We start from the raw sequence: 55,665 nt of genomic DNA on the forward strand, positions 1-55,665 counted from the left end.
AGGTGTGGCAGATCCAGATCAGCACCGAGATCGGCACGAACACCAGCGAGCGGAACATCAGCTTGCCGAGGCGGGCCAGCCGCAGCCACCAGCCAAAGGCGAGCAGCGCGAACGCCATCGACAGCGCGAAATTGACGAAGCCGAAATGGAAGGGGAAGGCATAGGCGAGCGGCAGGGCGATCAGCGCAGTCGCCGGAATCCTGCCGTGCACCTCGCGCGCGATCCACAGCATGCCCGCCACGGTCATCGCCGGGATCGAGATCACCACCAGCTTCACCGCCAGTTCGAGCCCGAAGATATAGTGGAGCGGGATCACCAGCAGATCGACGCCGAGATTGCCCATCAGGGACCAGCGGAAATCATACCATTCCCGGAGGAAGGGATATTGGTCGTAGGTGAACTGGACGCGGTAGCGCCCCATGTGCCCCGGCAGGTCGACCAGCGGCGGGATCGTCGGCCACAGCAGCGGAACGATTGCGATGAACGTGCAGAGCAGCACGAACCATCGTGTCTGCCACCAATGAAGCTCCGGATTCCCCTGCATCCGACCGCTATTACCGTCGGCCTGCACTCCCAGACAAGCCGGCAATATGATCAACGCGATATAACGAGGACATGCCGTTGCTCCAGACGAGCTTCACGTCGCGTGCGAGCGCCGGCTGCGGGCGGAATCCGATCACCCAGACATGGGTGAAGGTGCCACGATCGAAGTCGCGGATCGCAGTCGCCGGATCGGTCGGGCGATAGGCGCAGCCGACCGGATAGACGAGCTGCGAGGGATCGGAAGCATAGGGCTCGGCGCGTTCGTGCCGGTGCAGCAGCAGCTGCTGGCCGGGCAGCATCCATTGCCCGCTCTCGAACACGTCGCGCCGGGCGACGGCGATGCCGGAGATGTGGCCAAGGCGGCGGCTGACCCAGTCGGTCGCGCAATTCTCCTGCGCCAATACCAGCACCGCGGCGCCGCGCGGGATGTGCGCCACCGCTTCCAGCGCCTGCTGCTGGGGCTGGGCGGCGAGCAACATGCTGATCGTGCCCGCCGCAGTGCGCACCACGAAGAACAGCGTGGCACCGATCGCCACCGCGCGTTCCCATTGCGGCGGCGGGCGGACCGCGACGAGGGCGATCGCGGCAGCCGGGCCGAGCAGGCGCATATCGGCATAGGCACCCGCGGCGACGGTGAAGGGGAAGACCAGGAACACCAGCAGGCCGGTCAGCGCGGCGGCGCCCGCCGTCGGGTCGAAGCGCCAGCCGGGGCGGCGCAGCGCCGTGTAGAGCAGCACCGCGATCGCCAGCACGCTGGCGACGTCGAACCATTTCCAGCGGTCGCGCAGCAGCGAGGCGATCCAGCCGGGCTTGGCGCGCCACTGATAATAGACGACCGAGCTGTACTGGGTGTGCAGCGTCAGCAGCGCCGGGCCGCCGAGCGGAATGCAGGCAAGCACTGCGCCGAGAATCGCCGCGCGCCACGTTTTGCCTGCCACCCGCAGCCGCGCCAGTTCGGCAGCGAAGGCGAACAGCCCGAACATGCCCCAGCCGAAGCTGTGGACCACCCAGAGCAGGAACGAGATCGGCACGAACAGCGCGGCACGCAGGGCGAGCCTGTGCTGGCGGCCAAGGCGAATCCACAGCGCCAGCGCGGCGATCGCCAGCCCGCTCGCCAGCGCGAAGTTCACGAAGCCGAAGAGGAAGGCATAGCTATAGGCGAGCGGAAAGGCCGCGAGCATCGCCGGCGACCGCCGCCCGCCGCTTTCGCGCGACAGCCAGGCCAGCGCGGCAGTAGTGAGCAGCGGAATCGTGACGACAGTCCATTTCGCCGCCGCCTCGACGCCCATCAGCGGGGTGAGCGCATAGACGATGCCGTCGACACCCAGATTGCCGATCAGCGCCCATTGATAGCTGTAGTGCCGCTGGAGATCGGCCGAGTCTCCGATCGCCGCGGCGATATGATAGCGCCCGATATGCGCCGGCAGGTCGACCAGGGGCGGCAGCGCCGGCCAGAGCAGGGGCACGCACGAGGCCAGGATCGCGACCAGCGCGAACCAGCGCGTCTCCCACCAGCGAGGCACCATCTGCGCCATCAGTGACGCGATGCCAGACGATAGATGCGCGGCGCTGCGCTATCCGGATTCACCGGCACCAGCCAGTCGGGCACCGCGCCGGCGCGCAGCTGCTCGGCCAGGCCGTGCGGCGCCACCCTGGCGAAGCGATCAAGGTCGCCGTCGCAAAAGGCGACATAGTCGATCCCCCATGCCCTTGCGATCGCTTCCGATTGCGTTGGCTGTCCCAGGAAGAAGTCAGTCATGGCACGATTCCCCCGATTGTTGCGGTGATAGGGCGCCGCCAGCACGTGGTGCGGCGTGGCGGCAAGCGCATAGGCGCCGATGTCGAGCGGCGCGAGGAGATGCCCGGGCGGCAGCGCAGCGAGATTGGCCAGACTCTCGGGCGCGGTGCAATTCGCGCCCGGCTCGGGCTTCGGCGGGAACAGCGCGGTGCCGGCGATCGGGTAGAGAATGCCGGTCGAGACGATCCAGGCAGCGGCGAGCACCAGGGTGCCGCGGGCACGCGCAGTCGCGATCGTCACTGTCAGCGCGGGCGCCACGAGCAAGGCGGCGGCATAGGCCCCACGCAGCTGGAAGCAGGTGATCGCCAGCGCCGCCAGGATCAGCGCCGCGACGACCCACCAGCCCGTCTCCCGCCGCTTCAAGGCGATGACGAGCGTTGCGGCGAAGCCGATCATCGCCAGCCCGGCATAGGCGACGGCATTGGCGGGGGTGGTGCCGAACAGGGGTTGCGCCTCGCCAACCCCGGCGAGCCAGAGCCGGGCGAGCAGCGGATCGACCGCACCATAGGGGTGCAGACATTGCGGTGCGAGCAGCAGGACGGCGGCGAGCGCCGCGGCGCCGACAAGCACGGTTGCGAGAAGGCGCGCGCGCGGGCTCCGCGGCGCGGAAAGGTCGAACAGGGCCAATGCCGGCAGTATGAGCGATGCGGCCTGTGCCGCGCGCCAGAACAGGCCGGTGAACCCGTCGCAGGCGGACACGGGCCAGCCGCTGGTCCGCAGCAATACGCTCGCCCCGGCCAGCGCCAGCGGCAGCGCGATACCGAAGCCGAGCAGGCGGACGCGACTGCCAGGCGCGTCCGCGACCCAGAGCAGCACCAGCGCCGCGCCGCCGACGGCGAGCAGCGGAAGCGTCTCCAGCCCAATCGAGAGCGACGCAGTGATTGCCAGCGCCGCGACGATCCCGGCGCCGAGCGTCCCGGTGCCGAGCAGCGCCCGCACCAGCAGCAGGAGCAGCACCATCTGCAATGCGTGGTGATCGATGCGGCCGGGCAGGAACAGGCTGGTCGCCGGATAGGCGAGCGCGGCGACCAGCGTGGCGGTGATCACCGGCGCGCCCAGGCGCCGGGCGATCGAACCGATGAGCAGCAACACAGCGAGGAACAGCAAAGCCGGCGAGACGATCACCGCGACCAGCTCCGCGCCATGACTGCCGAGCAGCGGCGTCAGCAGCAGGATCAGCGCCGCCGGCACCAGATCGGGCAAGCGCGACCAGTGCATCTCCAGCCCCGGTGGCGGGCCAAGGCGATGCTGGGCAAGGTCGGCAAAGCCCTGCCCGCCCAGCCAGTCGCGGGCCTGCTGGAGCCGCACCATGTCGTCGGTATCGGGCAAGCGCAGCGCGGCGAGGTCGTGCCAGCCGCGCAGCATCCAGACCGCGCTCAGCCCCACGGCAAGCAGCAGCGCGACCAGAGGCGCGCGCCATGCTTCCCGGGGCAGGCTCATTTCCATCGCCCCGAGCTAGGGCATCTTGGTTAATCCGGCGTTAGACGCGGCTAGCGCGAAACCACCCAGCGGCCATCGCGGAAGCGATAGACATTGGGCGAGATGCAGCGCGGCTGGCTTGCGCAATCGTCGCGCACCGTCTGCTTGAAATACTCAAGTTTCGGCCCGTCAGGCATGCGGGCGACAAAAACAGCGTGGTCGGCAACCACCGTGACGAGCAGTTCGGGCCCCGCTGCATCGGCAATGGCGCGCCACGCCGGCACGTCGGCGAGCACGCTCGCGAGATAGTCCTGGTCGGCGAAGAAAAATGCATGCTTCGCGAGCGCGGTGCCCTTGGGTAGCACAGGGAGAAGGGCACGGGTCTGCTGCCACGCGCGCGCCCAGGCCTGATCCCGCGTCAGGCCGAGTTCCGGAAGCCTGTCGCCCGGGACGGTGGTCACGCTGTCAGGTGCGTCGGAAACGAGCACGGCGAACAGATCCTCGCCTATCGGCTGGGAAACGATCTTGCCCGCATACCGAACATATTCGGCATCGCGCACGGCGATCCGCAGGGACGCCGCAGTCGGCACCGGCACTGCCCGCAGCACCGTATCGAGAAATTCGCTGCGCATCGTCCGACACGCCTTTGCCGGAACCTGGCCGCAGAAACGATAGACGCTGCCGAAGTTGATCGAGCGGTTCAGTTGTCCCTTGCCCTTCAGCGACACCGAAAGCGGATCTTCCCCGGGTGCCACCTCGACACCGGGCAGGCGCTGCCTGATCTTCGCGGTCATCTCTGCGACGAAGCGCTGCTCGTCGCTGGTCTGGGCGCTGCACCCGGTTGCAGCGAGCAACGCGCCGCACGCCGAGAAAACTGCCGCTCGCTGCCTGATCCCCATCGCGCTTCCCCTCGAATCACCGAGAACAAAGCGATAACAGAGTGAAGCCGAAACGGACGGCGACTATATCCGAACTGGACATAGTTCCGGCGAGCGCACGCGCCCGCCGGAGACGATGGATCAGCCGTCGCGGCGGCCGAGCAGGCGCAGGCGGAGCGCGTTGAGCTTGATGAAGCCCGCCGCGTCGCGCTGGTCATAGGCGCCCTGATCGTCCTCGAAGGTCACGACCTTCTCGCTGTACAGCGAATAGGGCGACTTGCGACCAGTGACGATCACGCTGCCCTTGTAGAGCTTGAGGCGGACGGTGCCCGTCACCTTCTCCTGCGAATAGTCGATCGCGGCCTGGAGCATCTCGCGCTCGGGCGCGAACCAGAAGCCGTTGTAGATCAGCTCGGCATAGCGCGGCGCCAGCTCGTCCTTGAGGTGCGCGGCGCCGCGATCCAGCGTGATCTGCTCGATGCCGCGGTGCGCAAGGTGATAGATGGTGCCGCCCGGCGTCTCGTACATGCCGCGCGACTTCATGCCGACGAAGCGGTTCTCGACCAGGTCGAGGCGGCCGATGCCGTGCTTGCGGCCCAGCTCGTTGAGCGCCGTCAGCAGCGACGCCGGCGACATCGCCACGCCGTTCAGCGCGACGCCGTCGCCGCGCTCGAAGTCGATGGTGATGACCTCGGGCGTGTCGGGGGCATCCTCCGGGTTCACCGTGCGCGAATAGACGTAATCGGGCACTTCCTCCCACGGATCTTCGAGCACCTTGCCCTCGGACGAGGTGTGGAGAAGGTTCGCGTCGGTCGAGAAGGGCGATTCGCCGCGCTTGTCCTTGCTCACCGGGATCTGGTGCTGCTCGGCGAACTCGATCAGCCTGGTGCGGCTGGTCAGGTCCCACTCACGCCACGGCGCGATCACCTTGATGTCCGGGTTCAACGCATAATAGCCGAGCTCGAAGCGGACCTGATCGTTGCCCTTGCCGGTGGCGCCGTGGCTGACGGCGTCGGCGTTCACGAGCTTGGCGATCTCGATCTGGCGCTTGGCGATCAGCGGGCGCGCGATCGAGGTGCCGAGCAGGTACAGGCCCTCGTAGAGCGCGTTGGCGCGCATCATCGGGAAGACGAAGTCCTTGACGAACTCCTCGCGCAGATCGTCGATGAAGATATGCTCGGGCTTCACGCCGGCCATCTCGGCCTTCTTGCGCGCAGGCTCGAGCTCCTCGCCCTGGCCGAGATCGGCGGTGAAGGTCACCACCTCGCACTGATATTCCTGCTGGAGCCATTTCAGGATCACGCTGGTGTCCAGACCGCCCGAATAGGCGAGGACGACACGGTTGATCTTGTCAGACATGGGCGACTCCGGGAGATTCTGGAAAAACCGGGGCGCTCTAGGGTTCATGCGCGGCTTCCGCAACCTTTGCCCTTGAGGCATGCTGTTATGCACAGACTCGCGAGGGACGGATGGCCGAGCTGAAGACCAAGGCGACCGACATGAAGGTAGCGGATTTTATCGCCGCGGTGCCCGATCCGGTGCGCCGCGCCGATGCCGAAACCGTCTGCGCGATGATGGCGCGACTGACCGGGGAGGCACCGAAGATGTGGGGCGCCACGATCATCGGCTTCGGCAGCTATCGCTACACCTATGACAGCGGCCATTCGGGCGAGATGTGCCGGATCGGCTTCTCGCCGCGCAAGGCCGAGCTTGTGCTGTACGTGCTGAGCGGAAAGCCCGAGCAGGCCGACCTGCTCTCCCGGCTCGGCAAGCATCGCACCGGCAAGAGCTGCCTCTACATCAAGAAGCTCGCCGACGTGGACCTGGGCGTGGTCGAGGAAATCATCCGCACCGCCAAGGCCCATATGGATGAAACCTATCCCGCCTTGCCTGCCTGACGCAGCGTGACCTTGTGCGGCTCGCGGAGCGCGCGCTCCTCCTCGAACATGTAATCGCGGGTCAGCGGCAGCGCCTCGCGCGAGCGCGAGAATTGCAGCTGGTAGTTGACCAGCCCGCCATAGCGGAAGCTCACCACGCAGCCGGCGAGGTAGAAGCACCACATCCGGTAGAAGCGCTCGTCGTACAGGCCGACGATCGCGTCGCGCGCCGCCAGCGTGCGCTCGTACCAATGCTGCAGCGTCTCGGCATAATGAAGGCGCAGCACCTCCACATCGGTCATGAAATAGCGCAGCCCCTCATAGCCCTTGGCGATCTCCGAGAGCGCCGGGATATAGCCGCCGGGGAAGATGTACTTGAGCGTGAACGCGTCGGTGACGCCCGGCGCCCCTGCCCTGCCGATCGTGTGGAGCAGCATCACGCCCTGCGGCGTCAGCAGCTCGCGGACCTTGCGGAAAAAGGCGCGGTAATGCGGCGTGCCGACATGCTCGAACATGCCGACCGAGACGATCCGGTCGAACTGGCCAGTGACGTTGCGATAGTCGATCAGCTCGAACTTCACCTTGTCCGCCACGCCGGCATCGATCGCGCGCTGGCGGGCGACCTTGAGCTGCTCCTCGGACAGGGTGACGCCAAGCACCTCGGCGCCGGTCTTCTCGTGGATGTAGAGCGCCATGCCGCCCCAGCCGCAGCCGATGTCGAGCACCTTCATGCCGGGCTCGATCGCCAGCTTGGCGACGATATGCGCCTTCTTGTCGAGCTGCGCCTGCTCGAGGCTGATGCCCGCCTCGCTGAAATAGGCGCAGCTATATTGGCGATCGGTGTCGAGGAAGAGGTCGTAGAGCTTGCCCGACAGGTCATAGTGATGCGCGACGTTCCGCTTCGAGCGCCGCTGCATGTTGATCCGGCCGAGGCGGAAGGCAAGCTTGTCGAGCAGCTTCTTGAAGGCGCCGGGGAAGAGCACCGAGTCATTGTCTTCCCAGCGGTTGTTCGCGGCGAACAGGGTGAGCATGTCGAGGATGTCGCCTTCGACGATCTCGACATTGCCGTCCATGAACGCCTCGGCGGCGCCGAGCGAGGGATCGCGCAGGATGCGGCGGGTCGCACCCGATCCGAAACGGATCGTTACCGGCTTGAGCGCCGGGTCCGCTTCGCCGAAAATACGACTGGAGCCATCCTCGTGGATGACGGTAAGTTGTCCGCGCTTCACTGCGCGTGCGAAAAAACGATCAATCAACGCCATTAAGCCGTCACCACCCGATGCCAGCCCCCCGTGCAGACACCTTAGGGCCGCCCGGCTTTTCCGCAATATTTCCGCACGTGCGAAATATATGATCAGATGCCGGCATACCATTCATAGCCGGCGATATCTTCCCAGAAGCCGCCCTTGCCGCGGCCGATCCCGTCCAGGCTGGCGACCGCCTCGATCCGCATGACATATTTGGCCTGCTTGTAGCCGAGCTGGCGCTCGACACGCAGGCGCACCGGCGCGCCGTGGCCGATGTCCAGCGGCCGATCGTTCATCGCCCAGGCCAGGATCGTCTGGGGGTGGAGGGCGTCGATCAGGTCGATGGATTCGTAATAGGGGATGCGGCGCTGGCCAAACACGTCTGCGCAGTGGAAAACGATGTAGCGCGCGCCGTCGCGCAGCCCGGCGAGCTGGAGCAGCGTCTCCAGCCGCGGCCCCTGCCATTTGCCGATAGCGCTCCACCCCTCGACGCAGTCGTGCCGGGTGATCTGCGCGCGCTGCGGCAGCGATTGCAGCTGGGCGAGGCCGAGCGACAGCGGCCGCCGCACCAGCCCGCCGACCTGGAGCCGCCAGTCGGCAAAGCGATTGGCAGCGAGCGCATTATATTCGGGCGTGCCCGGATTGTTGGTGCCGTTGGTGCGGAAGCGCGGGCTGCGCTGCTCGGGGCGGAACTCGTGCGCCAGCGCCGCCCGGCCGTTGACCGAACGCTGGAGATAGCGATGCGCCTCCTCCGCGCTGGTCAGGATCGGGCTGCCCGTCCAGGCATCGCAGCCCGCGAGCAGCGTCGCGCCGCCGGTGACGATCAGGCCGCGCCGAGTGATCATGCCGCATCCTCCGGCACCTTCCACCAGCCGGTGATCATCGAGCGCACCTCGCCGACCGGCCCGGCGAGGATCACCAGCGTCAGATGCACGACGAAGAACAGGGTGAGCAGCGCCATCGCGATGAAATGGAGCGAACGCGCCGATTGCCGCCCGCCGAAGATATCGACCAGCCAGGGCCACATGCCCGGCGACAAGGCGAGGCCGGTGAAGATCAGCAGCGGCAGCAGCACGAACAGCACCCCGGCATAGCTCGCCTTCTGGAAGATGTTGTAGGCGCGCGGATCGGCAGGATCATGGAAGCGCATGTTCCAATGCGCCTTGAGATCGGCGGCAAGATGCGCAGGCGCCAGCTCGCCGCGGCGGATGCGCAGGTCGCGCTGGATGTGCCGGTTGACGAGGCTCCACAGCAGATAGACCAGCAGCGCAAAGGCCAGCACCAGCGCGAAGGCCAGGTGCCAGCGCCGCGCGCCCGCCAGGTCATAGGTCGAGGGCAGGGTCAGCCAGCCGGGCCAGCGCGGCAGCTCGAGCCAGGCATGGTCGAAATTGGCGCCGTACTGCCCCCAATAGAGCCGGGGATGCGCGTTGAAGATCATCAGCCCGCTGGGGATCATCACGATCACCGCGAGCGCGTTGATCCAGTGCCAGATGCGCGTGATCAGCCGGTGGCGATAGACCTGCATGGCGCCATCCTAGCCGATCATCCGTAGGCGCGCACGAAGAAGACGAGTGTCGTCGCCGCCGTGACCAGCAGGGTCCAGATCCGCACCAGCCGGTGCGACAGCGTCTTGCCGATCCGCGCACCCAGCCAGCCGCCCAGGATGCCGCCGAGCAGCATCGGCAGACAGGCACTCCAGCGCACCATGCCGATCGCGATGAAGACGAACGCCGCAGCGAAGTTCGCCACCGCCAGCATCAGCGTGCGGATCGAGAAGAGCGAGCGCGGATCGGCGGCGGCGAGCAGGCCATAGACTGCGGTGGTGATCAGCCCCACCCCGCCGCCGAAATAGCCGCCATAGATGCCGAGCAGGCCCTGCGCGGTGATCAGCGTGCGCGGACCGATCGTCACCCGTGCATGCAGCCAGTCCGACGCGCGCTTGCCGAACGCCATCACCACCAGCGCGAAGAGCAGCAGCCAGGGAATGATCAGGTCGAAGGCGCGGCTGGGGGTGAGCACCAGCAACGTGCTGCCCACCAGCCCGCCGGCAAAGGTGATGCCGGCAAGCAGGCGCACCGGCATGCCGCCGACCGGCGCCAGCTCGTCGCGATAGCCCCAGGCGCTCGCCCCTGCCCCCGGCAGCAACGCGACGTTCGAGGTGGCGTTGGCGATGTTCGAGGGCAAACCGAGCGCGATCAGCGCGGGCAAGGTCGCGAAGGTGCCGCCCCCGGCGAGCGCGTTCATCACCCCGCCGAGCATGCCCGCAGCGGCGGGAAGAAGCAAAGCGTAGAAGCCGGCCACGCCGATCCCTTCCCGTCTCTGCCTCCGCTTGTCGAGCGGTTTCTAGCGACAGGGTGAGAAGCGCCGGCGCGGCGCGCTGTGCGCGTGGATCACTGCGCAGGGCGGGCCGGAACGGCGACGGTGAAGGGCGTGCCGGGCGCGTAGAGATAGTCCCAATAGAGAGGATCGCCCTTTTCCGTGCTTCTCCAGACCGACCTCGGCCAGGACCGGAGCCCCTCGCCGAGCGATTGCCGGCCGCAATTTGCCTGCCTACCGCACATCCAGGCGGCACCGCCAACCTCCGCATTCCCGAGCGTCGCTGTGCGCTTGCGCGGAAGGAAGCTTGCCGCCGGCAGGAAATCAAATCCCTGGCCGAGTTGCACCTTCCCCGGCACCGCATGTGCATTGCCGACAAGTGCCAGTACCCGGGCGCCCGGATGCCCGGCCATCGCGCCCATCCACTCGGCCGCCATGGCGCGGTTATACGACGTCTCGTCGCCTTGGGCCGATCCCGTCCGGGGTTGCGTCGCCGCAACGCCAAGGATCTGGCGCCCCCGAGACATGCTGCGCAACCGCTCGATCAGCGCGAGCATCGCCGTGCTCGACCGGCCATCCCGGCTCGCCCAGAAATTCGCCTTGAGAAGCGCCTCGCGCGCAGCCGCGTCGCCATTCGAGGCGAGATAGGCATCGACCGCCCCCTGATCCTCGACCGGGATCTCAAGCGCGACCATGACCGGACCGCGCGCGGCGGCAAGGCAGACCATATCACCGAAAAAGCCGGGAGCCTCATTGGTACCATGGAACTCGCCGACGACGATATAGTCGATCGTGCGGTCATTGAGGATGGCTGCACTGCCCGGGATCGGGGCGCAATCGGCGACGCCCGCCAGCATGGAGCCATGCCGAGACTGTAATCAAGCCAAGCATCGTCAGCCCTCCCATGCCCGGGAAAGGCTGTCGCAAGCCGCGTTCGTGGACAAGCAAAAGCTTGTCCGGACAGGGATCAGCCCAGCGCCGCCATCTTCTCTTCCGCCTCGCGGTCCATCTGGGCGCGGCTCTTCTTCTCCGCCGCGGTCTTGAGCTGGCCGCAGGCAGCATCGATGTCGCGGCCACGCGGCGTGCGCACCGGGGCGGAGATGCCGGCCTCGAAGATGATGTTCGAGAAGGAACGGACACGCTCGGGCGTCGACGTGTCGTACGGCGCGCCGGGCCAGGGGTTGAACGGGATCAGGTTCACCTTGGCGGGCAGCTTGTACTTCTTGAGCAGGCGGACCAGCTCGCGCGCCTCTTCGTCGCTGTCGTTCTTGTCCTTGAGCATCACATATTCGAAGGTGATGCGGCGGGCATTGTTGGCGCCGGGATAATCGGCACAGGCCTGGAGCAGCTCCTCGATCCCGTACTTCTTGTTCAGCGGCACGATCTCGTCGCGGACCTCCTTGGTGACCGCGTGGAGCGACACCGCCAGGTTGACGCCGATCTCCTCGCCGGCGCGCGCCATCATCGGCACCACGCCCGAGGTCGACAGGGTGATGCGGCGCTTCGACAGCGCCAGGCCGTCGCCGTCCATGACGATCGACAGGCCGTCGCGGACATTGTCGAAATTGTAGAGCGGCTCGCCCATGCCCATCATCACGATGTTGGTGAGCATGCGGCCCTCGGGCTGGCTCGGCCATTCGCCGAGCGCATCGCGCGCGAGCATCACCTGGCTGACGATCTCGCCGGCGGTGAGGTTGCGCACCAGCCGCATCGTACCGGTGTGGCAGAAGCGGCAATTGAGCGTGCAGCCGACCTGCGAGGACACGCACAGCGTGCCGCGGTCCGCATCGGGGATGAAGACCATCTCGTAATCCTGGCCGTCCGCCGAGCGGAGCAGCCATTTGCGCGTGCCGTCGGTCGACACCTGCGCCTCGACCACTTCGGGGCGGCCGATCACGAAGCGCTGCTCGAGCCAGGGGTGCTGCGCCTTGGCGATATCGGTCATCGCCGAGAATTCGGTGGCGCCGCGATTGTAGATCCAGTGCCAGATCTGCTTGGCACGCAGCTTGGCCTGCTTGGGCTCCATGCCGGCATCGGCGAGCACCGCGCGCATCTGATCGCGGGTGAGGCCGATCAGGTCGGTACGGCCGTCCTCACGCACCACCACGGAGCGGGGCACGGGCACGGGGTCGATGTGCCCGGGAATGGGCATAGGGGCGGCCGAAGCTGTCTGCATGGCCGCGCACATAGTCGATCTCGCGCGATTATTCCAGTGACCGCAGCGCCTTGCGCGCGGCGTACGGCGTTTCAGCCAAGCGTCGATCCATCGGTGGCGGCGCTCCGCGCCCATCTCGGTTAACCCCACCCAGGCCACGGTGCATCGTAACTTCCTTGTCATGTTGCATCCGGGACACGCAGCCTGGCGTTTCCGGGGGGAAGAATTTCGTGTGTGTTTGGAGTGCTGTAATGAAGCTTATTGCTACCCTCGCCGCGGGCGCCACGCTGGCGATCGCCCCTGCCGCCCTGGCGCAGACCGCGCCGCAGACGGCCCCGGCAACGCCGCCTGCCCCGGCGGCACCGGCAGCCCAGGCGGCCCCCGTCACCTCCGCGACCGTTACCGATGCCGAGCTGACCCAGTTCGTGACTGTCGCGCTGGAGATCGAGAAGATCCGCAAGGACCCGGCGGTTCCGGAAGCCGACAAGAGCGCCAAGATGGCGACCGCGGCGCAGAGCTCGGGCATCGACCCGGTGCGCTTCAACGCAATCGGCCAGGCGATGTCGACCGACACTGCGCTGAACGCGCGCGTGCAGGCAATGGCGACCAAGCTCGCCTCGGCCGACACGCCGGCGGCCAAGCAGCCGTAAATTCGGCCTGCCGATCGAATCAGGAGGAGGCCGGGCCGAGCGCCCGGCCTTTTTCATTTTTGGGCGTGCTGCCCTATCCCGATCATCCGCCCGCGCATCCCAGCGCGGCCGCGTCGATCGCGGTCGCCGCGCCCTTGAGCGCATAGCTGTCGGCAAAGGGCGCGCCGGCTGCGCTCATCGTCTCCACGCTCATGCTGCGCCCCGAGCGCATCGCCGCGACGATCGCGGCATCGGTGCGCGCATCGGGGGCCCAGGCATCGCTGTCGCCGGCCTGCAGCTCGAAGCGGCGCTCGCCGATCGACAGCGTGACCTGGGCATTGGCGGCGCGGACGCGGCTGAGCCGGATGTGGAGCTGGTTGCGCACGCCGTCACGCGGCCAGGTGGCGATGCTGGCGAAGGGCCGTGCCTCGCGATATTTCTCGACCGGCTGGGCAATGGCGAAGCAGCGCCGCGGCGAAGGATCGCGGAACGCCCCCCAGCTGGCATAGACGCCCAGCGCCTCGCGCGCCTGAAGCATCGGCGAGAGCAGCAGCAGGGCCGCCAGCGCGCTCATGCCGGCGCCGCGCCGCGCCCGGTGCCGAGATGCGCCACCGTCTCGACGCCCTGCTCGATCAGCACCACCGAGCCCTGCGGCAGATCGGGCGCCACCGGCGCGCCGAATTGCGGCAGCACCGGCAGCCCGGTCATCACCCCGCGCAGGATCCGGCTCGACATCCCGTGCATGATCACCAGCCGGTCGCCGGCATCGTCATCGGTGTCGGCGAGCCAGGACGAGACGCGCGCGGCGATCCCATCATACCATTCGCCGCCCGGCGGCGGGCGCGTGTAGAGCCCGTGTTCGAGGTCGAGGAAGCCCGGCGCCTCGTCCATCAGATCGGCATAATAGCGGCCGCTCCATTCGCCCATGCCGATCTCGACCAGGCGATCGTCGCGCCGGGCCTGATGCCAGTCGAGTTCGAGATGCTCGCAGATGATCGCCAGCGTCTGCAGCGCGCGGCCGGCGCTCGACGACCACAGGGTGAGCTTCGGCTTCGGCCCGAGGATCGCGCGCAGCGCAGCGCCCATCTGGTCCGCCTGGGCGAAGCCAGCGCGGGTGAGCGGCGTGTGCGGATGATCGCCCTGCATGCGCCGGGCGATGTTGAACACGGTCTCGCCGTGGCGGGCGATGAAATCGCGGCCTTTGCGTTGGTTTGTCACGGGGGTGTTGAAGCCTGCGGGCGGGGGGAAGGCAATGGCGAAAATGGGAGCGCCGATTCTACATTCCTCTCCCGGAGGGAGAGGGGGACCGCCGCCGAAGGCGGTGGTGGAGAGGGAGCGCCGCAGGCGATCTCGCTCGCGGCAGGCCCCCTCCACCAGCTTCGCTGGTCCCCCTCCCCCTCCGGGGGAGGATTTGAAGAGCCCGACAGGCCGTGCCCACCACGCGACGAGCGCCCGTTCCGTAGCGTTACCTGTTGCCAAAAGGCAACGGAATCAGCCGTTTATCTGAGGTTCATGAAACTTCGCGCGGCCGCCCCCGGTTATCTCGTCCGCCCGCTCCCAAGGCGGACCAGTACCCAAGGAGTTGTTATGCGTAAGCTTGTTTTCCTCGCCCTCGCCGCCTCTTCGGCGTTCGCGGCCCCCGCCTTCGCCCAGGACAACAGCGCCGGCGGCGCCCATGTCGGCGTGGTCGGCGGTCTCGATATCCTCCGTCCCGGCAGCACCGAGGATTCGGACCTGAGCGGCGACGACCAGAGCACCGAAGGCTTCCTGTACGGCGTCGAGGCCGGCTACGACATTCCGATCGGCAGCCGCGCCTTTGTCGGCATCGAAGGCGAAGCCACCCTGGGGACCGGCAAGGTCCGCTACGACACCCCCGATCCCAACGACTTCGGCTATGGCCAGGTGAAGACCGGCCGCGACCTGTACATCGGCGGCCGCGTGGGCTTCATGGCGAGCCCGAGCACCAAGATCTACGCCAAGGCCGGCTATACCAATGCCCAGCTGAAGCTGCTCGCTTCGGACGGCACCACCGAGCTCGAGGATCGCTACAATCTCGACGGCTGGCGCGTCGGCGCCGGCGTGGAGAAGGCGATCGGCAGCAGCACCTACGCCAAGCTGGAATATCGCTATTCCAACTATACCGACGCGAATCTGCAATATGCGAACGGCGCGACGACGAACCAGTTCAACGTCGATACCGATCGCCACCAGATCGTCGCGGGCGTCGGCTTCCGCTTCTGATCGAGCCGCACTGCATCATTTAGGTGTGCATGAAGAGGGTCGGGGCGCTTGCTCCGGCCCTTTTTGCCGTTAAGGGTATTGGTCGGATTAGTCCCGGTACCGGGTTGGATTCGGGCGATTAGCCCCGGGGGTTCTTGATGAAGGCGACGATCGAACGCGCAACTCTTTTGAGGGGCCTCAGCCACGTCCAGTCCGTGGTCGAGCGGCGCAACACGATCCCCATTCTCTCCAACGTGCTGATCGAGGCGCAGCCCGGCGGCGCGCTGCGGCTGATGGCGACCGATCTCGACCTGCAGATCGACGAGACGATTGCCGCCTCGGTCGACCAGCCGGGCGCGATCACCGTGCCGGCGCACACGCTGTTCGACATCGTCCGCAAGCTGCCCGAGGGCGCGCAGGTGGAGCTGACCGCGGCGGAAGGCCGCATCACCGTCAATGCCGGCCGCGCGCGCTTCACGCTGGCGACGCTGCCGCGCGACGACTTCCCGATGATCGCCGAGGGCGAGCTGCCGACGACGTTCGAGCTGCCGGCCGAGACGCTCAAGCAGATCATCGACAAGACCCGCTTCGCGATCTCGACCGAAGAGACGCGCTATTATCTCAACGGCATCTATCTGCATGTGACCGAGGAAACCGCCCCGGTGCTGCGCGCCGCCGCGACCGACGGCCACCGGCTCGCCCGCGTGACGGTTGCCCGTCCGGACGGCGCCGATTCGATGCCGGGCGTGATCATCCCGCGCAAGTGCGTGGGCGAGCTGCGCAAGCTGCTCGACGAGGTCGACGGCTCGATCGGCGTGTCGCTCAGCAATTCGAAGATCCGCTTCGACCTGGGCCAGGCGATCCTGACCTCGAAGCTGATCGACGGCACCTTCCCCGACTATACCCGCGTGATCCCGACCGCGAACGACAAGCTGCTCAAGCTCGATCCCAAGAGCTTCATGGAAGGCGTCGACCGCGTCTCGACCATCGCCACCGAGAAGACCCGCGCGGTGAAGATGGCGCTCGAGCGCGACAAGATCGTGCTTTCGGTGACCAGCCCGGAGAACGGCGCGGCGGCCGAGGAAGTGCCCGGCGACTACGCCGCGCTGCCGTTCGAGATCGGCTTCAACAGCCGCTATCTGATGGACATCCTCAACCAGATCGAAGGCGATTCGGTGGAAGTCCATCTGGCGGACGCCGCGGCGCCGACGCTGATCCGCGAGAACGACAAGTCGCCGGCGCTGTACGTGCTGATGCCGATGCGGGTGTAAGCCCCACTTATCAAGCTCTTACATCATCCCGGCGAAAGCCGGGATCTCATGCGGCTCCTGTTCCGCACCCTTGCCCGAGATCCCGGCTTTCGCCGGGATGACGGCTATGGGCCGGGACGACGGCTGCGCGCGCCGAGCTTCCGCTACGGCAGCATTGATTTCTTAACCCGGCTTCTATATTGACATCATTGTCAGTAAGGGACTCGACCATATGGCCACGCAACCCGCGCCGCAGACCTTCAACCCCGGCATCCCGATGAAGCGGGAATGGGGCACCGCGTTCCGCGCGCTCGGGCGGCTGCTCGCCAATGGCGACGATACCGAGCAGGTCTTCCGGATCATGCGCGCGCTGAACGGCGACGCGACGCAGAAGAGCTATCGCAAGCTGCTGACCATGCCGGGCGGCGGGCGGCTCGCCTATGAGCATGTCGAGCTCGCCGAGCGGCTGACCGACCGCGCCTGGATTGACGGCTTTGCCGAAGGCACGGTGGGCGCGGCCTATCGCCATTTCCTCGATTCGACCGGCTATTCGGCCGACGGGCTGGTCGCGGTGAGCATGGCCGAGGGTGCGTTCCAGAATGTCGACATCCAGCATCCCTATGCCTGGATGGGCCGGCGCGAGCGCGACATCCACGACCTGTGGCACGTGATCACCGGCTACAAGGCCGACGAGCATCTGGGCGAGGCCTGCCTGGTCGCCTTCTCCTATGCACAGACCGGCGGGCTGGGCTGGGGGTTCATCGGGCTGGGCGCGGCGCTGAAGAGCATCCGCATCACCCGCAAGCTCGATTTCTTCAAGGCAGTGATCGAAGGCTATCGCCACGGCAAGGCGGCACAGTGGCTGCATGCCGAGGATTACGAGACGTTGCTCGCCGAGCCGCTCGACACGGTGCGCAGGCGGCTGAACATCGGCGACCCGGCCAAGTACCGCAAGGCGCAGGCCAGCCTGGAAGCGGCCGGGCTCAAGGGAATCTGAGCCGGGCCCGCGCGATCAGGGCAGGTTCTTGATCGCGCTGCCCTCACCGCCCTCGCCGCCCGGATTCATCAGTGCGCCCATCGCGCCAAAGATCTCGTCCGCCGAGGTGACCGGTGCGGGCAGCTCGAAATGCTTGGCGTCGATCTCGGCAGTGTCGAACGACTTGAACTCGATCAGCGCCGGCTCGGGCTTTTCCGCACCCTGATCGACCGGGCGGACGCGGAGCAGCGCGCCCTTGTCGAACAGCTCGGTGAGGCGCGCGGTGAAGCCGCTCTTCTCGGGGAACATCGCACCGGCCAGGCCGATCAGCGAGGCGACCGAGCGGCGGAACACGGTGCCGACCGGCTCAAGCGCGGGATCGGCGCTCATCACCATCTCGATATGCTTCTTCTTCGATTCGTCGTCGCCCTTCACCATCACCAGATTCCAGGCATTGCCCTGCTGGCCGGCGATGGCGACCGCGGCACCGGGGGCGAGCGCGAACTCGAAGGCGTCGGCTTCTTCCTCCTTGGACTTGGGGAGGATGCCCTTGAACAGATCGATCATCGCCTGGAGCTCGAAGACCTTGGGGCCTTCCTTGTCGCTGATGGCGATATAGTCGGTGCCGTCGCGGCGGATGATCGCGAACTTGCCGTCGACGCCGATGCGCGAATTGCCGCCGTCGTCGACCTCAACGACCAGTTCCTTGCCGCCGACCGCATAGCGCGCAGTGACGTCGGCCAGCGCCGGCAGCGGCGCGAGCAGCAGGATCGTGGCCAGGAACAGCTTGGTACGCATCGCGAAATCCCCCCTTGTCGATGCGCGGCATCATCCGCGATGTCGCGCGCGGCTTCAATAGCGGCTATCGGCAGGCAATGGCCGTGTCCCGCCTCGTGCTCACCGACTTCCGCAATCACGAAGACGCCGTGCTTTCGCCCGGCGCCGGCTTCGTCGTGCTGAGCGGCGAGAACGGCGCGGGGAAGACCAATGTGCTCGAAGCGCTGTCGCTGCTTGCGCCGGGCCGGGGCCTGCGCCGCGCACCGCTTGCCGAAATGGCGCGACAAGGCGGCAGCGGCGGATTCGGGGTGGCCGCACGGCTGGGCGAGACCGAGCTGGGCACCGGCACCCAGAGCGACGCGCCCGAACGACGGCTGGTGCGGATCAACGGCGCTACCGCTGCCGCCACCAGCCTCGCCGAATGGGTGAGCGTGCTGTGGCTGACCCCGGCGATGGACCGACTGTTCACAGAAGCGGCGGGCGAGCGGCGGCGCTTCCTCGACCGGCTGACCCTGGCACTGGCGCCCGGGCACGCGCATCATTCGACGCGCTACGAAGCGGCGATGCGCGAGCGCAACCGGCTGCTCGCCGAGGACGGCGCACCCGACCCCGACTGGCTGACCGCGCTCGAGGCGCGGATGGCCGAGCATGGCGCGGCGATCGACGCCGCCCGGCGCGACATGGTCGCGGCGCTCGCAGCGCGGCTGGAGGCGCAGCCGGAGGGCCCCTTCGCCCGCGCCGGGCTGGCGCTGGAGGGGTGGCAGGGCGATGCCGGGACACTCGTCCGCGAGCTGGCGGCCGGGCGGCGGCGCGACGCTGCAGCGGGGCGGACACTAGCCGGGCCGCACCGCGCCGACCTGCTCGTCACGCACCTGGGCAAAGGGCAGCCCGCGCATCTTTGCTCGACCGGCGAGCAGAAGGCGCTGCTGCTCGGCCTCGTCCTCGCCCATGCCGAGCTGGTCGCCGAGCGCGCCGGGCGCGCGCCGATCCTGCTGCTCGATGAAGTCGCCGCGCATCTCGACCCGGGCCGGCGCGCCGCGCTGTTCGAGCGGCTGGAAGGGCGCGGCCAGGTGTGGATGACGGGTACCGAGCCGGCACTGTTCGAAGCAGTTCCTGGGGGCGCGACGCGGTATCGGGTCAGCGACGGGGTGGTTTCGGTAGAGTAGCTGAACAGCCCTAATCTGCTCCCCGGCGAAAGCCGGGGCCCAGGGTAACAAAGCGATGCCCTCTGAAACCCTGGGCCCCGGCTTTCGCCGGGGAGCAGCATAGCCTCAGAAGCAGCTGTGCCTGGATAGCTATTCCTGGTTGCCCAGAACCGTCACCAGCTCGAACAGGAAGGCGCGGCCCGAATAGAGCGCGCCGACCGCCAGCCGCCTGCTAGCGGCGCGGCGGCCTTGGCCCGCGCGCCCGCACCGATGGCGATCCCCCAGCGTTGCCGGCTTGCCCCGTGTGCGGGGCGCCATGGAGATCAACCTCCCGCAGCCGATAGGCGCCGTGGAAGCAGCTCAAGCTGGCCTCCACGGGGCCGGGCAGAGCCAGCTGAAATTGCCGCAGATCGTTCGCCACGGCGACGACACCCTTGCCCGAAGCATCGATCGAGACATCGAATGGAATGGAGTCCGCAACCGGCAGCTCGCCGAACCGGATCTGCTGCTCCTTCCCGCGGTCGAGGAGGCGGGCGAAGACATAATAGCGACCTTCCTTCCGCCCGACGACGCGAAAGGTGAGCTGAACGTCCGACCAGGCCGTGGTCGACTTGAGGCGGACGAAGAGATCCGAACCATCGAGCGGGCCCCTAAGGCGATTAGGCTGGACCGCGACAAGCGTTCCGGAGATGCGATACGGAGCACCCGACTGATCCGCTGTACGTGATTGCGACAGGCCCGAACCGTCACAGGTCCATTCCACCTGCGCAGCAGCGGACGGGGCAGCCACAACCGCGAACGCCAAACCGGCGCTTGCCAAGATTCCCCGCATCGCAATCCCTTCCGACAGGATCGCGATCTAGCGCCGGGGTTTCCCATGCGGACGCCACTTTGCGACGAAGCCGCACCGGGTATCTGCAGGACCCGCTCCCGAGGCGCCACTACTCCTGGTTGGCGAGGACCGTCACCAGCTCGAACAGGAAGGCGCGGCCCGAATAGAGGGCGTCGACTGCCAGCCGCTCGTTGAGGCCATGGGTGCCGTTGCCGTCGGGATCGGACCAGGTGCCGGGCGGACCATAGGTGGGGATGCCGATCGCCTGGAGGAACACGCCGTCGGTGGCGCCGGTCGACATCATCGGCACCAGCGGCACACCGGGGCGATGCTTGGCGAGCAGCTTCTCGATCGGCTTGACGATCTTCGGATCGAGCGGCACCGGCCGGGCGAGCGGCCCGCGCATCTCGGGCAGGGTGACCGTCATCCGGGGATCGGCGATCACCTTGACCAGCTCGTCGCGCACCGCTTCGGCCGAGACGCCGGGAAAGATGCGGCAGTTGATATTCGCGCCGGCACGCTGGGGCAGCGCGTTGTTGGCATGGCCGCCATCGACCAGGGTCGCCACGCAGGTGGTGCGCAGCATCGAGTGGAAGCTCTTGTCGGTGTTGACGATCGCCTCTGCCGCCTTGTCCTCCGGATTGGCGGCGAGCGCCATCATCGCCTTGCCCATCTCGTCGCCGCGCGCGGCACCGGCGCGGGCGAAATAGGCCTTGGTCGTCTCGGTCATCATCAGCGGGAATTCGAAGGCGCGGATCTTCCCCAGCGCATCGGACAGCTCGTAGATCGCATTGTCCTTCACCGGTGCCGAGCTGTGCCCGCCGGGATTGGTCGCCTCGATCCGATAGTTGACCGCGGTCTTCTCGCCGACATGGAGATTGGCGGTGACCACGCGCCCCTTGCCGTCGGTACGGCCGCCGCCGCCTTCGTTGAGCGCGAATTCGGCGGCGATCAGATCGGGCTTGTTCTCGGACAGCCACTTGGCGCCGTTGAACGCCCAGCTGGTCTCCTCGCCGCACGTCAAAGCGAGCTTGAGCGTGCGCTTGAGTTTCGCCTTGCCGGCCTTGAGGCGGAGCATGGTGTCGATCCAGATCGCGTCCATCGCCTTCATGTCGGCGGTGCCACGGCCCCAGAAATAGCCATTCTCTTCGACCAGCCTGTAGGGATCGCGCGTCCAGTCCTCGCGCTTGGCGGCGACGACGTCGATATGGCCGAGCAGCAGGATCGGCTTGAGCGTCTTCGAAGTGCCGGGCAGGACCACGACCAGCCCGCCTTCCTTGGGATGATCGGGCACGGCGAAGCGCGTGATGTCGGCATCGCCATAGCCGCCCGCGCGCAGCCGCGCCTCGACCTTGTCGGCAAGCAGCGTGCAGCTACCGGTGGTGATGCTCGTGTCGGTCTCGACCAGTTCCTGGTACAGGCCGCGCAGCGCCGCGTCCTCCTGCGCCTGGGCCGCGAAAGGCACCAGAAGCGCCGCAAGTCCAACCGCCAACCGCTTCATCCGCAACCCCCTTTTCGCCCCGAAACCTCATCCACAATTCATCATGATTCCCTGCGCGGGCAAAGCGCCATTTTGCTTCCGTTTCGCGCCGCCAATACCTATATGCTGGGCATGGCAACCGACGACACCACTCCCGAAAATACCCCGAACCAGAACAGCTACGGCGCAGAGTCGATCAAGGTCCTCAAGGGCCTGGACGCGGTGCGCAAGCGTCCCGGCATGTATATCGGCGACACCGACGACGGCTCGGGCCTGCACCACATGGTGTTCGAGGTCTCGGACAACGCGATCGACGAGGCGCTGGCCGGCCACTGCGACAAGATCATCATCCAGCTGAATGCCGACGGTTCGGTCTCGGTCGAGGACAATGGCCGCGGCATCCCGACCGGCATCCACCCCGAGGAAGGCGTGTCGGCAGCCGAGGTCATCATGACCCAGCTCCACGCCGGCGGTAAGTTCGAGAACACCAGCGACGACAATGCCTACAAGGTGTCGGGCGGCCTGCACGGCGTGGGCGTCTCGGTGGTGAACGCGCTTTCCGAATGGCTCGACCTCAACATCTGGCGCGACGGCGAGGAGCATTGGATGCGCTTCGCCTATGGCGATGCAGTTGCGCCCCTGAAGGTGATCGGCAAGGCGCCCGAGGGCAAGAAGGGCACGCGCGTGACCTTCCTCGCCTCGACCGAGAAGGTCCCCGGCGACGGCGGCACCTTCAAGAACCAGATCGAGTACGACTTCGACAAGCTCGAGCATCGCTATCGCGAGCTGGCGTTCCTCAATTCGGGCGTGCGCCTGTTCCTGCGCGACGCGCGGCACGAGGAAGTGAAGGAAGTCGAACTCTATTACGAGGGCGGCATCGCCGCGTTCGTGAAGTGGCTCGACCGCAACAAGCAGCCGCTGATGCCCGATCCGGTGGCGATCGCAGGCACGCGCGACGACGTGACCATCGACGTGGCGCTGGAGTGGAACGACTCGTACTACGAGAACGTCCTGTGCTTCACCAACAACATCCCGCAGCGCGATGGCGGCACGCACCTGGCCGCATTCCGCGCCGCGCTGACCCGCACCATCAACAGCTATGCCGACAAGAGCGGCATGCTGAAGAAGGAGAAGGTGAGCCTTACCGGCGACGACATGCGCGAGGGCCTGACCGCGATCGTCTCGGTCAAGCTGCCCGATCCCAAGTTCAGCTCGCAGACCAAGGACAAGCTGGTCTCGTCCGAAGTGCGCCAGCCGCTCGAGAGCCTGATGGCCGACAAGCTGGCGGAATGGCTGGAAGAGAATCCGGCGAACGCGAAGATGATCATCCAGAAGGTGATCGACGCCGCCGCCGCGCGCGAAGCTGCCAAGAAGGCGCGCGAGCTGACCCGGCGCAAGGGCGTGATGGACATTGCCAGCCTGCCCGGCAAGCTGGCGGACTGCCAGGAGCGCGATCCGGCCAAGTCCGAGCTGTTCTTCGTCGAGGGTGACTCGGCAGGCGGTTCGGCCAAGCAGGGCCGCGATCGCCAGTTCCAGGCGATCCTGCCGCTGCGCGGCAAGATTCTGAACGTCGAGCGCGCACGCTTCGACCGGATGCTCGCCAGCCGCGAGATCGGCACGATCATCACGGCGCTCGGCACCGGCATCCGCGACGATTTCAACATCGAGAAGCTGCGCTACCACAAGATCGTCATCATGACCGACGCAGACGTGGACGGCGCGCATATCCGCACGCTGCTGCTCACCTTCTTCTATCGCCAGATGCCCGAGATCATCGCAGCCGGGCACCTCTACATCGCGCAGCCGCCGCTCTACAAGGCGAGCAAGGGCCGCAGCGAAGTGTATCTGAAGGACGATGCGGCGCTCGACCAGTATCTGGTCGATGCCGGCGTGGGCGGCACGGTGCTGGATACCCAGGGCACCCAGCGCGGCGGCGAGGAACTGCGCGAGCTGGTCGAGCATGCGCGGCGCATGCGCACCCTGATGCGGTATGTGCCGCGCCGCTATTCGGCCGACATCATCGAAGTGCTGGCGCTGGGTGGCGGGCTCGACCCCGTCGCGACGCTCGAGCAGCGCGCGGCCAGCCTGGCCTCCACGGTCGCCCGGCTCGATGCCGCCGACACCGATGCGCGCTGGTCGGCGCGGATCACCGAGGACGGCGGCTATCATTTCGAGCGGCTGTGGCGCGGCGTGACCGATCACCACATCGTCGAGGCGGCGTTCCTCGTCTCCGCCGAGGCGCGCAAGCTCCACGGCCTCGCCGCCGAGCAGGCGCCGAGCTATCTCGTGCCCTCCAAGCTGGTCTCGTCCAAGGCGAGCGCCGCGGCAGAGGCGGAAGCGCCGGCGCCGGCCGAAGTCGACGAGAATGACGTGCCGGTGGCCGTCGGCAAGGGCGAGGCGCTGGTGTCGCGCCCGAGCCAGCTGCTCGATGCGATCCTGGCGTTCGGCCGCAAGGGCCTGGCCATCCAGCGCTACAAGGGCCTTGGCGAGATGAATGCCGAGCAGCTGTGGGAGACGACGCTCGATCCGGCCAATCGCTCGATGCTGGTGGTGCAGATCGATCAGGCCGACGTCGCCGACGAGATCTTCACCCAGCTGATGGGCGACGTGGTCGAGCCGCGCCGCGACTTCATCCAGGAGAATGCGCTCAGCGTCGCCAATCTCGACGTCTGAGGAAAAGCGAGGCGGCCTCCCCTGCGGGATGGCCGCCTCTTTTTCGCTTCTTACTTGCGATTGATAGTGAATCGCAATAATTCGCCTCTCAACATCCTTGAGGGGCTTCGTCATGCGATTTCCGAAACTGATCCTGCTGGGCGCGCTCGGCGCGCTGGCGCTGGGCGGCGTTGCCCGGGCGCACATGCCCTATCTGCTCCCCACGCTGTTCGACGTGGGCAAGGGCGATCACGTGACCGTCACGTCCTCGTTCGGCGAAGACCCGTTCGTGCCCGAGATCGGCATGAAGGACGCGCCCTTCCACTTCATCCGGCCCGACGGCACGCGCGGCGAAGTCGGCACGCCGACCTATCTGCGCGACCTGACCATCTTCGAAGCGGACCTGAAGGCCGAGGGCACCTATCGCCTGACCACCGGCCAGCGACTGGGACGGATGGGCAAGATGTACCAGGCGGACGGCAAGTGGATCATCGCCGGCGAGGACGGGGCGCCGCCGGCGGGCGCGCGCGAAGTGGCGGTGCAGAGCACGACGCTGGCCGAGGCCTATGTGACCCGCGGTGCCGCCAGCGCCGGTGCGCTCAAGCCGATCGGCACCGCGCTGGAAGTGCAGCCGGTCACCCATCCCAGCGAGATCACCGCGGGCGGCGACGCGAAGTTCCGGCTGCTGTTCGACGGCAAGCCGCTGGCGAACACCGACGTCACGCTGTTCCGCGCGGCGGGCAATTATGACGGCAAGAAGATCGTCGCCACGGTGAAGTCCGACGCGCAGGGCAATTTCAGCCTGCGCCCGAGCGATGCCGGCATCTATCTGATGCTGGTACGCCACCGCACCGAAGCGCCGGCCGGATCGGCGACGCCCTATCGCAGCTATACCTATACCCTGGCCTTCGACGCGGCCTGAGCGGAGCGACACGCATGCGCATTCCCCTGATCCTCGCCGCAGCGGCGGCCGGCCTCGCAGCCCTGCCCGCCCAGGCCCAGCATGCCGGCGGCGCCTTCCTCGCCGCCTATGACACCAATCATGACGGCAAGCTGCCGCGCGCCGAATATGATGCTGCCCGCGCCGAACGCTTCGCGGCGACCGATGCGGACAAGGACGGCAGCATCTCCGAGGCCGAATATGTCGGCGAATATTCGGCGCGGCTCGACAGGCAGCTCGCAGCTTCGGGCGACAGCGCAGAGAAGCAGGCGGAGGAGCGCACCCGCCAGATCCGCCAGACGCATGTCCGCTTCGGCGCGCTCGACACCAACAAGGACGGGCGGATCGACCGCGCCGAATATGACGCGATCGCCGGGCGGACCTTTGCCGAGCAGGATGCCGACAAGGACGGGGTGATCACCGCCGCCGATGTCGCGGCGACGGCGGCGGCACGCAAGGCTGCGAACTAGCGACCAGCCCCTAGCGGAACGCCCAGCGCAGCGTGCTGGCCACGCCGCGCGTGCCGATGCGCAGCGCAGGGGTGGCGAGACCGGGGCCGGAAAGCCCGTGCATCGCCCGCGCCCAGGGCGGCAGCAGATCGACCGCCGCCCCGAAGGTGAGCGCCTGGACCGGCGCGACGGCAAGGTTTGGCGCTGGCTGATCGAGCACCATGCGCGCGACCTCGCGGGTGCGGGCGTCGACGAGCAGCTCAGGGCGCATCGCCGCGATCAGCGCATCGGCCTCGGCGCGGCTGCGTGGGATGGGGTCCGTCCCCAACGCCTCGGCGATGCGGGCGAAATCGGCGAAATAGGCATCCTGGTCGGCGCGGCTCATGCCCGGCTCGGCATAACGGATCCAGGCATCGAGGAAGCTCACAGCCTCGGTGACATGCACCCAGGCGAGCAGGTGCGGATCATCGGCGGCATAGGGGGTGCCATCGGGCAGCACGCCCTTCACCCGGGTGTGGACGTCGCGGACCTTGTCGATCACTTCCTCGGCCTCGGCGGCCGAGCCATAGGTGGTGACGGCGATGAAGCGCGCGGTGCGGCGCAGGCGCCCGAGCATGTCGCCGCGGAAGCTCGAATGATCCCAGACCCCGGCGAGCACCGCCGGATGGAGCATCTGGAGCAGCAGCGCCGCGACGCCGCCGACCATCATCGTGGTGACGTCGCCGTGGACGCGCCAGACCACGGACTCGGGGCCGAACAGGCTCTCGTCCGGCTTGCGCTGAACAGGCTTCTCGCCCTTGTTCTGGTCGTTGAACACTGCGCGCACCTGGCCCATCAGCGCCCCGCGCAGCTGCCTCGCGATCCCTTGAGCCGGATTCATGCCCTCAAGTTAGGGACTTGCTGCTTTCCCGCAACCGCCCGTTTTCGTTGCGGCGGCGGGCTGATAGGATGTCATGACGTCGTCTCACGGGGGTGATTCTTGCTCAGATCCAGGCGTTTCCGCGCGCTCGCGCTCGCCGCGGCCTGCGGGCTGCTCGCCACCGCGGGCACCGCGCAGATGCAGCCGATCGCCGGCGGCAACGTGATGGCCGCGGTCGAACGGCTCCAGCCCGGCCAGTTCCTCTGGGTGCCCGAGATCGCGCCGTCGGGCCCGATGCTGGTGGTGGTGAACATCGCTACCCAGCGCGTCGTCGCCTATCGGAACGGCGTGCCGATCGCAGTCTCGACCGTCTCCACCGGCAAGCCGGGGCACCGCACCCCGACCGGGGTGTTCACCATCCTGCAAAAGGCCAAGTGGCACCGGTCGAGCAAATATTCGAACGCGCCGATGCCGTTCATGCAGCGGCTGACCTGGTATGGCATCGCGCTGCACGCAGGCAACCTGCCCGGCTATCCCGCCTCGCACGGCTGCATCCGCCTGCCGAGCGAGTTCGCCCGCCTGCTGTTCGACGAGACCGAACTGGGCATGACCGTGATCGTCACCAACCAGGCGCCGGCGCTGCGCATCGGCGCCAAGCCGACCCAGTCGCCCGCCTTCCCCGCCGGACCGGCGGTGTGGCGGCCCGAGCTTTCGCGCGCCGGCCCGGTCTCGATCGTGGTGAGCGGCGCCGACCGGCGGATGGTGGTGCTGCGCAACGGCGTGGAGATCGGATCGGCGCCGGTGGCGTTCGACGGCGAGATCGACCGGGTGCAGGCCTATGTTCTGCAGGATGTCGTGGCGGGCAATTATCGCTGGCAGCGGCTCGCGCTGCCCGGCGAAGGCTATGCCGCCGCCAACCGCGCCGGCCCCGATGCCGGCCGCTTCCAGGGCAGCGACCCCTTCCGCCGCGCGCTGGCCGACGTCGTCGGCCCCGGCACGACCCTGGTGGTGATCCCCGATTCGCTCGGACTCGGCGCCGATCTCGCCCCGCCGGCGCAGGATCCCGACGCGCTGATCGAGAATGATCCGGGCGTCGGCGGCTGGCTGGAAGAGTCGAGCGTAGTTGCGCGCTGATTTCTCAGACCTTTGCGGCAGAAAGCGAAACTAAACAGGGGGCCAAGCGCTTTCGCATTGACCCCGTAACATTTCGCAGTGCAGCAACGCGCCTCATGGCTAGCCTCGCAATCGCAAATAACGAGGATGTTCGCTTCCTCGGTCGGCTCCTCGGCAACGTGATCCGTGCCTATGGCGGCGAGGAGCTGTTCAAGCGCATCGAATATATCCGATCGACCTCGGTGGACCGCGCGCGCGGCGTGGCGGGATCGGGATCGGTCGATCGAGGGCTCGATCGGCTGAGCCTGGACGAGACGCTCGATTTCACCCGCGGCTTCATGCTGTTCTCGATGCTCGCCAACTTGGCCGAGGATCGCCAGGGCGTGGCGACCGAACAGGATGCCGATGTTGCCGCCGCGCTCAAGCGGCTGGCGGGCGAAGGCATCGGCCAGGACCAGGTGATGGCGCTGCTCGACCATGCGTTGATCGCTCCGGTGCTGACCGCGCACCCCACCGAAGTGCGCCGCAAGTCGATGATCGACCACAAGAACCGGATCGCCGAGCTGATGCTGCTGCGCGACCGCGGCGTGGCCGAGACCGAGGATGGCGACAAGGTGGAGGAAGCGATCCTCCGCCAGATCGCGCTGCTGTGGCAGACCCGCGTCCTGCGCCGCGAGAAGCTGGGTGTGGCCGACGAGGTGGAGACGGCGCTCTCCTACCTGCGCGACATCTTCCTGCCGGTGCTGCCTGCCCTCTATGCGCGCTGGGACCGGGCGCTGGGCAGCCGCACGCCGAGCTTCCTGCGTCCGGGCAGCTGGATCGGCGGCGACCGCGACGGCAATCCCTTCGTCACCGCCGATTCGATGCAGTTCGCGCTGGCCCGCGCCGCCGAGGCGGTGCTCGGCTATTATCTCGACGCGGTGCACGCGCTTGGCGCCGAGCTTTCGATCTCGACCGAGCACGTCACGGTGAGCGAGGCGCTGCTCAAGCTTGCCGAGGCCAGCCATGACGAAGCCAAGAGCCGCGCCGACGAGCCCTATCGCCGCGCGATCACCGGCATCTATGCCCGCCTTTCGGCCACCCACCAGAAGCTGACCGGCAAGGCGCCGCCGCGCCCCGCCGCGATAGCCGCCGAGCCCTATGCCAATCCGGGCGAGTTCCGCGAGGAGCTGGTGATCGTCGCGCATGCGCTGGCCGACGAAGGCGAGGGACCGCTCGCCACCGGCGGCGCACTGGGCCGGCTGATCCGCGCTGTGGAGACCTTCGGCTTTCACCTCGCCACGCTCGACATGCGCCAGAACAGCGCGGTGCACGAGCGCGTGATCGCCGAGCTGCTCAAGGCGGGCGGCGTGGTCGACGATTATGCCGCGCTATCCGAGGACGAGCGGATCGCGCTGCTTCGCAAGGAACTGGCGAACGCGCGGCCGCTGACCAGCCCCTATGCCGTATATTCGGAGGAGACCGCCTCCGAGCTGGCGATCGTCCGCATGGCGGCGCAGTCGCACGCCAAGTACGGCCGCCAGTGCATCACCCACTATATCGTATCGATGGCGCAGTCGGTGTCGGACCTGCTCGAGGTGCACATCCTGCTCAAGGAAGCGGGCCTCTACATTCCGGGCGACGCGCCGCAGGCACACATCATGGCGATCCCGCTGTTCGAGACGATCGGCGATCTCGAAGGCGCGCCGGCGATCATGGAAGCCTGGCTGGGCCTGCCCGAAGTCGCCGCGATCGCGGCGAAGCGCGGGCACCAGGAAGTGATGATCGGCTATTCCGATTCGAACAAGGACGGCGGCTATCTGACCTCGACCTGGCAGCTGTCGCGCGGATCGACCGCGCTCAAGCCGGTGTTCGAGAAGGCCGGACTGGGCATGCAGCTGTTCCATGGCCGAGGCGGCGCGGTGGGCCGCGGCGGCGGTTCGTCGTTCGCGGCGATCCTCGCCCAGCCCAAGGGCACGGTGCAGGGCCGCATCCGCGTGACCGAGCAGGGCGAGATCATCGCCGCCAAATACGGCACGCGCGAGAGCGCGCGGACCAACCTCGAGGCCATGGCTTCGGCGACGCTGCTCGCCAGCCTGGAACCCGAGAAGCTGAACAAGGCCGATGCCGAACGCTTCGCCGCCGCGATGGACCAGCTCTCCGATGCGGCGTTCAAGGCCTATCGCGGGCTGGTCTATGAGACCGACGGCTTTACCCGCTTCTTCCGCCAGGCCACGCCGATCGCCGAGATCGCGGGCCTGAAGATCGGCTCGCGTCCGGCCAGCCGCAAGAAGAGCGACGCGATCGAGGACCTTCGCGCGATCCCCTGGGTGTTCAGCTGGGCACAGGCCCGGATCATGCTGCCGGGCTGGTACGGCGTCGGCCAGGCGATCGAACAGTTCGAGGACAAGGGGCTGCTACGCGAGATGGCGACGGCCTGGCCGCTCTTTGCCTCGACGCTGGCGAACATGGAGCAGGTGCTCGCCAAATCTGACATGGAGATCGCCGCGCACTACGCCAACCTGGTCGAGGACGAGGGCCTGCGCGACGCGATCTTCGGCCGCATCCGCGAGGGCTGGCAGAAGACGCATGACGGGTTGCTCCAGGCGACGCGCCAGACGCGGCTGCTGGAGAAGCATGCGGCGCTTGAAACTTCGATCCGCCTGCGCCTGCCCTATATCGAGCCGCTCAACCTGTTGCAGATCGAGCTTCTGAAGCGGCATCGTGCCGGCGAGGAGGACCCGCGGGTCGGCGAAGGCATCCTGCTGTCGATCAACGCGATCGCGACGGCACTGCGGAACAGCGGCTAGTTTTTAGATCCTCCCCCAAAGCGCAGCGGCGGGGGAGGTGGCACGCGAAGCGTGACGGAGGGGGCGGCGAGGCGAAGCCGCGCCGTCCTGGACGCCCCGCACGCGGTGGACGCGCCGTGGGCGCCCCCCTCCACCCCTCGCTTCGCGAGCGGTCCCCCTCCCCCGCCGCTTCGTTCTGGGGGAGGATTTGATCAGGAGAGAAACGGTGCCGCCACCTCGGCCGGCACGCGGATCAGCCGCTGGGTGGCGCGGTCGATGATTGCCCAGGTGGTCTTGGCCTCGACGCGGACTTTCCCGTCGGCACCGGTGAACTTCATGTGGCGATCGAAGCGCGCGCCGCGCGGGGGCTCGGGGACCCAGGTCTCCGCGATCACCGTCTCGCCTTCGGTGACGTTGCCGCGATAATCGATCTCGTGCCGGGTCACGACCCAGAAATAGGCCGCCTCATGCTCGGGCGAGGCGAGCGAATACCAGTGCGCCACCGCGACGTCCTGGATCCACTTCACCCACACGGCATTGTTGACATGGCCGAGCTCGTCAATGTCCTCGGGGCCGGCGGTGATCGTCGCGGTGTAGCGTGCCATGCGCCTCTTCTAGCTTAACCAATTCCGGAAGCGCAGCCTTCATTCCCGCGCGGCTACGCCGGGGGCATGATCCCGCGCCGCCCCTCCCGGATCTTCCGCAGCCGCTGGGCCGCCCTGCTCTGGGCCGCCGGCGTGCTGTTCACCGCGGTCAGCTTTATCGGGCTGGGCGACAAGGAGAGCCACCGGGCGGCGGCCGCGCTCGAGGACGCGACCGGCACCAATGTGAGCAACAGCGATCTGGCGGTGCTGCAGAACCTGATCGACGGATGAGCTAGCGGATCACCGCGCAGACGACCGGCGGCTGACCCAGCGCCTCGAACGTCATGTTGTCGCCCTTGCCCTGGAAGGTGACGCGCCCGTTCGAATAGCGGATGCCCGAGGCCATGCGCTGCTGCTGGAGGACCATCGTCCGGCCGGCGCGGACCAGCATCACCTGACCCTTGTCCGGATCGAAGCGCGCAACGATGCGCACGCCGTCGATGCAGCGGAAGCGCGCCTGGGAGCGATTGTCGACCGTGGCGGGCGGCACCTCGCCCGGGCGCGGCTTGAGATCGCTGCCGCTGATATGCCAGCGGCGCTGCTCGGGGGTGGCGCCATCGACCGCGGCGCGGCGCAGCGTGACCGAGCCGCGCAGATTGAACGGGCCGCCGGCCTTGAGATTGCCATAGGCGCGCACCGGCACCGTCACGTAGCGCGAGCCGGCCGCGCCTTCGATCGCCGAAGGGGCGCCGATCTCGGCATGATAGTCGCGATACTTGGCAAAGCTCGCCGCAAACGCCTCGCGGGGCATCCCCGCCGCGCCCGGGCTCCACAGCGCATAGGCCTGGCCATATTTGCCCGCCTCGATCAGCGCATAATAGGTCTGGACGACATTGGCGGCGCCCTGAGCGCTGTCTTCGCTGAAGGGTGCCTCGCTCACCACATCGGGAGTCTTGGCGGGCGCGGGCGCCGGGGTGGCGGCGGGCGTCGCATCGGCCTTGATCGGGCGCTTGTCGAGCGGCGCGGGCGAGGCGTCGTCGGTAATGTTGGTCTCCTCGCTCTGCGTAACATTGGCGGCGGGCGGCTGGCTGGTGCAGGCGCCGAGCGCAAACAGGGCGATCAGGGGAAGGCGCATCCGGGGGAATCCTCTCTCGTTCGGGAGCGTAACGAAGGGCCGGATGCGCCTGTTCCGTGGCCTCCCTAGTCCTCGAGCGGGCGGTTGCCGACGAAGCCGAGTCTGGTGACGCCGGCGGTCTTCACCTGGGCGAGGATCGCGTCGAACCGCTCGTAGCGCGCCTCGGGATCAGTCTGCATGTGAAGCGTCGCCCCCGACTGGTGGAGCGCGCCGAGCTTCTCGGCCAGCGCCGCATCCGGGATCGCCGCGCCGTTCCAGAACAAAGCGCCCTGGCGATCGATGCCGAGCACGGCGGGCGGAAGCTGCTCGGCGACCGGATTCTTCCCCGACGGCAGGTCGATCGGCACCTTCTGCGTGGCGATCGGGATCGAGAGGATCATCACGATCAGGAGGACCAGCATCACGTCGATGAACGGCGTGACGTTCATGCTGCTCATCAGGGCGGGTTCGGGAATGCGGGCAACACGGGCCATGGCAGTTCTCCTCTCGTTATGATGATGTAACATATCATTCCGAGAGGGGATGGCAACGAGCTTCGTCTAGCAATTCTCGTATTTCCAGTTGCGCCGCTTGCCTTCGCGCATCCAGGCGACGGCGTCGCCGACGCGCTTGGCCCTGGTCTCGGGACGCTTGGCCTCGGCGATCCAGTCGCAATATTCGCGGCGACAGCTGGGCGGGAAACCGTCGAAGGTGGCAGCGGCGGCATCGTCCGCGGCGAGCGCCTCGGCCAGCTCGGGCGGCACTTCGGCCTCGCCCTTGGGCGCAGCACGGGGCCGGGCGGGCTTGCTCTCGCCGAGCTTGGCCGCCGCCTCGCGGATCAGCCGCTCGACCTCGGCAGCGTCAGGCAGGTCGGCGAGCGATTCGATGCGGCCGAACTGGCCCATCCCCTCGCCTTCCCTGCCGGTTTCATTGTCCTGCCGGTTCCAGAAGCCGAAGCTCGCATGCGCCTTGAACGACGCCATGTTGGCGAAGGGCTTGCCCCCGAGCGTGAAGAAGGGATGCGACCATTTGATCGTCTCCTCCGCTTCGGGCACCGCGGCATGGAAACGTTCGCGCAGCCAGCTGAGGATCGGCTGCGCGAATGGGGCGCGGCCGGCGATATAGGCGTCAACCCTGGGATCGCGGTTCATGGGGCGGCATGGTCTGCCGCCCCCGAGCGTACGTCAAGGCCGGGCCTCAGGGCTCCAGCGCGTCCTCGTCGGCATCGTCGAGATCGTCGTCGTCCTCGAGCTCGTCCTCGTCGAAATCGTCCTGGACCTCGTCCTCGGAGATGGCGCGCGCGCCCTGATCCGCGTCGTCATCCTCCTCGCCGATCTCGTCGTCGACCATCGTGAGATCGTCTTCGTCGTCATCGTCGTCGTCGCCATAGTCTGGCGTCATGTCGGTGAGAATGTTGCCGTCGCTCGGCCCGTCGGTCGTGGCCTCGAGGATCTCGGCGCGCTGGCTCTCGTCATAGCCTTCCTCGTCGAACCCGTCGTCGCCCGGACCACGCCCCGGAACCTGATAGCCACCCATCGCCTGTCCTCACGCTGCGCGCCCGCCACGACGGCGGGGCTTCGAAGTGCGAACGGCGATGAAGCCCGAGCGTTCCCTAGCTGGGGCGGAACATCCGTCCGCGCTCGGTCAACGCTACTACCACGAATGAGAGGACGCCCATAAGCAGGAATCCGGCATAGATGGGCACGGTGGTACCGTTGAACGACTGGCCGATCGCGGCGCCGATCAGCGCCGAGCCCAGCGTGCTGACAAAGCCCTGCAGGCTGGCCGCGGTGCCGGCGATCTCGCCCATCTTCTCCATCGCCAGCGCCGAGAAATTGGAGGTGGAAAGGCTGACGCACCCCATCATCAGCGCCTGGAGCAGGATGAAGCTCCACAGCGCCTCATAGCCGAACCAGGCGAGGACGAGGTGGAGCGCGGCGAAACCGATCATGCCAACCAGCGCCGTGTGCGAGATGCGGCGCATGCCGATCTTCATCACCAGCCAGCTGTTGGCGAAGGAAGCGAGCGCCATGGTCGAGGCAACGCAGGGGAAGACCACTGCGAGCAACCCGGGCGCATGGAACACCTCTTCCATTACCTGCTGCACCGAGCCGATGAACCCGAACAGCCCACCCGAAAGCAGGGTGACGCCGATCGTGTAGCCCACAGCCTGGCGATCGCGCAGCATCAGGCCATAATCGGAAAGGACCCGGCCAGGGTTGAGCGACAGGCGCGCGTCCTGGGCCAGCGTCTCGGGCATGCGCAGCCAGAACCAGGTCAGCACCAGCGCCGCGATCAGCGCGACCATCCAGAAGATCAGCCGCCAGGCGCCGACGAACAGCACGAGCTGGCCAAGGCTCGGCGCGAAGATCGGCGCCGCCATGAAAACGATCACCGCAAGGCTCATCACCCGCGCCATCGCCCGGCCGGCGAAGCAGTCGCGCACCAGCGCGATCGAGACGACGCGCGCACCCGCCGCCGAGGCGCCCATCGCCGCGCGCGCGATCAACAGCAGCGTGAAGCTGCCCGATGCCGCCGCCAGCACGCTGGTCGCAACATAGAGCGCAAGCGCGATCACCAGCACCGGCCGCCGGCCATAGCGATCCGAAAGGGGGCCGTAGATCAGCTGGGCGAAGGCGAAGCCGATCAGGAAGGCGGTGATCACATATTGGCGGTGATTGGGCTCATCCACGCCCAGACTGGCGCCGATCGCCGGCAAGGCGGGCAGCATCGAATCGATGCCGAGCGCCGTGAGCGCCATCATCGCGGCGACGAGGCTGACGAACTCGACAAAGCCGAGCGGCGCCTTGTTCCGGGCACTTGCTGTGAGGTGCGGCTCTTCCATGGCCGCGCAAATGGCGCATCATCGCGCCCGCGTCACCCCCTGTTCGGCACGCAGTTGCAGTCGGCGCGCATCTGCGCTAGTGTGTTGTTTGAATAACACGCCTACGGAGACCCATCATGCGCCCGCTGCTCCTGCTGCTCCCCCTCGCGCTCGCCGCCTGCAACGGCAAGGGCACCTCGGTCTCGATCGACGTCGATGGCGACGACAATTCGAGCTTCACGATGGACAACGGCACGGTCGCGGTGAACGGCACCGACTTCAAGGCGAAGTTCAAGGTCCCGCAGATCAAGGTGACCGCCGAGAATTTCGACCTGAACGGCGTCAAGCTCTACCCCGGCTCGACGCTCGGCAGCTTCAACATCTCCGGCCAGGACAAGCCGGGTGGCAAGGACGAAGGCAAGGTATCGGCCAGCTTCGCCAGCCCCGCCGCGCTCGACAAGGTGCAGGGCTGGTTCCGCGACCAGCTGACCGAGCAGGACTTCAAGTTCACTGCACAGGGCAGCGGCTTTGCCGGCACCACCGACGACGGCGACCCCTTCACGCTCGACCTTTCGGCCGATGGCGACGGCAAGACCAAGGGCCGGATCGAGGTCCGCGGCAGCTAGGCCGCGCGCGCCGCTTTGACGGCGCGCAATTCGCCTTGCCGCCACGCGAGTCATGGCAGTGCCGGGGCGCCTCTTGTCGCGCCGGCACCGGCGGGTCTAACTGACCGCCAAGGAGACTCGTAAAATGGCAACCGTTCTCGACGAGGTACCGCTCGTCTCGATGGCCGAACAGGCGAACGACCCCGAAGGGTTCGCACAGAAATTCGGCCAGTCCTTCCGCCGTTTCGGCTTCGCGATGGTATCGGACCATGGCGTGCCGCAGGAACTCATCGACCGCGCCTGGGCGATGACCAAGGCGTTCTTCGACCTGCCCGAGGAAACCAAGCGCGCCTATTTCGTCGCGGGCGGCGGGGGCGCGCGCGGCTACACGCCGTTCAAGACCGAGATCGCCAAGGGCGCGACGCATGTCGACCTGAAGGAATTCTGGCATGTCGGGCGCGAGCTGGCCAAGGGCCATCGCTTCGAGAAGGACATGGCCGCCAATATCTGGCCGGACCAGCCCGAAGGCTTCCGCGAGACCTTCCTCGAGCTGTTCCAGGCGTTCGACGATGCCGGCGACCGGCTGCTTTCGGCAGTGGCGATCTATCTTGGCCTCGAGCCCAACTGGTTCGATCGCGCGGTGCGGGACGGCAATTCGGTGCTGCGCCTGCTCCACTATCCGCCGGTGCCCGCCGATGCCCCCGAAGTGCGCGCCGGCGCGCATGAGGACATCAACCTGATCACGCTTCTCCTCGGTGCCGAGGAAGCCGGCCTCGAGCTGCTCGACAAGGACGGCCGCTGGCTGCCGGTCAAGCCGCCCGAAGGCGCGATGGTGATCAATGTCGGCGACATGCTGCAGCGGCTGACCAACCATTATCTGCCCTCGACCACCCACCGCGTGGTCAACCCGCCGGTCGAGCGCCGCGGCACCCCGCGCTACTCGATGCCCTTCTTCCTGCATCCGGCGCCGGACTTCCTGATCGAGACGCTGCCGTCGACCATCACGGACGAGAACCCGAACCGCTATCCGACGCCGATCACCGCGCACGACTATCTGTTCGAGCGGCTGGTCGAGATCGGGCTGATCAAGAAATAGTATCTTGAAAGCCCCTCCCCCTCGGGGGAGGGGTTGGGGTGGGGCATATCCGCAGGCGCAGTCTCGGTGAGACGTCCCCCACCCCCAACCCCTCCCCTAAAGGGGAGGGGCTTATTTTTGCGTGAGAGAGATCATGACCGAACCGCTTCGTATCGCACTTGCAGGCCTTGGCACCGTCGGCGCGGGCGTGATTCGCCTGATCGACGCGAATGGCGAACTGATCGCCCGCCGTGCCGGCCGTCCGATCGAAGTGGTCGCCGTCTCCGCGCGCGACCGGGCCAAGGATCGCGGCGTCGACATCTCCCGCTTCGACTGGGTCGACGATACTGCCGCGTTGGCACAGCATCCCAAGGCCGATGTCGTGGTCGAGCTGGTCGGCGGATCGGACGGCCCGGCGCTGGCGCTCGCCCGCGCTTCGCTCGCCAACGGCAAGAGCTTCGTCACCGCCAACAAGGCGATGATCGCGCATCACGGGCTCGAGCTGGCCAGCGCCGCGGAGGACGCCGGCCTCGCGCTCAAGTTCGAAGCTGCGGTGGCCGGCGGCGTGCCGGTAATCAAGGGGCTGCGCGAAGGCGCCGCCGCCAATGAGATCGCCCGCGTCTATGGCATCCTCAACGGCACCTGCAATTTCATCCTGTCCAAGATGGAAGCCGAAGGCCGCGACTTCGCCGACATCCTCGCCGAGGCGCAGCGCCTGGGCTATGCCGAAGCCGATCCGAGCTTCGACATCGACGGCGTCGATGCCGCGCACAAGCTGTCGATCCTCGCCAGCCTCGCCTTCGGCACCCAGCCGGCGTTCGACCAGATGGCGATCACCGGCGTGCGCCATGTGATGGCGGCCGACATCGCCGAGGCAGCGGCGCTCGGCTATCGCATCCGCCTGCTCGGCGTCGCCGATGCCAGCGCGGGCGGGCTGTTCCAGCGCGTCCACCCGCACCTCGTGCCGCTCAGCCACCCGCTGGCGCACGTCACCGGATCGACCAACGCAGTGGTGGCGGAAGGCAATTTCGTCGGCCGCCTGCTGTTCCAGGGTGCCGGCGCGGGCGACGGCCCGACCGCCTCGGCCGTGGTGGCCGACCTGATCGACATCGCCCGCGGCGAATTCGGCCCGCCCTATGCGATGCCCGCCGCTGCCCTCGCCGCCCCGGCCGCGGCCGACACCGGCGAGCGGACCGGCCGCGCCTATGTTCGCTTCACCGTGGCCGACAAGGTGGGCGTGCTCGCCGAGATCGCCGCGGCGATGCGCGATGCGGGCGTCTCGATCGAGAGCCTGATGCAACGCGGCGCCAGCGCCGATGGCACCGTGCTCGTCGCCATCGTCACGCACGAAGGGCCCGAAAGTGCGGTCGCCGCAGCGCTCGCCAAGCTGCGCGGATCGGCCAGCCTGACCGGCGAGCCGATGTGGATGCACATCCTGGGCGGTTAATCGCCCAGGCTGGTCTTCACGATCTGCCGGCCCTTGCGCGGGCACCAGGGGGCGCCGGTGGTTCCGCAGGGCATGCCCTGGCTCTTCACCGCCTCCGCCTTGGGATCGACAACCTCGGTGTTCGCCAGCGGCAGCCGGTAGCGCTGGTTCGGGTCGGCTGGCGTCGCCACCAGCACGCTGCGGCCCGGCGCGGCACGCGCGGGAATGCGGGTGACGCGCACCGTGCGCGCCTTGCGGTGGCGCTGGGGATCGTCGGCAATGGTGGTGGCCCCGTTAAGGGCCAGCGCGAGAAGCAGCATGGAAGCTCCCGAATTGGTCCACCGCGCCTAACGCACGGCTCGCCTCTCGTTTCCCTCAGGGCGCAAGATCGCGGCGTACCGTGTGCACGCCGCGCGCGCTGACCGTTGCAGTGACGCCCACCGATCCGCAGCGGACGGTGAAGGCGCCTTGCCCGCACGGCATATTCCCGTCCGCCCCGTCGAACAGCCGGGCGAGGCGTCCGGCATCGGTATCCGGCCCGGTATAGGGCGTGACCAGGGGCACGCGGTACTTGTCCGCCTCGCACCGCGCGCAGACCGTGATCTCGTTCTCGTCGCGTGCGCGGGTACATTGCGGGTTCGCCGACCAGGTGCGGCGATGCATCTCCATCGCTTCGGCCGGGGTCAGCGCCGGCGCCTGGGCTTCGGCCTGGGCCGGGGCGAGCAGCAGCGTGGCAAGGATCAGCATCGCACATTCCTCCCGCCCCCGGAGAGTCGCTTCGCTAGCGCAACGATGTGGCCGAAATGCGGGCAGATCGGCCTGACAACGTTAGCGGCATCGACAAGCGCCGCCGCCCTGCCTAATCGCCCCTCCAAGTCCAATCTTCGGGGGTGATCCTTTCCCATGTCGCAGACCGCCAGCCACGCGCTTGACCGCGTCCTCGTCCTCGAAATGGTGCGCGTGACCGAAGCGGCGGCGATCGCCGCCTCGACTCTCACCGGGCGCGGCGACGAAAAGGCGGCCGATGCCGCCGCCGTCGAGGCGATGCGCGACGCGCTCAACAAGCTCTATCTCGACGGCACCGTGGTGATCGGCGAGGGCGAGCGCGACGAGGCGCCGATGCTGTTCATCGGCGAGAAGGTGGGCGCGGCGCAGGGCAAGGGCCCGGCGATCGACATCGCGCTCGACCCGCTCGAAGGCACGACGATCTGCGCCAAGGCCGGCCCCAATGCGCTGGCGGTGCTTGCCGTCGCCGAGAAGGGCGGCCTGCTCAACGCCCCCGACGTCTATATGGACAAGATCGCGGTCGGTCCGGGCTATCCCGAAGGCGTGATCGACCTGGCCAAGTCGCCGACCGAGAATGTGAAGGCGATCGCCGCCGCCAAGGGCGTGGCGCCGCACGAGATCATCGCCTGCGTGCTTGATCGCCCACGCCACGAGAAGCTGATCGCCGAGCTGCGCGGCGTCGGCTGCGGCGTGGTGCTGATCGGCGACGGCGACGTGGCCGGCGTGATCGCCACCACCGATCCGGAGACGACGATCGACGTCTATATGGGCCAGGGCGGCGCCCCCGAGGGCGTGCTCGCCTGCGCGGCGCTGCGCTGCGTCGGCGGCCAGTTCAAGGGCCGGCTGGTGTTCCGCAACGAGGACGAGCGCCAGCGCGCGCGCAAATGGGGCATCGAGGATCTCGACAAGATCTACGACCTGACCGAGCTGGCCAAGGGCGACTGCATCTTCGCAGCGACGGGCGTGACCGACGGCTCGCTGCTCGAAGGCGTGAAGCGCTTCGCCGGCAAGATGACCACCGAGAGCGTGGTGATGCGCGCCCATTCGGGCACGGTGCGCTGGGTGAAGGGCGAGCACCGGATCTAAGCAAGGCCTAGCCTCCACTTCTTTCCCCGGCAAAGGCCGGGGCCCAGCCTTGAAAGTCACGCGCCCAGGCGCGCCTTCATCGCGCACTGCTTAGCCTGGGTCCCTGCCTTCGCCGGGGAAAAGGAAAAGCCTAGATACCTGCGATGATGCCATGCGCCGCCGCGAAGGGGAGCCAGCCCGCGAGGCGCGGTTCGGCCGGCACGGCGTGCGCCGGATCGCCGGGCAGCGCGACCAGCCAGTCGAACTGCCACGGCTCGAGCGGATGGCATGTCACCCGGTAGTGCGCGCGGGCGACTGCCAGCAGCATCGCCTCCGGGCGCGGCGGGATCGGATCGCCACCCGCCAGCATCGCGCTGAAATCGAAGGGCAACGCGAGCAGCCGCACGCTGTCCGGCCGCCACCAGAGCCGCGGCTCAGCGAGCGCGAGCAGCTCGGCGATGGCCGGCGCGACACCGGGATAGTCGCGTGACGGCAACCGCTCGATCCCCTCGGCGCGGTGGACTTCCGCCATGGTCCGCTCGATCCGGGCCAGCGCCGCCGGGATCGCGCCCACGTCCTGCGCCCCGCCCGGCGGGCGCGACGCCTCCAGCCAGTCGGCAAAGCCCGCGCCGAACGCGTAGAGCGTGTAGCTGCGCGAGGGGCAGGCCGCGATATAGCCCTGGGCGAACAGCTGGAAGGCGGTGGGCCCGGCGAGGGCGTGCAGCAGCGGGTATTCGCTCTCCAGGCATTCGATCAGCCGCTGGCGATAGCCGCGCGCATAGATGCCGATGCGGTCCTCGGCAGTCAGGCGATTGTCGCCGCGGACATGCGCGCGCGAACCGGCATCCGAATCGGCGAGAATCGCGTCCTGCATCCAGTGCTGGAGCGTGGCCAGATCAGGCGGCAACGGCGAGCCCCGCACGCACCTGCCGGGCCCTGGCGAGCTCGGCCGCCACCACGTCGAAGGGCGGGATGCTGGCGTCCCACTCGACCATCGTCGCTACCGGGCCACAGCGCTCCCAGACGCGCGCATAGAGCGGCCACACCGCATCGGGCACCGGCGCGTCATGGGTGTCGATCAGGTGGGTGCCGTGATCGCTCGGCCCGGCGAGATGGACCTGGACGACATGCGCCGCCGGGATCGCCTCGATATAGTCGAGCGGATCGAGCGCGTGGTTGAAGCTCGAGACATGGACGTTGTTGACGTCGAGCAGCAGCCCGCAGCCGGTCAGGTCGCACAGCCGCGCGAGGAACTCGGCCTCGGGCATCCGGCTGGCGCGGAATTCGAGATAGGTGCTGGGGTTCTCGACGATCAGCGGACGGCCGAGGAAATCCTGCACCGCACGCACCCGATCGGCGACATGGGCGAGCGCTGCCTCGGTGAGCGGCAGCGGCAGCAGGTCATGGCTGTTCACCCCCTGCACCCCGGTCCAGCAGAGATGGTCCGACACCCAGAGCGGCCGGAAGCGCTCGGCCAGGTCGCGCAACTTGGCGAGATAGGCCAGGTCGAGCGGCGCGGTGCTGCCGATCGATAGCGACACGCCGTGGAGCACCACCGGCCGGTGCGCCGCGACATGCTCGAATACGCGCAGGCCATAGCCGTGATTGTCGAGCAGGTTCTCGGTGATCGCCTCGAACCAGTCGACGCCCCACTGGTCCGGGGGCGTCGCCATCAGATGCGGGAAATGCTCCTCGCGCAGCCCCAGCCCGTCGCCGGGATTGGGCAGGCCGAGCCGGGGCTGCGTCATCGCCGCACCGCCCTCAGGTCGAGGGCGGATAGGCGAGGCGCAGGTCGTTCGGCGCCTGCTGGGTCAGGCCCGGCACCGGCTTGTCCGGATCGCCATTGACCTTGTAGGCGACGACCTTGGCAAAGGCCTGGAAGGCGATGTCCTCCACCTTGTCGCCGACCTTGAAGTCGATCGTGGCGATCTTCTTCGAAGTCGGCGCGCCGCAGCCCGAGGGGGTGGGCGTGGGCGCAGGCGAAGGCGTGCCGCACAGATTCTTGTCCGCCTTGGCTTCGGGCGCCCCGCAGCCCGAAGGCGACGGCGTGGGCTTGGGCGTGCCGCACAGCACCGGCTTGGTGCTGCCGACCAGCGCCCACACCTCCATCGTGCCCGCCTTGGGATAGAGCTGGAGCGCCGAGATCGGCACCGCGCAGCCACCGAAGCCGCCGCAGATATTGTCGCTCGGCGCGGTGTACATCGGGCCGCTCGGCGTGGGAGTGGGCGCGCCGCAGCTCGACGGCGTGGGGCTGGGCGACGGCGTGCCACACAGGCCGCCATAGCTGCGCAGCGTCACCGCCGAGCAGCCGCCACCCTTCACCGTGGTCGGCGTGCCGCAGCTGCCGCTCGCCACCGGGCTGGCCTTGGGCGCGTTCGAAGTCTTGGACGAAGCACCGCCACAGCTGCCCCCCGCCCCGCCGCAGCTGCCGCCGCCGCTGGTGAGCTGGACGAAGCCGCAACCGCCCTGGCCCTTGCACAGGTTCGAGCCGCGGCAGGTGTGGTAGATCGAGGTCTGCGCGCAGGCATTGGCGCCCCATTTGCCGCCGACCTCGGCAACGTCGAGGCCCTGGCAGGCATGGTTGACCACGTTCTTGTTCGGCTGGCCGACGCCCACCGACAGGTCCGGCGTCTTGCCGAACACCGCCCAGGCGGTCGACATGCGGTCGCCCGATCCCGCCATCGACGGGAACGGGAAGGACACGGTGGCGCCTGCCGGGTTCCAGTAATTGTCGAGCACGGTGGTGACGCCCTTGATCGCACCGCACACCGCCTGGCTCATCTTCTGGTAGTTGGCCGCGGCTTCCTTGCCGGCCTTCAGCGCATTGAGCGACGCCGCGATCTGATCGGGCGTGGCCAGGCCATAGGGATTGTCCTTCGGATCATAGCCTTCGGTGGTGAGATCCTTGCCACTCCACTTGCCGACCAGCGGCGACTGGTCCCAGGTCTCGAGCCCGCCGCTCCCCCGGATGTCCTCGATCTCGCGGAAGCGCGTATAATGGTCGATGCCGTCATTCTCGGCGCGTGCCGCGGCGTCGGACGAGGGGATCAGCTTGCCGGTCTGCGAATAGCTCGGATAGTCCGATGCGAGCGCGTCGCGATCCGGGCAGTAATGCGGATTGACCACGCCCTGGACGAGCTTGGCGCTCTCGTCCTTCAGCCGCTGGCCCTTCTCGTCATAGCGCGCACCGAGCGTGGCGCCTTCGCCCTGATCGGTGATTGCGTTCATCATGTTGAGCGCCTGTTTCAGCGCGATCTCGGGGTCGGTGAGCGCAATCGTGGTCTCGAAGCCCATGAACTCGCGCATCGGATGGCCGGGGAAGCTGAAGCTGTTGAACAGGTCGTTCTGCTGGCCCGAGGCGTCCATGACATGGTCCCAGAGCCGGGTGCCGTCCTCGTATCGGATCAGCAGATAGTCGCGGTAGCACTGGTACATATAGCCGATCGAGCCGAACATGATGTTGGCGTCGAGCTGCTCGATCGTGGTGTAGGGGAAAGGCACCTTGGGGAAATACTTCCCCTTGTTGCGGACGATGTCCTTCTCCGCCGTCTCCTGCGGCTGCTCGATCGCAAGGAACAGCTCGATCCGCTCCTTGTCGAGCGGGCCGACATTGACCGCGACCTTCTCGAACCGGTTGGTGTCCTTCAGGTCGACGATGCCGGGAATCTTGCTGAGCTTGGGCCCGTAGCAGGTCCAGCCATGGTTGCCGCTCTGCAGCGTGGTGGCGGTGAAGCTGGGCGTGGCGCCGACCGCGGTGGCAAGGTTCGCCGCCATCTGCAGGTGGAGCATCTCCTGGATGAACACCGAGAAGACGATGTTGAACGCCTTCTTGTTGCCCCAGCCCTTCTTGCCGGGCTTGTGCTCGAACACCGCGCTGGTCTTGGCGCCGGGCCATTGCCGGCCCTTGTAGAAGCTGTTCCCCTGGCTGGTGATCGGGTGCATCCCCGTCACCGAATAGAGCGAGGTCATGTAGAGCGGGATCGTGAACAGCTCGACATTGACTGCAGCCTGCGCGATCCAGCGCACCACCAGCATATCGGTTTCGAGGAACTTCTTAGGGCGCGCGGACAGCTCGCCGGCAACGTGCGTCAAGTGCATGACAATTCCCCCAAGCTTCGCAGAACTGCGATGTGCTTGAGTTCTACCAACCCTATTCGTCCGTCAATCGACGATAGGTCCGATATAGTTGCATGCTCTATTTGTTACGGTTGCCAGTCAATTTACACTTTTCTTTCGGAAAGGCGCATCCTTGCCTCGCAGGCGCCGTACGCTATTCCCGCAGGCGAGGAAGGAACGACCATGCCCGCCCCGATGCCGGCGCTGCTGCTGATCGTGTCGCTGGCGGTGCTGATCTGGTTCCGGCGCAACGACGTGCGCAGCTTCCGCCGCTTCCGCGCGGTCGACGACAGCGCTCGGCGCCAGCGCATATTCCTGCGTTGGGCACGCAACACCTGCCTGATGTATCTCGGCGTGCCGCTGATCGGGCTGGCGCTGCTCGGGCGGATCGAGGCGCTTTGGCGCGTCCCCGCCGACCTGTTCGGCCCGGCGCTGCTGGCCGCCCCCGGCCTCAACGACGATTTCCTGGCGCTGCTGGCCGGATCGGTCGTGGCGGGCGGCGTGCTCGGCGCGATCCTGGCGCTGCTCGTGCGCCGCCGCCGCAAGCCTGCGAGGACAGCGGTGCCGGGGCTCGACATCACGCCGATGGTGCCGCGCAACCGCGCCGAGCTGCTGCGCGTGATCCCGCTCGCGGTGAATGCCGGGATCAGCGAGGAAGTATTCTTCCGGCTCTATCTGCCGCTGCTGGTCGTCCTGTGCGGCGCCCCGCCCGCCTTCGCCTTCATCGCCGTGACGCTGATCTTCGGACTGCTCCACCGCTTCCAGGGCTGGCTGGGCGTGCTCGTCACTGCCGTGACGGGAGCGACCTTCGCGCTGCTATATCTGGGCACGGCGACCCTGCTCGCGCCGATCGCCTTCCACCTGCTGATCAACCTCAATTCGCTGGTGCTGCGCCCGGCGGTCGCTCTGCGGTTTCCGTCGCCCGCCGATTGACAGGCGCGACCCACCGGCTACCCCCTCCGCATCGAGTTCTCGGGGAGAATAGCATGCGGTTGGTCAGTCTTGTTGCCCTGGCGGTTGCCGCCGCCCCGATCGCCGCGCTGCCGGCCCGCCAGACTGCCCCCGCCCCCGCCCCGCAGGCCAGCGATGCCTTCACTTTCGAGGAAGTGATGATCCCGGTGCGCGACGGGGTGAAGCTCCACACCGTGATCATGCGCCCCAAGGGCCAGGCGGGCCCGCTGCCGATCCTGTTCCAGCGCACGCCCTATGGCGTGCCCGGCGCCGCGCCGCGCAGCACGCCGGCGAGCTGGGCGGCGCTGGCCAAGGACGGCTATATCTTCGTCTTCCAGGACATGCGCGGCCGCTTCGGCTCCGAAGGCGGCCCCTTCACCCTCTCGACCGAGATCAAGACCGGCAAGGGCGCGACCGACGAATCGACCGACGCCTATGATTCGATCGACTGGCTGGTGAAGAACGTGAAGCCGAACAACGGCAAGGTCGGCATGTGGGGCGTCTCCTATCCCGGCTTCACCGCCGCCGTCGCGCTGGCGCGGCCGCATCCGGCGCTCAAGGCAGTCAGCCCGCAGGCGGCGTGGACCGACTATTGGAAGAATGACGATTTGCACCGCTGGGGCGCAATGCGGCTGACCTATGCGGCCGACTGGGTGAACAGCCTGCAGGCCGACAAGACCAATGAAGGCATCCCGCTCTATGACGGCACCTTCGATACCTATGAGTGGTTCCTCAAGGCCGGGTCGCCCGCCGATATCGAAGCGAAATATTTCAAGGGCCGGGTGCCGCGCTTCCAGGAGATGATCGACCATCCCGACTATGACGAGCATTGGAAGAAGCAGGTCTGGTCGAACACGCTCGGCAAGACCACGGTGCCGACGCTCAACGTCGCCGGTTACTGGGACCAGGAAGACCCCTGGGGCAGCTGGCAGATCTTCTACAAGCAGCGCGAGAACGACCCGAAGAAGCTGGCGCTGATGGTGGCGGGTCCGTGGAACCATGGCGGCTGGCGCGGCGCCGGCAATGTGCTCGGCCGCGCGATCCCGATCGGCACCGATTCAGGCACCCAGTTCCAGCAGCAGGTCGAGGCGCCGTTCTTCGCCTATTGGCTGCACGGCACCGGCACCAAGCCCGATTATGCGCTGAAGAGCTTCCAGTCGGGATCCTGGCAATGGAAGACCTATACCCAGTGGCCGCTGGCGGACACCAGGCAGACCAGCCTGTTCCTCCATGCCGATGGCAGCCTGTCGTTCGACGCGCCGGCTGAGGGCGAGGGCTGCCGCGACTATGTTTCCGATCCGGCACGCCCGGTGCCGTTCCGCACCCACCCGATGTCGGCGACCTATGAGACGCCCGAATGGCGCCAGTGGGAAAGCGAGGACCAGCGCTTCGTCGACGATCGGCCCGACGTGCTGCGCTACGTCTCCGCGCCGCTGACCCAGGACCTGACCGTGACCGGCGCGATCACCGCGAGCCTGATGGCCTCGACCAGCGGCACCGACAGCGACTTCGTGGTCAAGCTGATCGACGTCTATCCCGAGGATTTCGAGAAGCCGAAGCGCGACTACGGCGCCTATGCCAAGTCGCTGAACGGCTATGAGCTGCCGATCGCGATGGAGATCCGCCGCGGCCGCTATCTCGAATCGTTCGAGAAGGCGACGCCGCTGGTGCCGAACAAGGTGATCGACTGGAGCTTCCCGCTGCGCGACCACGACCATGTCTTCAAGGCCGGGCACCGGATCATGGTCCAGGTCCAGTCGAGCTGGTTCCCGATGATCGACCGCAACCCGCAGACCTTCGTGCCGAACATCTACAAGGCCAAGCCGGGCGACTATCAGAAGGCGACGCAGAAGGTGTGCTCGGGCTCGGCGATCATGCTGCCGGTGGTTAAGTAGGGCACTAACCGAAAAGCCCTCCCCCTTGATGGGGGAGGGTTGGGTGGGGGTGCCCTCTCCGCAAGCGACATCGCCTGAGGCGCGCTCACCCTCATCCTTCCCACCGCCTTCGGCGGCGGGCCCCTTCCTTCTCCCATCAAGGGAGAAGGAGATTTAGGCGCCCTGCCCCTTCGCAGCGAGGATCTGCACCAGCGGGTTCGGCTTCGCCCCGCCCACGCGCTGCAGCGTGTTGCGGTCGCGGTGGTCGAACGGCGCGTCCTGCCCCTTTACGCGCAGCGTGGTGTGGATGTCGTAGCTCCAGCTGCCATCGTCGTGGAAGACGATCTCCAGCCGGTAGGCGTCGGTGCGGAAGGCATATTCGAGGAAATCGGTGGAGCAGATGCCGTAACTGGTCTCGCCGCGCTTCGCCTCGACGGTGAGGCCCTTCGCGTCGGGCGCGGCATGGCCGCAGGCAAGCGCCACCTGGCCGCGCGGGATCGCCAGCGTCTGCAGGATCATCCCCGCGGCGGGCTCCCACAACCAGTATCCCACCTGCTCGTGGAAGGTGATGTCCTCTTCCGCGGTGGTGATGTGGATATGGTAGCGCAGCCCGTAGAGGAGCTGCGGGCCGTTGGCCTGCGGGTCGATCGGCGCAAAATCGATCCGCTCGATGAACTCGCGCCGCTCGGGGCCGTCCGCCTTGGGGTTTAGATCGATCCCCTTGCGCGCCTGCCAGCTGCCCGCCAGCCGGGCCAGCGGCCCGAGATTGGCGAGCGTGTTCGGATCGACGTCCTCGGGCTCGGTGAAGATGTCGAGCGGAAACGGCGTCATGCTGGCCCCCTTAGTTCTTCAGGCGATACCCCGTGCGGAAGATCGTCACGATAAGCCCCAGGCACAGCGCAAGGAAGGCCGCGATGAAGCCCAGGCTCCAGCGCACGTCGATATCGCCGACATCGCCGAAGAACGCCCAGCGGAAGCCGCTGATGAGGTAGGCGACCGGGTTGAACAGGCTCACCGTGCGCCACGGCTCGGGCAGGAAGCTCAGCGGATAGAAGCTGCCGCCCAAAAAGGTGAGCGGCGTGAGGATCAGTGCCGGCACCACGTTGAGCTGTTCGAATCCCTTGGCCCAGATCCCGATAATGAACCCGAACATCGAGAAGCTGATCGACGTGAGCAGCAGGAAGGCGAGCATCGCCAGCGGATGATCGACGCGCAGCGGCACGAACAGACCCGAGGTGAGCAGGATGATCAGCCCGATCACCAGCGACTTTGTCGCCGCCGCGCCGACAAAGCCGACGACCAGCTCCACTGCCGAGATCGGCGCCGAGAGCAGCTCGAACACGGTGCCGGTGAACTTGGGGAAGTAGATGCCGATCGAGGCATTGGCGACGCTCTGGGTGAGCAGCGACAGCATGATCAGCCCGGGCACGATGAAGCTGCCATAGGGCACGCCCTCAATCGAGGGGATGCGACTGCCCATGCCGCTGCCGAACACGATGAAATAAAGCGAAGTAGTGATCACCGGGGTCGCGATCGACTGCCAGAGCGTGCGCAACGTGCGCGCCATCTCGAACTTGTAGATCGCCCAGATGCCGTGGAAGTTGATGCCGGTCATGCTGCGGCTCCCCGACTGATTTCCGTTCGCTCTGAGCTTGTCGAAGCCTGTCCTGAGCGACGCCGCAGGCGACGTCGAAGGGGGCGCCGCGCCGCAAGGGCGTTGCTGGAGGATGGGTGCGCTTCGACAAGCTCAGCGCGAACGGGGCAAGGGGTCATGCTGCGGCTCCCTCGTTGGAGGTTTCGCGCTGTTCGACCAGCCCGACGAAAATATCCTCGAGGCTCGACTTGGAGGTGTCGAGATCCTTGAACGCGATGCCCATCTCGCCGAGCTTCCTAAGCAGGGACGGAATGCCGGTGCGCTCGGCCTGGGCATCGAAAGTGTAGCGCAGCCGCGTGCCCTCGTCCTCGAGGCTGAGATGCCATTCCTCCAGCCCCGCCGGCACTTCGGTCATCGGCTCGACCAGCGACAGGTCGAGCTCGCGCTTGCCGAGCTTCTTCATCAGCTCGGCCTTGTCCTCGACCAGTAGCAGCTGGCCCTTGTTGATCACGCCCACCCGGTCGGCCATCTCCTCGGCCTCCTCGATATAGTGGGTGGTGAGGATGATGGTGACGCCGCGCTTGCGCAATTTCCCGATCATCTTCCACATGTCGCGGCGGAGCGACACGTCGACGCCGGCGGTAGGTTCGTCGAGGAACAGGATGTCGGGTTCGTGCGACAGCGCTTTCGCGATCATCACGCGGCGCTTCATGCCGCCCGACAGCTCCATGATCTTGCTGTCGCGCTTGTCCCACAACGACAGGTCCTTGAGCACCTGGTCGCAATAGTCCTGGTTCGGCGCCTTGCCGAACAGCCCGCGCGAGAAGCGCAGCGCGCTGCCCACTGTCGAGAACATGTCGACCGCGATCTCCTGCGGGACCAGCCCGATCTTGGCGCGGGCGGCGCGCGGCTCGCGCACGGCGTCATGCCCGTCGACCAGGATCGTGCCGGTGCTCGGCGTGACGATGCCGCAGATGATCGAGATCAGCGTGGTCTTGCCCGCGCCGTTCGGCCCGAGCAGCGCGAAGATCTCGCCGCGGCGAATTTCCAGGTCGACATGATCGAGCGCCTTGTGGCCGGAGCCATAGGTCTTGCTCACGCCGTTTATCGAAAGGATGGATGTCATGATGCCCCCGGGCCGGGAAAGGACCCGCTAAGTAGGCACCGCATCGCATCGCGGCAACCGGTCGGTACAAAAAGTCCGGAAAGTCACAAAGGTCACGTCAATCCACGCGCGCGGGCAAGCGCGGGCGCGCGACGAATCTGGCCTCGCGGCTACTTGCCCTTGCGTGCCGCAGCCACGGCCTGGGCAAGGCCCGCATAGTCGCGCGCGCCGTACAGGACCTGCTTGCCGACCACCCAGGTCGGCGTGCCGGTCATCCGCAGCTTCTGGCCGAGATCGCTGTTGGAGAGCAGTTCGTCCTCGACCGCCTTCGACTTGATCGTCGCCTCGGCCCGCGCGAGGTCGAGCCCGGCGAGCCTGGCCGCAGCGGCGATGTTCTCCGTGCTCGGCCCATCGGTCGCATAGAGCGCGCTGTGGAAGGCGAGGAACTTGCCCTGCTCCGCCGCGGCCAATGCCCAGCGCGCGGCAACCACGCTGTCCGGCCCCAGCACGGGGATTTCGCGATAGACGATGCGGACCCCGGGGTCGGTCTTCAGCAGCTGCTCGATCGCCGGCAGGCTGGCGCGGCAATAGCCACAGGCATAGTCCATGAAGGCGACCACGGTGACGTCGCCCTTGGGATTGCCCGCCCAGGCGCCGGCATAGGGCGTCTCGACCCGCGGGCCGATCGCCGCCAGCGCCTTTTGCGCGGCGTCGGACTGTTCCCTCTCCGCCTTGGCGCGCTCGCTCGCATTGTAGCGATCGACCGATTCCATCAGCACCTCGGGATGGGCGATGATGTAGTCGTGCATCGCCCGGTCGGACCCGGCATGGGGCAGCAGCGCCTGGAGGCCTGCATAGGCGCCCGCGCCCAGGAACGCGCACAGCACCAGCGCGGCGGCCAGCGCCAGCGGAGACCGCAGCAGCCGCTCGATCATCGATCTTTCTTCTTCTTCCGGATTTCGTCCCAGGCGGTCTGGGAAACCATGTTGATGTCCTGCGCGCGCACCCAGTCGGCCGAGCCTTGGGGAAGCCCCGCCATCGCGGCGCGCGAGCTCATCAGCGCGGTGCCGACATCGCCCATCAGATGCGCCCGCTCGGCCGTGGCGAGCGCGGTGCGCGGCTCGTCGCCCTTGCGGTCATAGACGGTGCCCAGGTTCATCCAGGCAAAGGGATTGTCGTTGTCGCGTGCCACCGCGGTCTTCAGCACGCGCTCGGCCTCGTCGAGATTGGCCTTGTCCTCGGTGGCGAGCAGCGCGTGGCCGAGCGTGGCGGCGATCAAAGGCTGGTTGCCCGACAGCGCGGTCGCCTCGCGCAGCGGCGTGATCGCGCCCCTGGGATCGCCCGATTCGAGCATGATCTGCCCTTCGAGCTCGAGGAAATAGGGGTCCTTGGGCGCCGCCTTGACCAGCGCCGCGGTCTCCGCCGCCGCCTGCTCGGGATAGCCCGATTTGTGATAGGCATAGGCGCGCGCATAATGCGCCTGGATCGACTGGTCGTTCGCCGGATATTTGGACAGCGTGTCCTTGGCGTCGTTCACATAGCCGCGCAGCTTGGCCTGGACGCGCTTGAAACGCGCCTCGAGATCGGGATCGTTCGGCTTCTTCCAGCTCGGCGCGTTCATCAGGTCCGCCTTCAGCGCCTCGACGCGGTCCTGCGACATCGGGTGCGTCTGGGCGAAGGGATCGACCTCGGGATTGCTGGTGTAATAGCCGTAGCGATGCATCTGGGCGGTGAGCTTGTCGAAGAAGCTCAACATGCCGCGCCCGCTGATCCCGGCGCTGTTGAGGAACTTGGCGCCCGCGGCGTCGGCCGAGCTTTCCTGGACGCGGCTGAAGGCAAGATACTTGCCGATCGCGGCACGCTGGCCGGCGGCGAGCACACCCATGCCCGCCTCGCCGCTGCCCGCCGCCATCGCGGCGACGCCGAGCAGCAGGCTGAGGATCGAGATGTTGGTATAGCCGCCGTCATGCTGGAACACCGCATGGCCGCCGACGATATGGCCGATCTCGTGCGCGATCACGCCCTGCACCTCATTGGCGCTGGAAGCGGCGTCGATCAGTCCCGAATGGACATAGACGATCTGCCCGCCCGCGACGAAGGCGTTGATCGAGCTGTCGTTGATCAGCACCACCTTGCCATTGGCGGGCGAGAGCCCGGCGGCGATGAACAGCGGCTTGGCCATATCGCCGAGCAGCGCCTCGGTCTCGGCATCGCGCAGGATGGACTGGGCGGCGGCCGGCTGGATCCAGAGCAGCAGGGCCGCGGAGAGCAAGGCGTAGAGACGCTTCATGGCCGTTCCTATCCCCCCATTTCGGCGCGCGATCAATGGCGTTGGCCGTGCGCGTGCCTCGATGAACCGCGACTGAAGCCATGAAAAAGGGCGCCGGTCCCGTGGAACCGGCGCCCCTTTCATCCTGGCTTGCGGATCAGGCCCCGAAGGTGCGCTGCCACCAGCCGCGACGCGGGCCGTCACCGTCCTCGTCGGCTTCGGCACCTTCCTCGAGCGTCACGTCCTGCGCGACCGGCGCGGCTTCCGCGACCGCAGGCGCCGGAGCAGCTTCCGCCGTCACTGCCTTCTTGCGGGTGCGCTTGGGCTTGGCGGGCGCTGCTTCCGCGGCGACCGGCTCGGGTGCCGGCGCTTCGATTGCAGGCGCGGCCTCGGCCTCCACGGCCTCGACCCCTTCGACTTCGCTCAGGGCAGGCTTCTTCTTGGCGCGGCTGCGCTTCGGCTTGGCCGGGGCTTCCTCGGCAACCGGCTCGGGCGCCGCCTCGACGGGTGCCTCGACCGCAGGCGCGGCTTCGGCCTCGACGGCTTCGACCTTCTTCTTGCGGCTGCGCTTCGGCTTGGCCGGCGCTTCCTCGGCAACCGGCTCGGCCGGCGCTTCGGCTTCCGCCATCTCGGCGACGTCGCTCACCGGCGCGTCCTCGCCCTCGACGGCGTCCTCACCGCCCTCGGCGCGATCGCCACGGCGACCGCCGCGGCGGCCACGGCGGCGGCGTTTGCGGCCGCTTTCACGGCCCTCGCCTTCGCCCTCGGCAGCGGCCGGGGCTTCCTCACCCTCGGCAGCCTCGCCTTCGGCTTCCTCGCCGCCCTCGGCCTCACCCTCGACGGCCTCGCCGTCCTCGCGGCGGCCACGGCCCCGGCCACGGCGGCGGCGGCGGCGCTTGCCGCGACCCTCGCCTTCGCCCTCGTCGCGCTCGCGGCGGCCTTCGCGGCGATTGCCGGCCTCGGCCTCTTCCTCGAACTCCTCCTCTTCCTCGTCGATCTCCTCGACGTAGTCGTCGTCCTCGGGCTCTTCGATCAGCTTCTCGAACCTCGGCGCATGCGCCGGCGGCGGGCCCGAAGCCTCGACCGACATGCGCGCGCCCTCAAGCTCGCCGTCCGACAGGATTTCGACGGTGACGCCGTAGCGGTCCTCGATCTCGGCGATGTCGGCGCGCTTCTTGTTGAGCACGTAGAAGGCGGCTTCCTGGCTCGCACGCAGCGTGATCAGCGAGCCGCGGCCGCGGGCGGCCTCGTCCTCGATCAGGCGGAGCGCCGACAGGCCCGCCGACGAAGCGGTGCGGACCAGGCCGGTGCCTTCGCAATGCGGGCACTGCACGGTCGACGCTTCGAGCACGCCGGTGCGCAGGCGCTGGCGGCTCATCTCCATCAGGCCGAATGCCGAGATACGGCCGACCTGGATGCGGGCGCGATCGTTCTTCAGCGCCTCCTTCATCGCCTTCTCGACCTTACGGACGTTCGAGCCATGATCCATGTCGATGAAGTCGATCACGACGAGGCCGGCCATGTCGCGCAGGCGGAGCTGGCGGGCGATCTCGTGCGCCGCCTCGAGATTGGTCGCGGTCGCGGTCTGCTCGATATTGTGCTCGCGCGTCGAGCGGCCCGAGTTGATGTCGATCGAGACGAGCGCCTCGGTCGGGTTGATCACCAGATAGCCGCCGCTCTTCAGCTGGACGACCGGGTTGTACATCGCCGAGAGCTGGTCCTCGACGCCGGCGCGCTGGAACAGCGGCACCGCGTCGGCATATTGCTTCACCTTCTTGGCGTGGCTCGGCATCAGGAGCTTCATGAAGTCCTTGGCCTGGCGATAGCCGTCCTCGCCCTCGACGATCACTTCGTCGATGTCGCGATTATAGATGTCGCGGATCGCGCGCTTGAGCAGGTCCGAATCGCCATAGACGAGCGCCGGAGCGGTCGACTTGAGCGTGTTCTCGCGGATCCCGTCCCACAGCCGGGCGAGATAGTCGAAATCGCGCTTGATCTCGGTCTTGGTGCGCTGGAGGCCGGCGGTGCGGACGATGCAGCCCATCGACGGCGGCAGCTTGAGGTCCGCCATGATCGTCTTGAGGCGCTTGCGATCGGCGGCCGAGCTGATCTTGCGCGAGATGCCGCCGCCATGCGCGGTGTTCGGCATCAGCACGCAGTAGCGGCCGGCGAGGCTGAGATAGGTGGTGAGGGCCGCGCCCTTGTTGCCGCGCTCTTCCTTGACGACCTGGACGAGCAGCACTTGGCGACGGCGGATCACGTCCTGGATCTTGTAGCGGCGGCGCAGATTCATGCGGCGCTGGCGCAGCGCCTCGGCCGGGCTGTCCTCGCCGCCACCCGAGCCACGGCGCTTGCCGCGACGACGGCCGCGGCCACCCTCTTCGCTCTCGCCTTCCGAGGTCTCGCCTTCGGCGTCCTCGTGATCATGGTCGTGCTCGTCCTCGTCGTCCTGCGGACGCTCGAGCACTTCTACGCCGTCATCGCCGTCGAGATGATCCTCGTCGCCTTCCTCCTCGGCGCGCAGCGCGGCTTCCTCGGCGGCATGCTCGGCCTCTTCGCGCAGCAGCGCGTCGCGGTCTTCCTTGGGGATCTGGTAATAGTCGGGATGGATTTCGCTAAAGGCCAGGAAGCCGTGGCGATTGCCGCCATAATCGACGAACGCCGCCTGCAGCGACGGTTCGACGCGGGTAACCTTGGCCAGATAGATATTGCCCTTGAGCTGCTTGCGCTCGGCGGACTCGAAATCAAACTCCTCGATTCGGCTTCCCTTGACGACGGCCACGCGGGTTTCCTCCCGGTGGCGTGCGTCGATCAGCATACGCATGGTCATTTATGATTCTCCGGGCGCGCCGGCCCAAGCCCTCTGAACTGGGGTTGCCAAGGGCTCGCGCAGGCGCGCGATATACAATGCGGCCTTGGCCGGCATGCATGCCGGCTGCGGTCTCGCAGGTTTCGAAAACTGCTGCTGCTCGATGCGCACGCGCGAACCGGTGGTCCGCCGACTCCGCCGTCATCACGCGGCCGGCCATCTGGGCCGGTCGGTGTGAGCGTTGCGGAAATTGCCTCATGCGAGCGTCAACCTGAACTGTCGCGGCAGATGTGGCCGCGGGAAAGGCCCGGCGCAAGGGCCGGACGAAGCTGCGTAGCACCGCTCGTTCGACGCGGCAACCTCGCGACTTTCCAATGCCCTAACCGGCAAGGCTCCCGGCAAGGCTTTGCCGCGTTGCCGGCAAAAATATGCCGAATCCGAAATTAACCGCATAGTTTCACTGCGATTTGAGGCGCGCATCCTAGTCCGGTCTCGTCAGGGCAGACGCGTAACTCAGAGTATCAATCTATGGTTTTGGGCTGGACCCCTCCGGTCCCGACGCGGCATACCGCGCGGGTGCTGTTCCTGCTCGCCTTGCTCTCCGGTTGGCTGACCGGAGTTCCCAGCTGGGCGGGTACCGTTCAGGAAGTGCGTGTGAAGGGCGATCGCGTGATCGTCCGCTTCGACACGCCCGTCTCGCAGGCAAGCGCCTTCGTGCTGGCCGGGCCGCAGCGCATCGTGCTCGATGCCAAGGGCGCCGAGCCGGGCAATCGCGCCTATGCCGATGGACCGGTGGCCAATATCCGACAGGGCTCGCAGGGGCCCGAAGGCGCGCGGATCGTGCTCGATCTCGCACGGCCGGCGATCGTCACCGAAGGCAAGTTCGGCAACGACGGCCGCACGCTCACGCTGCAGCTGCGCACCGTCGATGACGCGCAGTTCGCCCGCGCCGCGGCCGAGCGGCGGATGAGCTTCCTGCCGCCCTTCTCCTATGTGCAGCCCGCGGGCCGCAGCAGCTACAGCGCCTCGATCGCGCTGCCGCGGCGTGCGCCTTCGGCCGCGCTGCCGCGCATCTATGGCGCTGCCGATCGCCCGCTGGTGGTGATCGATGCCGGCCATGGCGGGCACGATCCGGGCGCGATCGG

Annotated in this window: 54 protein-coding genes (2 of these 54 cut by a window edge); 20 read left to right on the forward strand and 34 right to left on the reverse strand. The window is 67.4% G+C overall.

Going from position 1 to position 55,665, the window contains the following annotated elements; all coding sequences use genetic code 11:
• The 5 genes from P6144_RS06270 to P6144_RS06290 form a co-directional block, all read right to left on the reverse strand.
• On the reverse strand, positions 1 to 544 hold the 5' end (the start) of the coding sequence (locus P6144_RS06270; RefSeq protein WP_277766881.1) for a hypothetical protein. It extends 1,235 nt beyond the left edge of the window; 544 of the gene's 1,779 nt are visible here — the first part of the coding sequence; the start codon lies at positions 542 to 544; its stop codon lies off the left edge, out of view.
• A gap of 10 nt (positions 545 to 554) precedes the next feature.
• Positions 555 to 2,078 (reverse strand): hypothetical protein, encoded by a 1,524-nt coding sequence (locus P6144_RS06275; RefSeq protein WP_277766882.1) that lies wholly within the window; start codon positions 2,076 to 2,078, stop codon positions 555 to 557.
• Complete coding sequence (locus P6144_RS06280) at positions 2,078 to 3,781, reverse strand: hypothetical protein (protein ID WP_277766883.1); 1,704 nt, start codon at positions 3,779 to 3,781, stop codon at positions 2,078 to 2,080. Before P6144_RS06280 ends, P6144_RS06275 begins: the two co-directional genes overlap by 1 nt.
• Before the next feature lie 50 nt (positions 3,782 to 3,831).
• On the reverse strand, positions 3,832 to 4,659 hold the full coding sequence (locus P6144_RS06285; RefSeq protein ID WP_277766884.1) for a hypothetical protein: 828 nt from the start codon (positions 4,657 to 4,659) through the stop codon (positions 3,832 to 3,834).
• A gap of 120 nt (positions 4,660 to 4,779) precedes the next feature.
• On the reverse strand, positions 4,780 to 5,997 hold the full coding sequence (locus tag P6144_RS06290; protein ID WP_277766885.1) for an argininosuccinate synthase: 1,218 nt from the start codon (positions 5,995 to 5,997) through the stop codon (positions 4,780 to 4,782).
• Positions 5,998 to 6,107: 110 nt separating this feature from the next.
• On the opposite strand from P6144_RS06290, the gene P6144_RS06295 reads away from it, so the two are divergent.
• Positions 6,108 to 6,536, forward strand: coding sequence for a DUF1801 domain-containing protein (locus tag P6144_RS06295; RefSeq protein ID WP_277766886.1), 429 nt, complete (start codon positions 6,108 to 6,110; stop codon positions 6,534 to 6,536).
• On the opposite strand, the gene P6144_RS06300 is transcribed toward P6144_RS06295, so the two are convergent.
• The 6 genes from P6144_RS06300 to rlmN all read right to left on the reverse strand — a co-directional run bounded on the left by P6144_RS06300 (position 6,515) and on the right by rlmN (position 12,230).
• Entirely contained in the window at positions 6,515 to 7,777 is a 1,263-nt protein-coding gene (locus tag P6144_RS06300; RefSeq protein ID WP_277766887.1) for a cyclopropane-fatty-acyl-phospholipid synthase family protein, read from the reverse strand. The genes P6144_RS06295 and P6144_RS06300 overlap by 22 nt on opposite strands.
• Before the next feature lie 92 nt (positions 7,778 to 7,869).
• Positions 7,870 to 8,607, reverse strand: coding sequence for a molybdopterin-dependent oxidoreductase (locus P6144_RS06305; protein ID WP_277766888.1), 738 nt, complete (start codon positions 8,605 to 8,607; stop codon positions 7,870 to 7,872).
• On the reverse strand, positions 8,604 to 9,287 hold the full coding sequence (locus tag P6144_RS06310; RefSeq protein ID WP_277766889.1) for a cytochrome b/b6 domain-containing protein: 684 nt from the start codon (positions 9,285 to 9,287) through the stop codon (positions 8,604 to 8,606). Before P6144_RS06310 ends, P6144_RS06305 begins: the two co-directional genes overlap by 4 nt.
• 17 nt (positions 9,288 to 9,304) lie before the next feature.
• Positions 9,305 to 10,063, reverse strand: a complete 759-nt coding sequence (locus tag P6144_RS06315) for a sulfite exporter TauE/SafE family protein (protein WP_277766890.1) — start codon at positions 10,061 to 10,063, stop codon at positions 9,305 to 9,307.
• A gap of 89 nt (positions 10,064 to 10,152) precedes the next feature.
• Positions 10,153 to 10,935: a hypothetical protein gene (locus tag P6144_RS06320; protein WP_277766891.1), complete on the reverse strand. Its 783-nt coding sequence runs from the start codon at positions 10,933 to 10,935 to the stop codon at positions 10,153 to 10,155.
• Between the two features lie 110 nt (positions 10,936 to 11,045).
• The gene (rlmN, locus tag P6144_RS06325) at positions 11,046 to 12,230 is read right to left on the reverse strand and encodes a 23S rRNA (adenine(2503)-C(2))-methyltransferase RlmN (RefSeq protein WP_277766892.1); all 1,185 of its coding nucleotides are present in this window, start codon (positions 12,228 to 12,230) and stop codon (positions 11,046 to 11,048) included.
• A 254-nt stretch (positions 12,231 to 12,484) separates the two neighbouring features.
• Here rlmN and P6144_RS06330 point away from each other — a divergent pair, with 254 nt between their 5' ends.
• Complete coding sequence (locus tag P6144_RS06330) at positions 12,485 to 12,883, forward strand: DUF4168 domain-containing protein (protein ID WP_277766893.1); 399 nt, start codon at positions 12,485 to 12,487, stop codon at positions 12,881 to 12,883.
• Between the two features lie 82 nt (positions 12,884 to 12,965).
• Here the strand turns inward: P6144_RS06330 and P6144_RS06335 are convergent, their stop codons facing one another.
• Entirely contained in the window at positions 12,966 to 13,436 is a 471-nt protein-coding gene (locus P6144_RS06335) for an invasion associated locus B family protein (protein WP_277766894.1), read from the reverse strand.
• Positions 13,433 to 14,080 (reverse strand): histidine phosphatase family protein, encoded by a 648-nt coding sequence (locus P6144_RS06340; RefSeq protein WP_277766895.1) that lies wholly within the window; start codon positions 14,078 to 14,080, stop codon positions 13,433 to 13,435. Before P6144_RS06340 ends, P6144_RS06335 begins: the two co-directional genes overlap by 4 nt.
• A 369-nt stretch (positions 14,081 to 14,449) precedes the next feature.
• Here P6144_RS06340 and P6144_RS06345 point away from each other — a divergent pair, with 369 nt between their 5' ends.
• The 3 genes from P6144_RS06345 (at position 14,450) to P6144_RS06355 (ending at position 17,329) form a co-directional block, all read left to right on the forward strand.
• Entirely contained in the window at positions 14,450 to 15,103 is a 654-nt protein-coding gene (locus P6144_RS06345) for an outer membrane beta-barrel protein (RefSeq protein WP_277766896.1), read from the forward strand.
• A gap of 137 nt (positions 15,104 to 15,240) precedes the next feature.
• Positions 15,241 to 16,353, forward strand: a complete 1,113-nt coding sequence (gene dnaN / locus P6144_RS06350) for a DNA polymerase III subunit beta (RefSeq protein ID WP_277766897.1) — start codon at positions 15,241 to 15,243, stop codon at positions 16,351 to 16,353.
• 211 nt (positions 16,354 to 16,564) lie between these two features.
• The gene (locus P6144_RS06355) at positions 16,565 to 17,329 is read left to right on the forward strand and encodes a Coq4 family protein (protein WP_277766898.1); all 765 of its coding nucleotides are present in this window, start codon (positions 16,565 to 16,567) and stop codon (positions 17,327 to 17,329) included.
• Positions 17,330 to 17,344: 15 nt separating this feature from the next.
• Here P6144_RS06355 and P6144_RS06360 read toward each other — a convergent pair whose 3' ends face one another.
• Positions 17,345 to 18,106, reverse strand: coding sequence for a hypothetical protein (locus tag P6144_RS06360; RefSeq protein WP_277766899.1), 762 nt, complete (start codon positions 18,104 to 18,106; stop codon positions 17,345 to 17,347).
• A 77-nt stretch (positions 18,107 to 18,183) separates the two neighbouring features.
• On the opposite strand from P6144_RS06360, the gene recF reads away from it, so the two are divergent.
• Positions 18,184 to 19,251 (forward strand): DNA replication/repair protein RecF, encoded by a 1,068-nt coding sequence (gene recF, locus P6144_RS06365; protein WP_277767413.1) that lies wholly within the window; start codon positions 18,184 to 18,186, stop codon positions 19,249 to 19,251.
• 129 nt (positions 19,252 to 19,380) lie between these two features.
• Here recF and P6144_RS06370 read toward each other — a convergent pair whose 3' ends face one another.
• Positions 19,381 to 19,548, reverse strand: coding sequence for a hypothetical protein (locus tag P6144_RS06370; protein WP_277766900.1), 168 nt, complete (start codon positions 19,546 to 19,548; stop codon positions 19,381 to 19,383).
• Between P6144_RS06370 and P6144_RS06375 the strand changes: the two genes are divergently transcribed.
• On the forward strand, positions 19,547 to 19,957 hold the full coding sequence (locus P6144_RS06375) for a hypothetical protein (RefSeq protein WP_277766901.1): 411 nt from the start codon (positions 19,547 to 19,549) through the stop codon (positions 19,955 to 19,957). The genes P6144_RS06370 and P6144_RS06375 overlap by 2 nt on opposite strands.
• 214 nt (positions 19,958 to 20,171) lie before the next feature.
• On the opposite strand, the gene P6144_RS06380 is transcribed toward P6144_RS06375, so the two are convergent.
• The gene (locus P6144_RS06380; protein WP_277766902.1) at positions 20,172 to 21,563 is read right to left on the reverse strand and encodes a M20/M25/M40 family metallo-hydrolase; all 1,392 of its coding nucleotides are present in this window, start codon (positions 21,561 to 21,563) and stop codon (positions 20,172 to 20,174) included.
• 102 nt (positions 21,564 to 21,665) lie between these two features.
• Here P6144_RS06380 and gyrB point away from each other — a divergent pair, with 102 nt between their 5' ends.
• The 3 genes from gyrB to P6144_RS06395 all read left to right on the forward strand — a co-directional run bounded on the left by gyrB (position 21,666) and on the right by P6144_RS06395 (position 25,604).
• Positions 21,666 to 24,215: a DNA topoisomerase (ATP-hydrolyzing) subunit B gene (gyrB, locus tag P6144_RS06385; RefSeq protein WP_277767414.1), complete on the forward strand. Its 2,550-nt coding sequence runs from the start codon at positions 21,666 to 21,668 to the stop codon at positions 24,213 to 24,215.
• A gap of 112 nt (positions 24,216 to 24,327) precedes the next feature.
• The gene (locus P6144_RS06390) at positions 24,328 to 25,116 is read left to right on the forward strand and encodes a DUF4198 domain-containing protein (protein ID WP_277766903.1); all 789 of its coding nucleotides are present in this window, start codon (positions 24,328 to 24,330) and stop codon (positions 25,114 to 25,116) included.
• Positions 25,117 to 25,130: 14 nt separating this feature from the next.
• Positions 25,131 to 25,604, forward strand: a complete 474-nt coding sequence (locus P6144_RS06395; protein ID WP_277766904.1) for a hypothetical protein — start codon at positions 25,131 to 25,133, stop codon at positions 25,602 to 25,604.
• A gap of 10 nt (positions 25,605 to 25,614) precedes the next feature.
• On the opposite strand, the gene P6144_RS06400 is transcribed toward P6144_RS06395, so the two are convergent.
• A complete protein-coding gene (locus P6144_RS06400; protein WP_277766905.1) occupies positions 25,615 to 26,463 on the reverse strand; it encodes an oxygenase MpaB family protein in 849 nt (282 codons plus the stop codon).
• A 99-nt stretch (positions 26,464 to 26,562) separates the two neighbouring features.
• Between P6144_RS06400 and P6144_RS06405 the strand changes: the two genes are divergently transcribed.
• Together P6144_RS06405 and ppc are read left to right on the forward strand one after the other, a co-directional pair.
• Positions 26,563 to 27,576: a L,D-transpeptidase gene (locus P6144_RS06405; RefSeq protein ID WP_277766906.1), complete on the forward strand. Its 1,014-nt coding sequence runs from the start codon at positions 26,563 to 26,565 to the stop codon at positions 27,574 to 27,576.
• 95 nt (positions 27,577 to 27,671) lie between these two features.
• Positions 27,672 to 30,344, forward strand: coding sequence for a phosphoenolpyruvate carboxylase (gene ppc / locus P6144_RS06410; protein WP_277766907.1), 2,673 nt, complete (start codon positions 27,672 to 27,674; stop codon positions 30,342 to 30,344).
• Positions 30,345 to 30,535: 191 nt separating this feature from the next.
• Here ppc and P6144_RS06415 read toward each other — a convergent pair whose 3' ends face one another.
• Positions 30,536 to 30,928, reverse strand: coding sequence for an acyl-CoA thioesterase (locus P6144_RS06415; protein WP_277766908.1), 393 nt, complete (start codon positions 30,926 to 30,928; stop codon positions 30,536 to 30,538).
• A gap of 66 nt (positions 30,929 to 30,994) precedes the next feature.
• Here P6144_RS06415 and P6144_RS06420 point away from each other — a divergent pair, with 66 nt between their 5' ends.
• Positions 30,995 to 31,198, forward strand: coding sequence for a hypothetical protein (locus tag P6144_RS06420; protein ID WP_277766909.1), 204 nt, complete (start codon positions 30,995 to 30,997; stop codon positions 31,196 to 31,198).
• A 1-nt stretch (position 31,199) separates the two neighbouring features.
• Here P6144_RS06420 and P6144_RS06425 read toward each other — a convergent pair whose 3' ends face one another.
• The 5 genes from P6144_RS06425 to P6144_RS06445 all read right to left on the reverse strand — a co-directional run bounded on the left by P6144_RS06425 (position 31,200) and on the right by P6144_RS06445 (position 34,866).
• Positions 31,200 to 32,042, reverse strand: coding sequence for an MliC family protein (locus P6144_RS06425; RefSeq protein ID WP_277766910.1), 843 nt, complete (start codon positions 32,040 to 32,042; stop codon positions 31,200 to 31,202).
• 65 nt (positions 32,043 to 32,107) lie between these two features.
• Positions 32,108 to 32,515, reverse strand: coding sequence for a biopolymer transporter ExbD (locus P6144_RS06430; RefSeq protein WP_277766911.1), 408 nt, complete (start codon positions 32,513 to 32,515; stop codon positions 32,108 to 32,110).
• Positions 32,516 to 32,581: 66 nt separating this feature from the next.
• Positions 32,582 to 33,172: a YdeI/OmpD-associated family protein gene (locus P6144_RS06435; protein WP_277766912.1), complete on the reverse strand. Its 591-nt coding sequence runs from the start codon at positions 33,170 to 33,172 to the stop codon at positions 32,582 to 32,584.
• 46 nt (positions 33,173 to 33,218) lie between these two features.
• Entirely contained in the window at positions 33,219 to 33,557 is a 339-nt protein-coding gene (locus P6144_RS06440; protein WP_277766913.1) for a DNA primase, read from the reverse strand.
• A gap of 76 nt (positions 33,558 to 33,633) precedes the next feature.
• Positions 33,634 to 34,866: a multidrug effflux MFS transporter gene (locus P6144_RS06445; protein ID WP_277766914.1), complete on the reverse strand. Its 1,233-nt coding sequence runs from the start codon at positions 34,864 to 34,866 to the stop codon at positions 33,634 to 33,636.
• Between the two features lie 116 nt (positions 34,867 to 34,982).
• On the opposite strand from P6144_RS06445, the gene P6144_RS06450 reads away from it, so the two are divergent.
• The 3 genes from P6144_RS06450 to P6144_RS06460 all read left to right on the forward strand — a co-directional run bounded on the left by P6144_RS06450 (position 34,983) and on the right by P6144_RS06460 (position 37,972).
• On the forward strand, positions 34,983 to 35,471 hold the full coding sequence (locus tag P6144_RS06450) for a hypothetical protein (protein ID WP_277766915.1): 489 nt from the start codon (positions 34,983 to 34,985) through the stop codon (positions 35,469 to 35,471).
• A gap of 124 nt (positions 35,472 to 35,595) precedes the next feature.
• Positions 35,596 to 36,546, forward strand: coding sequence for a 2-oxoglutarate and iron-dependent oxygenase domain-containing protein (locus P6144_RS06455; protein ID WP_277766916.1), 951 nt, complete (start codon positions 35,596 to 35,598; stop codon positions 36,544 to 36,546).
• A gap of 133 nt (positions 36,547 to 36,679) precedes the next feature.
• On the forward strand, positions 36,680 to 37,972 hold the full coding sequence (locus tag P6144_RS06460) for a homoserine dehydrogenase (RefSeq protein ID WP_277766917.1): 1,293 nt from the start codon (positions 36,680 to 36,682) through the stop codon (positions 37,970 to 37,972).
• On the opposite strand, the gene P6144_RS06465 is transcribed toward P6144_RS06460, so the two are convergent.
• Positions 37,969 to 38,271: a hypothetical protein gene (locus P6144_RS06465; protein ID WP_277766918.1), complete on the reverse strand. Its 303-nt coding sequence runs from the start codon at positions 38,269 to 38,271 to the stop codon at positions 37,969 to 37,971. The two genes, P6144_RS06460 and P6144_RS06465, sit on opposite strands and share 4 nt — an antisense overlap.
• 55 nt (positions 38,272 to 38,326) lie before the next feature.
• Positions 38,327 to 38,698: a hypothetical protein gene (locus P6144_RS06470; protein WP_277766919.1), complete on the reverse strand. Its 372-nt coding sequence runs from the start codon at positions 38,696 to 38,698 to the stop codon at positions 38,327 to 38,329.
• A gap of 156 nt (positions 38,699 to 38,854) precedes the next feature.
• On the opposite strand from P6144_RS06470, the gene glpX reads away from it, so the two are divergent.
• Entirely contained in the window at positions 38,855 to 39,823 is a 969-nt protein-coding gene (gene glpX, locus P6144_RS06475) for a class II fructose-bisphosphatase (protein ID WP_277766920.1), read from the forward strand.
• 130 nt (positions 39,824 to 39,953) lie between these two features.
• On the opposite strand, the gene P6144_RS06480 is transcribed toward glpX, so the two are convergent.
• Genes P6144_RS06480 through P6144_RS06490 form a run of 3 tightly spaced genes read right to left on the reverse strand, consistent with a single transcriptional unit; the run spans position 39,954 to position 43,900 of the window.
• On the reverse strand, positions 39,954 to 40,709 hold the full coding sequence (locus P6144_RS06480) for a DNA-binding domain-containing protein (RefSeq protein ID WP_277766921.1): 756 nt from the start codon (positions 40,707 to 40,709) through the stop codon (positions 39,954 to 39,956).
• Positions 40,699 to 41,550, reverse strand: coding sequence for a DUF692 domain-containing protein (locus P6144_RS06485; RefSeq protein WP_277766922.1), 852 nt, complete (start codon positions 41,548 to 41,550; stop codon positions 40,699 to 40,701). Before P6144_RS06485 ends, P6144_RS06480 begins: the two co-directional genes overlap by 11 nt.
• 13 nt (positions 41,551 to 41,563) lie before the next feature.
• Positions 41,564 to 43,900: a ferritin-like domain-containing protein gene (locus tag P6144_RS06490; protein ID WP_277766923.1), complete on the reverse strand. Its 2,337-nt coding sequence runs from the start codon at positions 43,898 to 43,900 to the stop codon at positions 41,564 to 41,566.
• A gap of 201 nt (positions 43,901 to 44,101) precedes the next feature.
• On the opposite strand from P6144_RS06490, the gene P6144_RS06495 reads away from it, so the two are divergent.
• Complete coding sequence (locus P6144_RS06495; protein ID WP_277766924.1) at positions 44,102 to 44,851, forward strand: CPBP family intramembrane glutamic endopeptidase; 750 nt, start codon at positions 44,102 to 44,104, stop codon at positions 44,849 to 44,851.
• Between the two features lie 53 nt (positions 44,852 to 44,904).
• Positions 44,905 to 46,764: a CocE/NonD family hydrolase gene (locus P6144_RS06500; protein WP_277766925.1), complete on the forward strand. Its 1,860-nt coding sequence runs from the start codon at positions 44,905 to 44,907 to the stop codon at positions 46,762 to 46,764.
• Positions 46,765 to 46,917: 153 nt separating this feature from the next.
• Here the strand turns inward: P6144_RS06500 and P6144_RS06505 are convergent, their stop codons facing one another.
• The 6 genes from P6144_RS06505 to P6144_RS06530 all read right to left on the reverse strand — a co-directional run bounded on the left by P6144_RS06505 (position 46,918) and on the right by P6144_RS06530 (position 54,541).
• Positions 46,918 to 47,574 carry a heme-binding beta-barrel domain-containing protein gene (locus tag P6144_RS06505; RefSeq protein ID WP_277766926.1) on the reverse strand — a complete coding sequence of 219 codons (657 nt, stop codon included), beginning with the start codon at positions 47,572 to 47,574 and terminating at the stop codon, positions 46,918 to 46,920.
• A gap of 10 nt (positions 47,575 to 47,584) precedes the next feature.
• Positions 47,585 to 48,358, reverse strand: a complete 774-nt coding sequence (locus P6144_RS06510; protein WP_277766927.1) for an ABC transporter permease — start codon at positions 48,356 to 48,358, stop codon at positions 47,585 to 47,587.
• 154 nt (positions 48,359 to 48,512) lie between these two features.
• On the reverse strand, positions 48,513 to 49,463 hold the full coding sequence (locus P6144_RS06515; protein ID WP_277766928.1) for an ABC transporter ATP-binding protein: 951 nt from the start codon (positions 49,461 to 49,463) through the stop codon (positions 48,513 to 48,515).
• A 149-nt stretch (positions 49,464 to 49,612) separates the two neighbouring features.
• Positions 49,613 to 50,377, reverse strand: coding sequence for a DsbA family protein (locus P6144_RS06520; protein WP_277766929.1), 765 nt, complete (start codon positions 50,375 to 50,377; stop codon positions 49,613 to 49,615).
• Positions 50,374 to 51,732 carry a M48 family metalloprotease gene (locus tag P6144_RS06525; protein WP_277766930.1) on the reverse strand — a complete coding sequence of 453 codons (1,359 nt, stop codon included), beginning with the start codon at positions 51,730 to 51,732 and terminating at the stop codon, positions 50,374 to 50,376. Before P6144_RS06525 ends, P6144_RS06520 begins: the two co-directional genes overlap by 4 nt.
• A gap of 136 nt (positions 51,733 to 51,868) precedes the next feature.
• Positions 51,869 to 54,541, reverse strand: a complete 2,673-nt coding sequence (locus P6144_RS06530; protein WP_277766931.1) for a ribonuclease E/G — start codon at positions 54,539 to 54,541, stop codon at positions 51,869 to 51,871.
• A 555-nt stretch (positions 54,542 to 55,096) separates the two neighbouring features.
• Between P6144_RS06530 and P6144_RS06535 the strand changes: the two genes are divergently transcribed.
• Positions 55,097 to 55,665 carry the beginning of an N-acetylmuramoyl-L-alanine amidase gene (locus P6144_RS06535; RefSeq protein WP_277766932.1) on the forward strand. Its footprint extends 646 nt past the window's final position, so only the first 569 of its 1,215 coding nucleotides appear in the window; its start codon is at positions 55,097 to 55,099; the stop codon falls past the right edge of the window.

The organism is Sphingomonas sp. HITSZ_GF (genome assembly GCF_029543155.1).
GTDB lineage: Bacteria > Pseudomonadota > Alphaproteobacteria > Sphingomonadales > Sphingomonadaceae > Sphingomonas.

Coding starts and splice junctions, on each gene's coding strand:
- P6144_RS06465 (WP_277766918.1), bottom strand. CDS start 38,271: ATGCTGCTTCTCGCGCTGGCCCTTAACGGGGCCACCACCATTGCCGAC.
- P6144_RS06355 (WP_277766898.1), top strand. CDS start 16,565: ATGGCCACGCAACCCGCGCCGCAGACCTTCAACCCCGGCATCCCGATG.
- P6144_RS06330 (WP_277766893.1), top strand. CDS start 12,485: ATGAAGCTTATTGCTACCCTCGCCGCGGGCGCCACGCTGGCGATCGCC.
- P6144_RS06490 (WP_277766923.1), bottom strand. CDS start 43,900: ATGCACTTGACGCACGTTGCCGGCGAGCTGTCCGCGCGCCCTAAGAAG.
- P6144_RS06495 (WP_277766924.1), top strand. CDS start 44,102: ATGCCCGCCCCGATGCCGGCGCTGCTGCTGATCGTGTCGCTGGCGGTG.
- P6144_RS06400 (WP_277766905.1), bottom strand. CDS start 26,463: ATGAATCCGGCTCAAGGGATCGCGAGGCAGCTGCGCGGGGCGCTGATG.
- P6144_RS06360 (WP_277766899.1), bottom strand. CDS start 18,106: ATGCGTACCAAGCTGTTCCTGGCCACGATCCTGCTGCTCGCGCCGCTG.
- P6144_RS06510 (WP_277766927.1), bottom strand. CDS start 48,358: ATGACCGGCATCAACTTCCACGGCATCTGGGCGATCTACAAGTTCGAG.
- P6144_RS06320 (WP_277766891.1), bottom strand. CDS start 10,935: ATGCTGGCGGGCGTCGCCGATTGCGCCCCGATCCCGGGCAGTGCAGCC.
- P6144_RS06505 (WP_277766926.1), bottom strand. CDS start 47,574: ATGACGCCGTTTCCGCTCGACATCTTCACCGAGCCCGAGGACGTCGAT.
- P6144_RS06370 (WP_277766900.1), bottom strand. CDS start 19,548: ATGGCGCCCCGCACACGGGGCAAGCCGGCAACGCTGGGGGATCGCCAT.
- P6144_RS06435 (WP_277766912.1), bottom strand. CDS start 33,172: ATGAACCGCGATCCCAGGGTTGACGCCTATATCGCCGGCCGCGCCCCA.
- P6144_RS06310 (WP_277766889.1), bottom strand. CDS start 9,287: ATGCAGGTCTATCGCCACCGGCTGATCACGCGCATCTGGCACTGGATC.
- P6144_RS06280 (WP_277766883.1), bottom strand. CDS start 3,781: ATGAGCCTGCCCCGGGAAGCATGGCGCGCGCCTCTGGTCGCGCTGCTG.
- dnaN (WP_277766897.1), top strand. CDS start 15,241: ATGAAGGCGACGATCGAACGCGCAACTCTTTTGAGGGGCCTCAGCCAC.
- P6144_RS06420 (WP_277766909.1), top strand. CDS start 30,995: ATGATCCCGCGCCGCCCCTCCCGGATCTTCCGCAGCCGCTGGGCCGCC.
- P6144_RS06450 (WP_277766915.1), top strand. CDS start 34,983: ATGCGCCCGCTGCTCCTGCTGCTCCCCCTCGCGCTCGCCGCCTGCAAC.
- P6144_RS06395 (WP_277766904.1), top strand. CDS start 25,131: ATGCGCATTCCCCTGATCCTCGCCGCAGCGGCGGCCGGCCTCGCAGCC.
- P6144_RS06455 (WP_277766916.1), top strand. CDS start 35,596: ATGGCAACCGTTCTCGACGAGGTACCGCTCGTCTCGATGGCCGAACAG.
- gyrB (WP_277767414.1), top strand. CDS start 21,666: ATGCTGGGCATGGCAACCGACGACACCACTCCCGAAAATACCCCGAAC.
- P6144_RS06485 (WP_277766922.1), bottom strand. CDS start 41,550: ATGACGCAGCCCCGGCTCGGCCTGCCCAATCCCGGCGACGGGCTGGGG.
- P6144_RS06285 (WP_277766884.1), bottom strand. CDS start 4,659: ATGGGGATCAGGCAGCGAGCGGCAGTTTTCTCGGCGTGCGGCGCGTTG.
- P6144_RS06300 (WP_277766887.1), bottom strand. CDS start 7,777: ATGGCGTTGATTGATCGTTTTTTCGCACGCGCAGTGAAGCGCGGACAA.
- P6144_RS06375 (WP_277766901.1), top strand. CDS start 19,547: ATGGAGATCAACCTCCCGCAGCCGATAGGCGCCGTGGAAGCAGCTCAA.
- P6144_RS06275 (WP_277766882.1), bottom strand. CDS start 2,078: ATGGCGCAGATGGTGCCTCGCTGGTGGGAGACGCGCTGGTTCGCGCTG.
- P6144_RS06345 (WP_277766896.1), top strand. CDS start 14,450: ATGCGTAAGCTTGTTTTCCTCGCCCTCGCCGCCTCTTCGGCGTTCGCG.
- P6144_RS06470 (WP_277766919.1), bottom strand. CDS start 38,698: ATGCTGATCCTTGCCACGCTGCTGCTCGCCCCGGCCCAGGCCGAAGCC.
- P6144_RS06380 (WP_277766902.1), bottom strand. CDS start 21,563: ATGAAGCGGTTGGCGGTTGGACTTGCGGCGCTTCTGGTGCCTTTCGCG.
- P6144_RS06425 (WP_277766910.1), bottom strand. CDS start 32,042: ATGCGCCTTCCCCTGATCGCCCTGTTTGCGCTCGGCGCCTGCACCAGC.
- P6144_RS06440 (WP_277766913.1), bottom strand. CDS start 33,557: ATGGGTGGCTATCAGGTTCCGGGGCGTGGTCCGGGCGACGACGGGTTC.
- P6144_RS06415 (WP_277766908.1), bottom strand. CDS start 30,928: ATGGCACGCTACACCGCGACGATCACCGCCGGCCCCGAGGACATTGAC.
- ppc (WP_277766907.1), top strand. CDS start 27,672: ATGGCTAGCCTCGCAATCGCAAATAACGAGGATGTTCGCTTCCTCGGT.
- P6144_RS06460 (WP_277766917.1), top strand. CDS start 36,680: ATGACCGAACCGCTTCGTATCGCACTTGCAGGCCTTGGCACCGTCGGC.
- P6144_RS06390 (WP_277766903.1), top strand. CDS start 24,328: ATGCGATTTCCGAAACTGATCCTGCTGGGCGCGCTCGGCGCGCTGGCG.
- P6144_RS06295 (WP_277766886.1), top strand. CDS start 6,108: ATGGCCGAGCTGAAGACCAAGGCGACCGACATGAAGGTAGCGGATTTT.
- rlmN (WP_277766892.1), bottom strand. CDS start 12,230: ATGCCCATTCCCGGGCACATCGACCCCGTGCCCGTGCCCCGCTCCGTG.
- P6144_RS06530 (WP_277766931.1), bottom strand. CDS start 54,541: ATGACCATGCGTATGCTGATCGACGCACGCCACCGGGAGGAAACCCGC.
- recF (WP_277767413.1), top strand. CDS start 18,184: ATGGCCGTGTCCCGCCTCGTGCTCACCGACTTCCGCAATCACGAAGAC.
- P6144_RS06335 (WP_277766894.1), bottom strand. CDS start 13,436: ATGAGCGCGCTGGCGGCCCTGCTGCTGCTCTCGCCGATGCTTCAGGCG.
- P6144_RS06500 (WP_277766925.1), top strand. CDS start 44,905: ATGCGGTTGGTCAGTCTTGTTGCCCTGGCGGTTGCCGCCGCCCCGATC.
- P6144_RS06525 (WP_277766930.1), bottom strand. CDS start 51,732: ATGAAGCGTCTCTACGCCTTGCTCTCCGCGGCCCTGCTGCTCTGGATC.
- P6144_RS06290 (WP_277766885.1), bottom strand. CDS start 5,997: ATGTCTGACAAGATCAACCGTGTCGTCCTCGCCTATTCGGGCGGTCTG.
- P6144_RS06430 (WP_277766911.1), bottom strand. CDS start 32,515: ATGGCCCGTGTTGCCCGCATTCCCGAACCCGCCCTGATGAGCAGCATG.
- P6144_RS06305 (WP_277766888.1), bottom strand. CDS start 8,607: ATGATCACTCGGCGCGGCCTGATCGTCACCGGCGGCGCGACGCTGCTC.
- P6144_RS06445 (WP_277766914.1), bottom strand. CDS start 34,866: ATGGAAGAGCCGCACCTCACAGCAAGTGCCCGGAACAAGGCGCCGCTC.
- P6144_RS06520 (WP_277766929.1), bottom strand. CDS start 50,377: ATGATCGAGCGGCTGCTGCGGTCTCCGCTGGCGCTGGCCGCCGCGCTG.
- P6144_RS06515 (WP_277766928.1), bottom strand. CDS start 49,463: ATGACATCCATCCTTTCGATAAACGGCGTGAGCAAGACCTATGGCTCC.
- glpX (WP_277766920.1), top strand. CDS start 38,855: ATGTCGCAGACCGCCAGCCACGCGCTTGACCGCGTCCTCGTCCTCGAA.